Genomic DNA, 55,746 nt, shown 5'->3' with positions numbered 1-55,746 from the left:
TGGGGCCAGTGCCGCAAAAGTTGTGGCAAGTGTTTGAAAATCTGCTGCGCGGGGAGATCTTGGCCGCCACGCCAGCCCAATGGTACGCCGCGCCAGATCGCTGGTAAGAGGGCGTGCTATAAGATTATGGCCTCGCAGAATGCCTGCATGAATGGCCAGTTCGGGCATAATGGCAATGCCCAACCCCAGTTCCACCATTTCTGCCATGGAGTGGAGAGACATGGCGGTAAAGGTGGAGTCGCTTTCTCCTTCAGATCCGCTCCGGCTCGGGCTTTGGCGGCAAATGGCCAGAGTTTGATCGCGCAGGCAGTGCCCATCCTCCATCATGATCATGTTGTGTTCGGATAATTGAGAGGCTGGTACGGCAGGTAGGGCAGAAAATGGGTGGTCTGGTGGCATAATCACCCGGAAGGGGTCTTGCCATAATGGGTGTGTTTCTGTGCCATCGCACAGGCAGGGCATGGCCACCACCAGTGTATCTAACTGGCCGAGGGAGAGTTTTTCCAGCAGGTGTTCGGTCGTGTCTTCCGTAATGGACAACAGAAGGCGCGGAAAGTGCTCGCGCAAGTTAAGCACCAATTGTGGAATCAGAAATGGCCCAATGGTGGGAATAATGCCGACTCGTAGCGGCCCAGTTAGCGGTGTGCGGGCAGCGGCAGCCAATTGCGGCACGGCTTCCAGTGCCGCCAGTGCTTGTCGGGCCTTGAGTGCAATTTCGTGCCCCAAAGGGGTGAATACCACTTTTTTGCCCACGGTGCGGTCTAGCAAAGGGGCATCAAGCTGGCGTTCCAGCGCCATAATACCGGCGGAAAGGGTCGATTGTGTGACTGCACAGGCAGCGGCAGCCCGCCCAAAATGGCGCAGTTCTGAAAGGGTGATCAGATAGCGTAATTGCTGGGCAGAAGGCAGCGGCAGCACGGTATGATTTCCTGATGCAATGTATCTAAGGGGCAAATCTTCGGCATTTCATCGAATAATTCAATGATTTTGATATAAAATATTCATTGGCTTAAATGAAAAAGCCGCGCCATACAGGACAACACAGCCGGTGGCACGTTGGTGCTGCATGGTGTGTGCCAAGCTATAAGGAGCAAGATTATGCTGACAGTTGGCGATAAATTTCCAAGTTTTGATCTGACCGCCGTTCCTGGTGGCCCGGAAGGCCTGAAGGGCGAATTCGTTCAGATTTCTGACAAGAGCGATGCCGGTAAGTGGAAGATCGTATTCTTCTGGCCGATGGACTTCACGTTCGTCTGCCCGACAGAAATCGTGGCTTTCGGTAAGTTGGCTAAAGACTTCGCTGATCGCGATGCCGTTGTGTACGGTGTGTCTATCGATAGCCAGTTCGTGCACCTTAACTGGCGCCTGCATCATGATGACCTGAAGGATCTGCCGATCCCGATGCTGGCTGACATCAAGCGTGAGCTGACAGAAGGCACAGGCGTGCTGGCTAAAGAAGCCGGCGTTGCCCTGCGCGCTACCTTTGTTGTGGACCCGCATGGCGTGATTCGCCACGTATCCGTCAACGATCTGTCCGTTGGTCGTAACCCACAGGAAATCCTGCGTATTCTGGATGGCCTGCAGAGCGACGAACTGTGCCCCTGTAACTGGAAGAAGGGTGACGACTTTATTAAAGTCTGAGCCTGAAAATTTCATCCGGCCTATGGGGCGGATGAGGCGGTGCGGGTGGCATATGCCACCCGTTGCCTTCTTCCATAAAGGGGGAGGCGGTGGCCCTGATGTGGTTACCAACTGCGCCAGATAATGGTGCAGCTTACGCGGCAAAAACCGTGCTGGCGCTATGCGTCTGATTTTTCCGAACAACCTGAATATTGGAAAATGCTATGTCCATTGATGCAATCAAGGATCGTATTCCCGATTATGCCAAGGATCTGCGGCTGAATCTCAGCTCTTTGGTTAATGATGTGACACTCACACCGCAGCAGTTGGCTGGCACATTTGTGGCATCTGCACTCGCCGCGCGGAATGATGAAGTTACATCAGCTATTGTGGCGCAGTTTGCTTCAACACTTTCACCAGAAGCTCTTACGGCAGCCAAATCTGCTAATGCCATTATGGCCATGAACAACATTTACTACCGCTTTGTGCATATGGCAGGTGGTGAATATTCCCAGATGCCTGCGCAGTTGCGCATGAGCGTGATTGCCAAGCCGGGCGTAGAAAAAGCTGATTTTGAGCTGTGGTGTCTGGCTGTTTCTGTAATCAATGGATGTGATCTGTGTGTGACCAGCCATGAAAAAATCGTGCGCGAGGCATTAGGGGTATCTGCCGTGCAAACAGCAGCACGTATTGCCGCAACTGTGCATGCTGTTGCAGTTACCCTACAAGGTTCCAGTGCTTTAGGTGATTGAAGCTGAAAAGCCTTGCTTCCGGCTGCTTGGCAGCCGGACAAAAGCAGGACGCACCACTTTGTGTTCCAAAAAGAAATAAGTTTTTAAGGAAATAAAGTGGCGCGAGTGACGGGGCTCGAACCCGCGACCTCCGGCGTGACAGGCCGGCGCTCTAACCAACTGAGCTACACCCGCAGTTTCAACGCGCTTTCGTGCGTTGGTATGTCGCGCTTTATAGCGATGTTTTCGCGTTTGGCAACAGGGTTTTCATAAAAAAATTCATTTCAGGAAGAATTTCTCGTGCTACGCGCAAAAAAATGGCAATTTCTTTTGAAAGGAATGGCTTATTTGGCCTTTTCAAATGCTCCGGCAATAGAAAGCAACACCTTGTCCGCCACCAAGGGCTCATAGGTTTTTATGCCATAGGCGCTGCGCTTCAGTTCTCCCGTAGCCTGAAAGCCCACAGTATAGGTTTTGTTCATGGGGTTTTGCCCTGCGCCTATAAAACGTGCGTGCAGGGTAAGTGGCTGTGTAATGCCATGTAGCGTAAATTGCCCTTCAATATCAGCCGTGTCTGTTCCGGTTGGTGTGATTTTGGAGGAAACAAATTCAGCCTTGGGGTAGTGGGCCACATCAAGCCATTCAGAGGTTTTGAGTTCGTTAGTCAGCTTGGTGCTGGGGGTTAGGACGCTGTCAGTGGGAATAGAGACACTGAGCCGCGATGCTTCCGGTTGAGCGGGATCAAGCGCAAGCGTGCCCGATGCGTTTGAGAAAAAGCCGGAATAATTGGTAAAGCCCAGATGGAGTACAGAAAACACCACCTGCGTATGGTTGGGATCTACAGCGTAGTTCCCTTGTTCAACAGCGGAAAAGGCTGGAGCAGCTTGAGCCGTGGAGAGAACAAAAGTTAATCCCGCAATCATAAGGACAGGGCGCGAGAAAAAAGTGCTCATAAGCTTGTTCCTTTAAAAACGAGGGCTTTGAGAGGGATAGCTCCTGAGCAAACAGAAAGTTGCCGGTAAGTTTTTACGGCCTTTAACCGAAGCGGAAACCAGATAGCGCTTTACCCAAAACGGTATCGCTATAAGTGCGAATCCCTTCATCCTGCCCGGCAGCGCCTGCTGCCACCATAAGTGGCAGCAAATGTTCTTCCCGCGGGTGGCAAATACGTGCGCCGGGGGCAGCGGCCCAGTGCACAAGCTGGGTATCGCGCTTAACTGGCGGGGCTGTAACTGCTTTTTCCAGCCATGTATCAAATTCTTGTGCAGCCTGATTGGTGGCTGGGGAACCGTTCATGAAGTGGCGCAGGTTATGATAGCTCATACCTGTGCCAATAATCAGCACATTCTGGGCACGTAAAGGCTCCAGCGCGGCCCCTAGAGCAATGTGGGCGGCAGGGTCCATGCTTTTTAGCAGGGAGAGTTCCACAATCGGGATATCAGCTTTTTCAAACGCCAGCATGAAGGGAATAAAGACACCGTGGTCAAACCCGCGTTTGTCATCTGTGGCGCATGGCATGCCGGCTGCGTGCAAAAGATTGCAAACACTTTGGGCCAGTTCAGGGCTGCCGGGCGCTGGGTATTGTAGCTGATAGGTATGTGGCGGAAAGCCAAAGTAATCATAAATCAGGGATGGATTGGGCGCGGCCGTAATGGTGGGAATGTCTTCTTCCCAATGGCCGGAAACCACCACAATGGCATCGGGTTTACGGGGGAGGGTGCTTTGCGTGCTGCGGAGATACGCCGCCATTTTGTCCCACGTATTGGGCCAATCCATAAAAAAGCATGGGCCACCACCATGAGGAAGAAAGAGAACGGGTTGGCGCGAGGGAAGGGAAGACCCCGTAATGGGCATGCTATTTTTCTCCAATATCCGTGCTTCATATTGGAGGCGAAGGGGGCGCTTGATAAGCTGTTATTCTAGGAAAACTGTTTTTGCATAGGGTATGAGGCAAGAAAAAAAGCTGCGGGGCAGAAGCCGCCGCAGCTTTTTGTCAAGCAGAGTGCAAAGGCGGTTTATTTGCCTTTTGCAGCTTCCAGAGCTTTCACAATGAACTCGCCTGCTTCTTCCTTTGTGCCCCAACCGGTCACTTTCACCCATTTGCCTTTTTCAAGGTCTTTGTAGCGGGTGAAAAAGTGCTCAATGGCCTGCACGGTAATTTCCGGCAGATCGTCCACGCTCTGCACCTTGGTAAACTGTGGGTGCACTTTATCGTGCGGCACGCAGATGATTTTTTCGTCCTGACCGGATTCGTCTTCCATCTTCAGAACGCCAATTGGGCGGGCGCGAATCACACAACCGGGCACAACATTGTGCGGCGTCAGCACCAGAGCGTCCGTTGGGTCGCCATCAGCGGCCAGCGTGTTGGGGATAAAGCCGTAAGCCGTAGGGTAAGCCATGGGCGTGAACAGGAAACGGTCCACCACAAGGGCGCCGCTTTCCTTGTCGATTTCGTATTTGACAGAAGAACCCTGCGGAATTTCGATCACGACGTTAATATCAAACGGCACATCTTTGCCGGGGGAAAGTTTTGAAACGTCCATTGAAGACTGCTCCAGAGCTGAAAAATTAAAGGCGGCAAACCCTATCTGGCAGATGCCCGCTTGCCAAGAGTAATGCGTTTTTCATGCCAACTGGCAGTTTTCAGCATAGAAACCCTTGCCAAATCGCTCAGGTTGCGTAATCAGGAACCCGCCTGCGCGCCCGTAGCTCAATTGGTTAGAGCGGGCCGCTCATAACGGCTTGGTTGCGGGTTCAAGTCCTGCCGGGCGCAGGCGATAACAGCTTGCTGCGCCGATGTGGTCGCACCCGCCCTTTAATCTTACCCATCCGCATTACGGGAGTTCATTATCATGGCATCCTATCAATACGTTTATGTCATGAAGGATCTGACAAAGTCCTATCCCGGCGGGCGTGAAGTGTTTAAAGGCATCACGCTATCCTTCATGCCGGGTGCCAAAATTGGTATCTTGGGTGTGAACGGTGCAGGTAAGTCCACACTGCTGAAAATCATGGCCGGCATCGATAAGGAATTCGGTGGTGAGGCATGGGCCGCAGAAGGGGTGCGTGTTGGCTATCTGGAGCAGGAACCGCAGCTAGACCCTAAGCTGACTGTGGGCGAAAACGTGGCTCTGGGCTTTGGTGATCTTAAAAAGGCCGTAGATCGGTTTAACGAGATTTCCGCCCGCTTTGCCGAACCCATGGAAGATGAGGAAATGAATGCCCTGCTGGCTGAACAGGCCGAATTGCAGGAAAAGATTGATGCCGGTGATGGTTGGGAGCTGGACCGCAAGCTAGATATTGCGCTGGATGCCCTGCGCTGCCCACCCGCAGATAGCCCGGTAGATAAGCTTTCTGGTGGTGAGCGTCGTCGCGTAGCGCTGTGCCGTCTGCTGCTGGAAAAGCCCGACCTGCTGCTGTTGGATGAACCAACCAACCATCTGGATGCCGAAAGTGTTGCATGGCTTGAGCGCACGCTGAAGGATTACGATGGCACCGTTATGGTTATTACCCATGACCGTTACTTCCTGGACAACGTGACCAACTGGATTCTGGAAATCGAGCGTGGCCGCGGTATTCCGTTCGAAGGCAACTATTCCTCTTGGCTGGAGCAGAAGCGCAAGCGTCTGGCACAGGAAGAAAAGGAAGAAAGTTCCCGCCAGCGTGCACTGGCTGCGGAACAGGAATGGATTAATGCTAGCCCCAAAGCACGCCAGACCAAAAGCAAGGCCCGTATTACCAAATATGAGGAAATGTTGGCGGCCAGTGCTGAAAAAGTTGGCGGCGTTGCGGACATTGTTATTCCACCTGGCCCACGCCTTGGTGGCACTGTTATTGAGGCCGAAAACCTCACCAAAGGCTTTGGTGAGCGCCTGCTGATTGATAACCTTAACTTCAAGCTGCCGCCGGGTGGTATTGTGGGTGTTATTGGGCCGAACGGTGCTGGTAAATCTACCCTGTTCAAAATGATTATCGGGCAGGAAAAGCCGGATGCGGGTGCGCTGAAAATTGGTGAAACCGTAAAGCTTGGTTACGTAGATCAGTCTCGTGATGATCTTGATGCAGATAAAACCGTATGGGAAGAAATTTCCGGCGGCACGGATGTTATCTATCTGGGTAAGCGGGCTGTGCCTTCACGCGCTTATGTTGGGGCCTTTAACTTTAAAGGTTCTGATCAGCAGAAAAAGGTTGGCGTGCTTTCTGGTGGTGAACGCAACCGCGTGCATCTGGCCAAGATGCTACGGCAGGAAAGCAATGTGATCCTGTTGGATGAACCTACCAACGATTTGGACGTGGATACCCTGCGTGCGCTGGAAGATGCGCTGGCAGAATTCCCCGGTTGCGCAGTGGTGATCTCGCATGATCGCTGGTTCCTGGACCGTCTGGCAACGCATATTCTGGCCTTTGAGGGCGATTCCCACGTGGAATGGTTTGAAGGGAACTTCCAGGCATATGAAGAAGACAAACGCCGCCGTCTGGGGCCAGATGCGACAGAACCTGGCCGTATCCAGTACAAACCTCTGGCCCGCTAAGTAGGGTTAATAGGAGCCCTTAATTTATTGGGCTCCTATCTTGATGAAGGCACCATGTATTACCGGCAGCATGCGGAATTAGAGGAAGGGCTTTTGCCTTTCCTTTGCTGCAAGGCGTGAATTGTGGATTCGCGTTCTGTTAGAACTCCGCGCCTGCTGCTTAAGCCCGTAACATGGCGGGATATGGAAGATATGGTGCGCCTAAAAGCAGATGGCGGTGCCTTTGGCCGCATGTTGGGTGGCGTGCGTAGCCGCCAGCAGGCGGAACTGGAAATGGCGGATGATATCGCTTTCTGGGCCTGCCATCGGGTAGGTATTTTTACCATTCATGAAAAAGGCCGCTTTGTCGGCATGACCGGTATTCATGATCGGCCCGATGGGCGTGGCTTTGCCTTACGCTTTGCGCTTTTTCCGTGGGCCAGCGGTCGAGGTATTGCACGAGAAGCCGCAAGTGCTGCGCTTAACTTTGCGCATGATGCCGGAATTAATAAAGTGATAGCCGTTGCAGCAGAAAGCAACGTGGCGTCCCGCACCATTTTGGGTGGTATTGGTATGCGGGTGGAAGAAACGTTTCAAAGAGATGGCCAAACAATGCTGGTTTATGAAAGTGTTTGGCCCAAGCCATAAAAAAGGCGCTCCCAGAGGGAACGCCTTTTTCTACAAACCGAAAACTCTATTTGTGCGTTAGTTGGCCGCTGTGTGGTGGCTTAACTGGCGTTGCAATGCATCCAGAAGGGCACCTACGTTACCGCCATTACGTGCGATGTAGGAGGAATAGTCATTCCGCTGCGTTAGGCGCAGGCTTGCACCTTCACCAATTACGTCCACCACTTTGGGGCTGCCAGAGGCTTCGCTAACAATCCACTGCATGGCGGCCGCAGGCTGTTGTGGGCGCATCAGCGTGCTGTCCACGGCGTATTCATCTGGGCCAGAGCTGGTTACATTCCCCAGCGTAAAGTTTACGCCACGGTATTCACCCAGCTTGTCCGTAATGGCGTTCACCAGAACCTGATGGAACAGGCCCAGATAACGCTGTTGCTGGTCTGGTGAGGCTGTTTTCCAGTAACGGCCCAGGCAGTAGCGGCCGATTCCATCAATATCGACGTTTTTCTGCACCAGCGGCAGAACTTTCTCTTTCTTTTCGCTCAGCGGAATAGGGCTGTTGACGATAGCGACAAGCTGGTTGCCAAATACCTGAATAAATTGTTTTGCGTTTTCCGCAGCACGAGCGGGAGCGGAAAAAAGGCCACCAGCGCAAAGCAGGGCAAAGGCACCCAGAATAACACGGCGGCTTGAAAGAAATTTCATGTCTGTGTACCCTTTTGGCTGTTTTTCTTAATGGTACCAGTCTGGCACGGTCGCGCGATTATCATTCTTGATGGCTTCAGCCTGCGCCCGACGCTGCTGCTGATAGGCGCTACGAATCGTAGCATAAGGATCCAGCGCGTCACGCTCCAACGCGTCTAGTTCATCCAAATGCTCAGAACGGGCATGCACAACCCCAAACAGGTTATAAGCCCAGTTAAAGCTAACCAACCCGTACCCGCGTGGCACATAGTCCCATGGGGAAAGGCCTTGGTCAATGGCGTAGCCAATACCATCACGGATAGAAGATGGCCCCATTGGCAGGAACAGATATGGCCCCGCAGGAATGCCCCAGTTAGCCAGTGTCATGCCAGCATCGTTATCATGGTGCGGGAATCCGGCCATTTTGGCCACGTCAATCAAACCGCCCAAGCCCACTGTCATGTTCACGCACCAGCGCACAAACATATCACCTGCGCGGCGTGGCTTGCCTGCCCCCACATCGTTAAAGAAAACGGAGGGTTCGTTCATGGTTCTGACAAGGTTGCCCAATGAATTACGTACCGGGCGTGGCACGGCCCACACGTAAGCTTTGGCCATGGGGCGCAGGCCCCATTTATCGAACTTCATGGTTAAGTTGAACATCTTGCGGTTCAACGGTTCGTAGGGGTCGTTCGCCGCCTTGTATTCAGCCAGAGCATCCGGGTCTTTGGGTACGGGTGCCTTAATAGCACTGCATCCTGCCGTACCCAGCAAAGTGGCGGCCAGGCAGAATGTGCCCAAACGAAAACGGCGCTGTGCCGAGGAACCTTCCCGCGTCTGACTTTTTTTTGCCTGCGCGCGAGGGCGGAGCCTTGAGCCGTTCCGTCCTGAAATCATTGCCACCTTTACCTTTGCTCTGTGACGACCGTCTGGCCCATGCTGAATGCAGGCCAATTGCTGTCGCTTTCTCTACCACGAGAAACCAGCGGCGCAATGGCAGGGCTTACTTGCATAACAAACAGGGGCGTAAAATAGACCTGTGTGTGCGATCTTTGACAGGAGAGTGAGAGATTTTTGTGCAATCTGTTGCCAGAAAGTCGCACTTCCTATCTTGCTTCAAAAAGAAAAGAGAATCCTGAAATCAGAGGCCACGATCCCGCTTGATGATATCCCACGCAGCGTTAATGCGTGAAATTTTAACGGATGCGGCTTCAATTTCAACGGCGCTTGCATTGCGGGCCAACAGAATATCCGGGTGATACTGCCGCACCAGTTTCTTCCACAAGGCACGCAGTTCTTCATTTGAAAGATCTGGCGAGGCACCCATAACAGTATAGGCATCATCTTCGGCCATGGCTGGGGTGGAACGCCCGTGGGCTGCACGTTCCCACGCGCCACGGCTTAAACCAAACAGGGCATGTACCCGTTTGAGAAAACGCTCTTCTTCAGGAGCCAAGGGTTCATCCGCTGCCAGATCGGCGCGCGCAATGGTAAACAGAATTCCCATCAGGTCTTCCAACGGGCGTTTATCTGTTGCGTAAACTTGCCCCAGTTCACGCGCGAAGGCTTCGTAATCATCCGTACGTTGGCGTGCCATATCAAACAGGCGTCCAACTTCACGCATGTTTTCATCTGGCACGCGAAAACGAGATTTAAAGGCGTTGATTTCTCGCCGGTTAACGGGCGCATCACACTTAGCCAGTTTGGCGCTAAGGATAACGCAGGAAAGCCCGTAAAGCTGTTCTTTCTTGCCAAGGGCCGCAGCCAGTTTGGCAGCCACAAAGGTAGCAGCCCCGTTAGGATCCGGCCTTGCGCGCGCAGCCCATTTATCGCTCCAGCCACCTGTTGGAGGCTGGAGAATCGCACCTGTATCTGCTGCGTGGCCGAGTGCTGTGCCAACCGCTGCGCCAACCGGCCCGCCTACGGCAAAACCGGCTACGCCACCAAAAATTTTACCCCAGATCGCCATATCAACAGTTTATCACGTTCTGGCAGCCTGCCCAAACATCTCTGATGCTTTAAGCGGACACAGCAGTTCTGCGTTGCTTTCAGGCAGAGGGAATCGCATGAGTGGTAAGCTGCTGTTTCAGCCATTCCAGTGCATAAACCCGTAAGGCAGAGGCTAGTGATTGCTCGGGTGAGCGTGCGGCATCCACTTTGGTAACCATCTGCGGCAGTGTTTGTGCCTGTTGGTTGGCTATATCTTCCAGCACATCCCAAAAGGTTGGTTCTAACGCCACGCTGGTATCATGGCCTGCCAGAATCAGGCTGCGTTTGCGTAAATGGCGGCTCAAGCAGCATCTCCCGTCAGGCGCTGCGTGGCCCAATCTGCTGCTTCCGCCACAACCGCATCTGGGTCTTGCCGCAATGCTTGTGCATAAGGCAGCAAATCCGGATGGCCAGAATTGCCAATGGCTATCAGCACGTTGCGGATGAACCGGTTGCGTCCGATACGTTTGATAGGAGAGCCAGAAAACATGGCACGGAAAGCCGCATCATCCAGTTGGCTGAGTGTGGCCAGTTCTGGTGTTATCAAATCTGGCCTTGGTTGCAGCTTGATGTGGCGAGATATCTGGGCAAAGCGGTTCCACGGGCATACGGCCAGGCAATCATCGCAACCATAAATATGTGTGCCAATGGCTTTGCGGAGTGGCAGTGGAATAGGCCCTGCATGTTCAATGGTCAGGTAGGAAATGCACTTGCGTGCATCCATTTGATAAGGGGCCGGAAAAGCCTGCGTAGGGCATGCGTTCAGGCAACGGGTGCAGCTTCCACAACTGCCCCCAGAATGGGCAGAGGCTGGAAGTTCCAGCGTTGTGTAGATTTCGCCCAGAAAGAGCCAGCTTCCGTGCTGGCGAGACACCAGATTGGTGTGCTTGCCTTGCCAGCCTAGCCCGGCCTGTGTGGCCAGAGGTTTTTCCGCCACAGGGGCTGTATCAACAAACACTTTCACATCTGGGGCTGTATCCAGCACCATGCGGGCTTCGCGCACGATAAACTGGGCCAGATGCTTTAGCATACCCTTAACAACATCGTGATAATCACGGTGGCGCGCATACACGGAAATATTTCCGCATGTGCGATTGTGGAGTGTGCTTAGCGGATTCTCTGCCGGTGTGTAGTTCAGGCCTAACGCAATAACGCTGCGGGCTTCTGGCCATAAGGCCGTGGGTTGGCTGCGCTGTTCCGTGCGGTCTGCCAACCAACCCATTTCACCATGATACCCTTCGGCTAAAAAATCTTTCAGCCGTGCGCGCACTTCTGGCCCCAGATGGGCGGGACAGAAGCCTATGGCATCAAACCCAAGTTCCAGCGCCTTTATGCGTATTTTTTCCGCCAGTCTTGCTGCTGGTGCAACAGGTTGTAGCGCAGGCGCGGAAGGGGCGATCATAGAAAGACTTATTCAGGGAACAGGTGGAATAGCGGGTTGCGGCATTTCATCTTCCGTCCAATCCTCTGCTGCCCATTCTGCACGTAAAGCGGTGGCCAGTGCATCCAGCCGTTTTTCAACAATAGCCTGCCGAATCTGGCGCATCAGGCGCTGATAATAGGCAATATTATGCCATGTTAGCAGCATGGGGCCGAGTATTTCATTGGCGCGGAACAAATGGTGCAGATAAGCGCGGCTATGGCGTGAACATGCCAGACAGTCACAGTGTGGAGAAATAGGGCGTGCATCTGTGGCATGGCGGGCATTACGCAGGTTTAGCGTGCCGCGCTCGGTATAGGCGCGGGCAGTGCGGCCTGCGCGGGTAGGCATCACGCAGTCAAACATATCCACGCCACGTTGCACGCTGCCAAGCAGATCATCGGGGGTTCCTACGCCCATAAGGTAACGTGGTTTGTCCTGCGGCATGATGGGGGTTGTGGTGTCCAGCGTGGCGAACATGAGTTCTTGCCCTTCGCCTACCGCTAGGCCACCAATGGCGTAGCCTTCGAACCCGATATCGGTGAGCGCTTTTACGCTTTCCGCCCGCAGATCCGCTTCTGTACCACCTTGTACAATACCGAACTGACCATACCCTTCACGCTGTACATAGGCTTGGCGGGAGCGTGCAGCCCAGCGCATGGAAAGCCGCATGGAAGCTGCAATGGCTTCTGGCGGTGCGGGCAGGGCGGGGCATTCATCAAAACACATGGTGATGGTGGCATCCAGTGCGTGCTGGATGTCTGTTGAACTTTCCGGCGTGAGCCGATGTTCAGAACCATCGATGTGAGAGCGGAAGGTGACGCCATCCTGATCCAGCCGCCGCAGCGCACCCAAGGACATCACCTGAAATCCCCCGGAATCTGTTAGAATCGGTCCGGACCAATCCATGAATTTATGGAGCCCACCCAGAGCGCGTATGCGTTCTGCCCCTGGCCGCAACATGAGGTGATAGGTGTTGCCCAGAACAATGCCTGCACCTGTAGAGCGCACGGCATCCATAGTCATGGCCTTTACCGTGCCCACTGTGCCAACCGGCATGAAGGTAGGGGTGGCTACAGGGCCGTGGGCTGTGTGCAGCATACCAGCGCGGGCAGCGCCATCTGTGCTTTCACACGTCCAGTTAAAGCGGGTCATTTTACTGTTCCGAGGTGGGGGCGTGGATGGAATGGGCGCAGCGCAGCAGGCAGGCATCGCCGTAGGAATAAAAGCGGTAACCGCTGGCAACAGCATGGGCATAAATCTGCCGCGCGCGTTCGACGCCCGCAAAGGCGGAAACCAACATGAACAGCGTAGAGCGTGGCAGGTGGAAGTTGGTGAGCAGCATATCCACTGCGCGGAATTGATAGCCGGGCCGAATGAAAATGGAGGTTGTGCCATCAAACGGGTGCACAATGCCGTTTTCATCGGTTGCGGTTTCCAGCAGGCGCAGGCTGGTGGTGCCAATGGCAATAATACGCCCGCCAGCCTTACGGGTGGCGTTAATACGTTCTGCTGTTTCCGGGGTGATGATCCCGCGTTCTGAATGCATTTTGTGCTCAGAAATCTCGGCTTCCCGCACTGGCAAAAAGGTGCCAGCTCCTACATGCAAGGTGAGCGTACAGCGCTGAGCACCTGTGGCATCTACAGCTTTCAACAGGGCTGGCGTAAAATGCAGCCCAGCGGTGGGAGCAGCCACAGCACCTTTGTTACGCTCAAAAATGGTGGCGTAATCGCTGGTGTCCTGCGCAGTTGGCCCTTCGGGGCGATGAATATAGGGGGGGAGTGCCAATGCACCGGCTTTTTGCAGGAATACATCAAAAGCATCCCCTTCCGCACTAAAGTGGAGCACTGCCCCCCCGCCGGGCTCTAACGCCAACACGCGTGCTATGTCCTGCACACCGGGGAATGCAATAATGTCACCAACCTTGAGTCTGCGGGCATTACGCACCAACACATGCCAACTGCCATCTGGCTGAATCTGATCCAGCGTAATACCAATTTTGGCTTCTCCGCGCAGGCCATGCAACTGGGCACGAATAACGGCCGTATTGTTTGCAACCAGCAAATCTCTCCGCTTCAAAAGCGAGGGCAGATCACGGATATGCCGGTCAGCAAATATGCTAGGCTGTGTGGCATCCAGAAGGCGCGCGGCTTCTCGCGGGCGGGCGGGTTCCTGCGCGATCAGGCTTTCTGGAAGGTGGAAATCAAAATCTTCGGTGCGGTCACTGCTCATGATGGCACCGTTTACGCAATAGGCTGGGCCAAGACCAGAGGTAAAGGTGCAGTTCTGCAGGTGGCATGTAGCCTGTGGGGGTTGAAGAGAGGAAGCTTAGGGGCCAGATTTCTTTTTCAGTCATGCCGGAGGGTATTCCGGTGAACAGATATTTAAAGGATGACAATTTATGTCTTACGCTCTTTTGGATGCCGCACGTGTTGCCAAGGCCGCTGAAGTTTCTTTGGGTGTGTTGAAAACCAGTGATGAAACCACAGAAGCGCACCAGCGTAAGGTTATTATGATTGAACGGATTGAAGCTCTGGCCAAAGCAGCAGCAGAATCCAAGGCAGGCGTTACGCTGACATCCGAAGAATTCTGGTTGATCAGCCGTAACTGGTAACAGCACGGGAGCTGCTTTTATGGCATTTGTTCTTACAAGCCCTGCCTTTGTAAATGGTGATACGCTGCCACAGGCGCAGGTTTATAACGGTATGGGGCAGCATGGGCAGAATCTTTCCCCCGCGCTGGAATGGAAAGATGCCCCAGCAGGCACCAAAAGCTTTGTGGTAACGGTGTATGACCCAGATGCTCCAACCGGTTCGGGCTGGTGGCACTGGGTGGTGGTGAATATTCCCGCCACTATTACAGAACTGCCAACAGGCGCAGGTTCTGCCGGAGATAAGCTGCCCAAAGGCGCTTTACAGGTGCGTACAGATTTTGGCGTGCCCGGTTATGGTGGCGCTGCTCCGCCACCAGGGCGCGTGCACCGTTATGTTTTTACAGTTTATGCGCTGGACGTTCCTACGCTGGATGTGCAGGCAGATTCCAGCCCGGCATTGGTTGGTTTTATGGTGAACCACCACAAGTTGGCTTCTGCCAGCCTGACGGCTTTATATGGTAGTAGTGGTTCCCGCGATTAAGCGTTTCTTCCCTGAACCTTTTATAAAAGGTTCAGGGAAAGAGCATGGTAATGGCTGGAATTGCCTAGCGCGCATAGGCTTTAAGATCGTTTAAAACATCATCCGGCGTTACAAGCCCTGTGTGTTCATGCTGCGGCATAACCAGAAGGGGTGGCCCATCATTTAAGAACCGGATGGAAAGTTGCGCCCAGCGAGAAGCCACAAAGCGGCGAAATGTCTGAGCTAATACGCAGCGATCCATGTCTGTATGATACGGGTTGCTTGGTGAGCATACTGTATTCAAGTAATCGCTCATAAAGGCGGCAATAGCGGGCACAAGCTCGGCTTCGCCAAAATAGGCCAAAGCCGTATTCATGCTCCACGGTGCGCCGTATTGTTGGTGGCCGTTGTCATCAAACTGGGTCAGATCAAAGCCATATGTTGCATGGGCTTTCATATCTCGCAGCAGGCTGACAAAATTGGCAGGAAAATAGCCTGCGCAATCTCCTATCAAAACGGGCACCCTAAACTGGGCGACAATATCAGGTAGGATCAGATACCGTAATGCGGGTTCCAGCATAGCGGCATCTGATTTTGTTTCACCATACCCAAAGCTGAGTCGCAATGTTGTGGAATGTTTTTCCAACCATTCTGAAAGAGTGGAGAGAAAGGTAAGCTGATCCACAGTTGGGTTTGCAACACCAAGGCAGATCTGGATTTGGCCCGCGGAACGGTCTTCTCGGCAGGCATGGATAAGGGAAAGCACAAGCCCCGGAACCAGATCAAAATGTTGCGCTGTACAGGCAAAGGCTAAGCAGGTAGAAGGCCGTTCTTCTGGTATACTAAAGTGCCATTGCCAGTTTGCTACACCCGTTACATCCGGTATAGCGCGGCTGGCCAAGCGCCCGCATTCCTGCGTGCTTAACCATGAAAACACCCCTTGATCATACAGAGCCGGGGCCATGTTATCCTGCAAGGCCAGTTTGCGGGCAATGGCGTAATGCGTATCTGCTTCTGCCTGTAGGCCAGCCAACCAGCTTGTATGGCCCATGCCCAGTTCTTCCCACCAACTCAGACCATTTAACCGGGCTTCCGCCGTTAAAAGGCGCAAACGGCTTTCTGTATCCAGTTTCTGGAACGCTTGTTCAAACAGGGCGCTATAGATGCGCCGGATGTCCGGGCCATTGTTGGATGAAAGGCGCATAGGCACCAAAAGCGCCTCAAATGGTGTTTCAAAAGCCGGTAGCCCCATATTGCTTAAAGCACTAGGTACCAGCAAAAGAGCACATTCTCCGGCCTGTTGCCGTGCCACTAATGGGGCGAGTAGCGTGCCTATGTCGCGATCAGGATAACGCGTGGCAAGAGACTGCTCCATTAACGTGGCGGCGGTATCGTAGTTTTTGGTGCGTAAGGCCAGAATGGCGGCCATCCATTGCAGTTCGGGGCGTGTATCATGCTGGCGCGCAATGGTTAAAAACCCGTCTGCCAGTTCCCATTGTCCAAAAAGAGCGCACAAACGCGCCAATTGTACGCATGTGGCCGTATCACGCGGAGTAACGCTTAAGCGTAAAATCTGTTCGCGCAGATCATCCAATGTGGCCCACGGTGTTGTGGTGGGGCGTAGAGTGTTTGTTTGTAAAAGATGCAGGGCATCTTCCATTAACCCAGATAGAGCGTGGGAGGGGCAGATAGTAAATGTTACCTTCTCTGGGGTGGTATCGCTCCAGAGTGTTATGGCGTCTTTTGTGCGTTCGGCCTGAAGTTGCTCTGCAGGCCATTTGCGCCCATCCAGTTGCAAATGATGCTCTGCACAGGTGGCGCGCCCAACAAAGCGTGTACCATTATACCATTCCTGTTCCGTAAGATCGCGCAGGACGGAAAGCAGCTCTGGCGGCAAAAGCAGAAAGTGCTCCCATGTAGCGCAAAGCGGTACAACATCGAACACATTCTGGTCTCGGCTAGAAAGATAGCCTTTGCCTGCCCGGATAGACATAAGCGGGCGGCCTGCAAAATTTTCTATAGCTTCTGCTTTGGTAAACGTTCCACCAGGATTTAACGCCGCAGATTGCTCATCTAACGTGGCTGGAGTTGTGCCACGCATAAAGGATTGTGCAAAGGAAACAGGATGCAGCCGCAAGCCCGTATACCCCACCAGTGCGCCATGCCAGGAGAGAAGATAGAACGGCATGGGCTGATCCTATAAAACGATCGGGTAAGTGGGAATAATACAGGAAAATTGCACGGCTTTTATGCTACGGCATCAAGCAGGGCAGGAAGATACTGTTCCAGCTTGATGCGTACGGGCATAAGGTAGGCTTTGCCTTTTTCCTGCGCTAGTTCTTTAAGTACCGTTTGTGCAAACAGGATGTTGGCTTCCAGCGTGGGGGAAAAATCACGCGGGAAAACAATGTGATTTGTTGTTTCCCAGTAAGAGCGTGATTTGGGGCCAATAACGGGGGAAAGACCCCAAAATACGCATTCGCCCTGCATCCATTCCCGGCACAGATCAAACAGCTTCAGGTCAAATACGGGCTGCGTGAAAAAGCCAATAGCTCCGGCTTCTTTTTTACGGGCCACATCTTCCAGCTCTTTCCATGGGGCGCGGCGGTATGGGTCAAACGCTGCATAGACTTTGAGGTGCGGAGCTTCACGCCGGTAGCGGCGGATAATGCTTTCCGTGCTGTTGGGGTATGTGCGGTGGCTGAGATCTGCCGGTGGGTCACCATGCACAATCAGAATTTCTTCCAACCCTGATTGATCTGCTCCGGGCAGAGGCGCATCCGGCGCAATATCTATGGCCCGGATATGCGGAATAACGTTTCCAAACTGTGGGCGCACAAGTGCTGCGGCATCCCAACTGCGAAGGGGAAAGCGCATTAGGTCAGGAATATTTAGCGTATCTGCTGCGGGAAAAGTGGTTTTAACTGTGGCTACATCTGCCGCCAGAGCCTCCGCAGAACGCGGAATTAGCTCAACCGAAAGGCGAGAAAGGCTCATTCTGCACTCCCCTCAAGCTGCAATTTGGCTGCGGTGAGCGTGTTTTTCAGCAAGCAGGCAATTGTCATGGGGCCAACGCCACCCGGCACCGGGGTAATGCGGCCAGCCACTTTAACAGCTTCATCAAACGCTACATCGCCTACAAGGCGGGTTTTGCCATCATCGGTTTTGATACGGGTGATACCAACATCAATCACGGTAGCGCCGGGTTTAATCCAATCCCCACGCACCAGTTCACGGCAGCCAGTGGCCACCACCAGAATATCGGCTTCCCGCGCCAGTGCCGCCGTATCGCGCGTGTGGATATGTGCAATAGAAACCGTGCAACCTTCTGCCAGCAGCAACAGGGCCATGGGTTTACCAACCAAATTGGAAGCCCCGATAACTACGGCGTGCTGGCCTTTCATATCCCCGAGCTGATCACGCAGCAGGAACAGGCAGCCCAGTGGTGTACAGGGAATAAGGGAGGGCAGGCCCACCGCCAGACGGCCAGCGTTGATTTCCCCCAACCCATCCACATCCTTTTCAGGCAGAATGGCATTGGTGACGCGGCGTCCATCCAGCCCGTTTGGCAGGGGAAGCTGTACCAGAATGCCGTGAATTTCGGGGTCTTTGTTCAGGCGGTCTATCAGCGCCAGAAGTTCAGCTTCCGATGTATTTTCGGGCAGCATGTGCATAAAGGAGCGCATGCCGGCATGGTGGGTTTGCACAGCTTTGTTGCGCACATACACTTCGCTGGCAGGATCATTCCCGACAAGAATCACCGCCAGACCGGGTGTTACGCCATGTTTCTCGTGAAACGCCAGAACATCCTCTCGGATATTCTGGCGCATTTTGGCGGAAAAGCCTTTGCCATCAATCAGGGAAGCCTGATGATCGGAGGGAAGGGAGGATGAAGATGCGTTGGTCATGGAGCTGCCAGTTGGTCATGCAGAAGCGTGTGGAGTTTCAAGCCGGGGCATACGCAAAAAAACGCCAAACGACAACGTTTTCAGGTGTACATGTCCGGTATGTGCACGAAATTTCAGGTCATGTTTCACCCTGCCGATAGGGAGAAAGTGCGTTAAGGGCTTCGGCTTCCGCCAATATGGCCGGGCGTTCTGCCTGAAGGAAAGCCCCAACACCGTTGCGGAGTGAGGGATTTTCCAGCCAATGGACAGAATGTGTGAGGGCAGGCAGATAGCCACGCTGGATTTTATGTTCACCCTGCGCCCCGGCCTCTACTCGCTTGAGGTCGTGGGCAATGGCAAAATCTATGGCGCGATAATAGCACAGCTCAAAATGCAAAAACGGCCAGTTGCCAATGCATCCCCAGTTGCGGCCATACAATGTATCGCCCCCCAAAAGGTTTAGGGCTGCGGCAACTGGTGTACCCTCGTGCCGTGCTATCATCAGCACAACACGGTCTTGTAAGCGTTCAGAAAGTAGCGGAAAAAAATCGGGCGTCAGGTAGGCGTTGCCCCACTTTTTATCAATTGTATTCTGGTAAAATGTGTAAAAAGCTTGCCAATCTTCAGGCGTAATGTCTGATCCGCGCAGGGTATGAAAGCTTAGGCCAGCGGCATTGGCATCACGCCGCTCCCGCCGGATAGCTTTGCGTTTGCGAGATGAAAGTGTTTCCAGAAAATCATCAAAGCTGGTGTAGTTTTTATTATGCCAGTGATACTGCAAACCTAATCGGGGCAGCCATCCGCGTTCAGCCAGATTATCGCTTTCCTGCTTGGTGCAAAATGTAACATGGGCAGAGGAAAGGCCGGTATCGTGGCAGATCTGGCGCAAAGCATCTGCCATAACTGCTTTGGTTTCTGCAGGTGCATCTGGCCGCGTTAAAAGGCGTGGGCCGGGTGCTGGGGTAAAGGGCACGGCAATTTGCAGTTTGGGGTAATAGCGCCCCCCAGCGGCTTCAAAGGCGCGTGCCCAACCTTGGTCGAACACATACTCGCCCCATGAATGGCCCTTGATATAGGCAGGGCATGTGGCGGCCAGTTGTCCATCTGGCGCATGCAGGCTGACATGCTGCGGCAGCCAGCCTGTTTCACGGCGTACAGAACCGCTGTCTTCCAATGCAGAAAGAAAGGCATGGCTGACAAATGGGTTGTCCACCCCTGCACAGGCATCCCACTCCATTTCTGGAATGGCATGGATACTGTTGTGCAGAGATACGGACCAGTCAGGCATGTCTGTGTCTTTCCTGCAAATTTAGCCGATTTCGAACAGCCCTTCTACTTCAACCGGCGCATCCAGCGGCAGAGAAGGCACGCCAACGGTGGAGCGTGCATGGCGTCCGGCATCACCAAATACGGCAACGGCCAAGTCAGATGCGCCATTCATCGCTGCTGCGTGCGAGGTGAATTCTGGTGTGCAGGCAATAAAGCCACCCAGCCGTACTACGCGCTTCACGCGGGAAAGGTCACCCACTGCGGCACGCACCTGTGCAATTACATTGATCATGCTGTAACGCGCGGCTTCAACCGCTGTTTCAACAGAAACGGCATCACCCAGCTTGCCGGTAGCAAACAGCTTGCCATCTTTAAGAGGGAGCTGGCCGGAAACTACCAGCAGAGAACCTGTTTGTACGCAGGCCACATAGTTGGCAACAGGTGCGGCAGGGGTGGGAAGTTCGATACCAAGTTCAGCCAGACGGGATTCAGGAGTGCTCATCACGCTGTATTCCTTGTGTTAAAAAGCTGGGCAAGAAGCAGAAAATGGCCTCTTGCCCCGCAGAATGAACCGTATGCCTTTAGCAGACAAGCCGCAGATTACGGCGTTTGCGCCCAGTAGGCGGCGTATCATCTGCTTCTGGCAGATCTAGCGGCAGAAGGGGGTCTGGGTCAGATTGTGCATCCTGATGCGGGCCATCTGGCAGCCGAACACCTAAATATGTGTCTGACAAAGCCCGGAAGGCATAGTCCAGCATAGATGTGGCGTAGGAGGCAACGGGGTCTCCCTCTACGGTGCCAGCCGGGCCAAAACAGGTATAGGCAAAGTTTTCCACAAAGGCTTCCAGCGGGGCACCGTACTGAAGGCCAATGCTCACGGCTTCGCCCAAGCTTTCCATCAGCCCGCGCACCATGCCGCTTTCCCGCGTGGGGGTAAGGGCCAGCTCACCTAGTGTGCCATCTTCATATTCCCCAGTACGTAGGAACAGGCGATGGCCGCCAATAGTGGTTTTTTGTGTAAAGCCACCGTGCCGTGGGGGCAGCGTGCGGCGCACCCCACGCTCCAGCTTGTTGCGGGTAGGCTGGTTTTGCACTTCTGGCCGTGCGGGCATACGGTCCACAAACCCAGTGAGAGCCCGATACATGGCCAGATGTGCATTGGGGCCGGGTTGGGGGAGAACAGTTTCACCTGCCAGCGCGGCAGCCAAAGCTGTTTCAACCGTAAAATCCCGCGCTTCCAACCGCAGTAAAGCGCTTCTGGAAAGTTTGCCATCTGGCCGCAGCATGGAAAAAGCTGGGGCTAGCCCACAAGCTTCTACACCCAAAAGCCCGTCTATCGGGTTGGAGGAAGAAAAGCCGGTTTCAATCGGGGCCAAAGGTGTTTCTGTTTCTACGGCCGCTTCGTTCCAAACCGCGCGCAGGGTTTCTCCCAATCCGGGCAGAACAGTGCGCACTGGCGGCAGTGGGAGGGATTCCGGCCCTCGGCCTGCATGGGCAGTTAAGGTGGCCAATGCAGCTATGGCGCATGCAGCGGCGCGGCCATCTTCACTATCATAATCCAGTCCAACGCCTGCAAGGCAGGCATCCAGATTGGTCAGCAAAATATCACCGGCTAGCGGGGTGGGGGCCAGTATATCTGTTGGCGTGGTGGGGGTTGCTTCTGCTTGTTCCGGTGCAAATAAATCTGGCAGTGGCAGTTCACCATTGCGCTGGTTTGCCAGTGTGCTGGCGGCATGGCGCAATACGGAGCAGATCAGCCGCAGGGCCGCAACAAATGTGCGCGCAGCAAATCCTTCACCGGGGGAAACAAAAGCTGCCAGATTAACAATAAAGCCGGGCGGGCGGTCAAAACGGCAATGCCATACGGCTTCTGTTGGCGCGGCCTGCCGTGTAAGCAGCATCCATACCAAAGATCGGGCCGTGGCATCATCTGGTGCCAGCGCATCAATCCAGCGGGAGGCAAGGCTGGGCAGATCCAGCGCTTCATCTCCTGGTACAAGCTGGGCCAATGCCGTTGCGGCATCTGTATCCCATTCTGCGGGCAGCGTAACGGAGCGAAGGGGAGCGTCCGGATCTGCTGCGGCCTCTAGCGTGCTCATCAGCACGCCATTCCAGTGGCGTCTGGCTGTTGCGTTCATGCGGGCAGTTTATCGTTTCAGCCCATCGCGTCGGAACCCGGAATCGTGCTGCCAAAAGGCGGTTAACACTCTGCATAATGAGGATATGGGGGATAACTTTTTGTGAAGTTGCCGTTTCCTGTCCAAATACCGGCAGCTCGAGCGCAGTTGATCGGAAGCGCGTGCATATTTCATGGACTGGCTGGAGTGTGGAGTCCTATTATCCATAGCATGGCAAACTTTGGAACATGGCTGCATACGCGCCGGAAGGGGCGGCTGGTTGGCAAGGATGCCGATGGCCGCAGTTATTACGAATCAACAGGCCCGGCCCGTCAGGGTGGCGGGGTGGAACGGCCCGAACGCTGGGTGATCTACTTGAAAGGGGAGGATGCCTCGGCCGTGCCGCCAGAGTGGTGGGGGTGGCTGCACCATACGCTGGACGCTCCTATTCCGGTGGAAGAGCGTAAGCCCTGGCAGCTTCCGTATCAGCCGAATATGACAGGCACGGCGCAAGCTTACAGGCCTGCGGGCAGCCTGTATTCCACCGGCCAGCACCCACCTGCGACAGGAGATTACGAGGCATGGACACCTGATGCGTGATCTGCTGCGCATTTCCTGCTAAACCGAACAGGCAATACAGGGAGTGCGATGCGGCTTATGGCTTCAGCAATGGCAGAAAAATCTCGGCGTAGTCTGACAGAACTGCTTACAGGCACAGTTGTGCTGGTGGCTATCGGCGGTATGCTGGTGGCCGCCGTGGTGGGCGAGGGCCGCAAGACAGATACAACCGGCTACCAGCTTAATGCCGATTTCACGCACATAGATGGGCTGGATATTGGCTCTGATGTGCGGTTGGCAGGTGTAACCGTTGGGCAAGTGGTAAGTGAAACAGTAGATCCGCACAGCTTCAAGGCGCATGTCACATTTACTGTGCGGCCTGATATTCACCTTTCAGATGATACAGCGGCTATTATTACCAGTGATAGCCTGCTGGGCGGCAAGTATATTGCCCTCTCCCCCGGCGGGGATGACAAAACCCTTAAACCCGGTGAAACAGTTGGGCAGACACAGGGCTCCATCAGTCTGGAGCAGTTGCTCAGCAAGTTTATTTTCTCGGTTACGGATACGCTCACACGTGCCAACAAAGCAGCACCTACCAATGGTGGTGGCGCGGGTGGGAATGATCTGCCCTGAAACAGACATAAAAATCCGTTAATTTTAGAGTGAAGCCGGGAAACAACAGCATGGAAAAGCCACGCTTCTGGCCGCAGGATGATGGAAACCCCATAACCTGCCATGAAAAGCTGCGTGTTTTGGAAGAAAACTGGCAGGAAGTGCAGGATATTATGCGCGATGCGTTTGAGGATGCCATGCTGATGGGGGTGAGTGAACAATTTATGCGGGCGCGTTTGAAGGATATGGTTGAGAGCCTTGCCTCCCCTAAAAACGGAGGGCAAGCTGCATGAAGCGCGCAACATATAAAGCCGTGGCTTGTGGGGCTATTTTGGCTGGGGCGCCTGTTTTGGCGCAGGCTGCGGGCTCTGCTTTAGCGCCTCCGGCAGTTTATGCGCCAGATACATGGCAAGGTAAAAATACGGCTGTTGTGCGTGTTCTGGACAGGTTGGATGCCCATGTAGAGGTACTTTCGGTTCCGGTAGGCACAACAGCACATTATAAAAGTCTGGACATTACACCTTCACGCTGTTTGCAGCGCCCTCCAACGCTTTCGCCCGATGCCGCAGCGTGGCTGGCCGTGCAGGATAAACACCCTAACGGAGCCGCCTTTCAGGGCTGGATGCTGGCAGCGGAGCCTGCATTAGGTGTGTTTGAAAGTCCGGTTTACGATGTGCGGATGGTGCGGTGCGAGGGCGCGGATACAGAGCCTATGTTGCCCCCACTGCCCAAACCTGTAGCCCCCGTTGCGCCCCCTGCATCTGGCTCGGATACGGTTCCAGCGCCTGCGGGGGATGGGGCATCTTCCGGCCATGCGGGCAGCCCGGATATTCCCGATGCCATACCAGACAAGCAAGAAACCGGCGGCGTTTACTAACGTTAGGTAAGGAACCGTTTCGTTTTTGTGCCGGTTCCGCGCGGCAGGTCTGTAAGATCGGTGGTTGTCGAAGCAGGGGGTGTTCGGCAACGTGTCAAAACAATGGTCTAGCTGCAAGTGCCTGGCACTCTTGTTATTATAGCTGGACATCACAACAAGGATTGAGGTGCAAACGTGCTAGGTTCTCTCGGTGCGCAGGATTTCCGTTTTCATCTACCCCCGTTAAACGAAACTGCCTTTCTGCTCGATTTTGATGGTACTCTGGTGGATATTGCTCCCACGCCAGAATCTGTTGTGGTGCCAAATGGGCTTCTTGATAGCCTGCGCCGCCTGCGTGAAGCATGCGGAGATGCCTTGGCCGTTGTTTCTGGCCGCCCCATTGATCAGATAGATCATTTTCTGGGTGATGTGCCTTTTGCTGTTGCAGGTGAACACGGGGTAGCTATTCGGCATCGGCCCGGTGGCCCGATTGAACGTGCAGCATTGCCTACCCTGCCGCCTGAATGGCTGGCTCAAGCGCGGGATTTGCTGGCAACATTGCCCGGCACGCGGTTAGAGCACAAAGAAGGCGGTTTTGTTCTGCATTATCGTGCCGCACCGGAAGCAGCAGAAACGTTGTGCCAGGCAGCTAGTGAATGGGTTAAGCACTCTAAAGGCACATTCTTGCTTTTGCCGGCAAAAATGGCGTGGGAAATTCGCCCAGCCGGAATTGATAAAGGCTATGCTGTCTCTCTGTTAATGGAAAGTCCTCCCTTTACGGGCAAAAAGCCTGTGTTTGTAGGGGATGATGTAACGGATGAAGATGCTATAGCTGCTGTACGCAGAATGGGGGGCGTTGGGTTGCGTATTCCATCTGATTTTCCAACCCCTTCTATTTTTCGGGCTTGGCTGACCTCTCTTACAGGCGGGAGCCGGTAAGGGATGGGGCGTCTTGTTATTGTTTCCAATCGCGTTCCGGCTGTGCGTGAGCGTGCCCAACCTGCTGGTGGCTTGGCTGTTGCTCTGCGTGATGCTGTACAAGGGCAGGAGTGCCTGTGGTTTGGATGGTCTGGGCAACAAATTTCAGATGATGAAGGGGAGGATCGGCGCGTAAGCATAGACACGGTAGATAACGTGACTTACGCCACTGTAGATCTGACCAAATCAGAATATAATGGGTTTTACGAAGGGTATTCCAACGGAATTCTGTGGCCGCTTTGCCATTACCGCGCAGGGCTGATGAGTTATAGTCGGCAGGATCGGCACACATATCATGCCGTGAACACCATGTTCGCGCAGAAGCTTGCCCCCCTCTTAAAATCTGATGATTTGATATGGGTGCATGATTACCATCTGTTCCCACTTGGGCTTGCGCTGCGGGAACAGGGGATAAAGTGCCGTATCGGGTTTTTCCTGCACATTCCATTTCCACCATGGAGCCTCATGCGGGCCTTGCCTGGTGCTGAAAAGCTGATGCGATCTTTACGCGCCTATGATGTGATGGGTGTGCAGACGGAAGATGACGCACGCAATGTTAATGAAGGTTTTTCTGTTGTTGGGGTGCCAGCGCAGGCCCGTGTGTTCCCGATTGGAATAGATCCAGCAAGCTTTCAGCAGCAGGCTTCCTCCGGTTTAGATAACCCGGAAGTGCAGAAGCTTGAAAAAAGCCTGCGGGGCTTGCCGCTGATTATCGGTGTGGACCGTATGGATTATTCCAAGGGGCTACCGGAGCGTTTTCGGGCGTATGAAGTGTTCTTGCGCAAATATCCGGAATACCGCGGTAAGGTTATTTATCTTCAGATCACCCCGGTTTCTCGCGGTAGTGTGCCAGAATACAAGGTGCTGCGCCAAGAGCTGGATGGTGTGGTTGGCCATATTAACGGCACGTATGGAGATTTTGACTGGGTTCCTATCCGTTACCTTACTCACCCTGTCCCGCGTGAACTGCTGGCCCCATTTTTCCGCCTTTCTCACGCAGCGTTGGTAACACCTCTGCGGGATGGTATGAATCTGGTTGCCAAGGAATATGTGGCAGCTCAGGATGCGAAAGATCCCGGCGTGCTTATTCTCTCCCGTTTTGCTGGTGCTGCGCCAGAAATGGAAGATGCGCTTTTGGTGAACCCGCATGATGCAGATGAAGTGGCAGATGCCTTGCATAAATCACTCAGCATGTCTCTTTCTGAAAGACAACTGCGGTGGAAGCGGCTGAAGCCAGATGTCTGGCGCGTTACGGCTGGCAGTTGGGCGCGTTCCTTTATTACGGCTTTGGCAGAGGTGCGGTCTGAATGAGGGGGAGCCACGCATCTCGGCCGCTGGCGCTATTTTTGGCAGGTGCGGCGTTATTGGCGCTGGGGGTGGTGTGGTACACCCAACATGTTTTGCAAATTATGCCGTGCGAACTGTGCCTGTGGGAACGCTGGCCATGGCGTTTGCTATTAGGCACAGCCATTGTGGCCGCTGTGTTGCCCGATAAGGTAGCACGACACCTTTTGTGGTTGACGGTGCCTTTTATGGTGGCGGATATCGGCCTTTCTATTTGCCATGTAGGGGTGGAGTGGCAATGGTGGCCAAGCCCGCTGCCTGCGTGCCACGCGCCTCATATATATGGGCGCACTATGGCGGAGCGGCTGGCTTCTATGCCACTGCTGCCTTCCAAACCCTGTGATGCAGCCACGTATCTGGTGCCGGGTGTTCCTGTTTCCATGGCGGCAATGGGCGGCCTGTACGCAGCTATTGTGTTATGGGTGTTTGTGGTTTGGCGTAAAAAGCTGGAACGTGTGACGCGCCGTATTTTCCATTAAATATTATATTTTAAGTGTTAGGTTTTTATTGTTGAAGGCGTGATAACTTCGTTGCCGTATTGTAGCGGTTGAAGCACCGCGTATAAATCTTATACTGTGTGCCTGAATGCAATGTCAGGATATCTCTATGTCTTTAAGTGGCAATATTAAAACAATCGATTGGAGCGTATTTGACGCAACATGGTACGCAGCAAAATATGGAGATATTCTGAAATTTCTAGGCCTTGAAGGTGCAGAAGTATTAGAGGAATTTTATAGGGAAAAAGGGCCAGCATTACGTCATTCACCCAACCCGTATTTTGATGAGGATTGGTATCTGCGGCGTTATCCTGCGGTTGCTGAAGCTGTGGGGAAAGGTGAATGGAGATCCGGGTTTGATCATTATTGCCAAACAGGATTTTCTTCCCACAATCCTCATTGGCTTTTTGATCGTGAATTTTATTTCAAGCAGCACCCAACTCTTCAGCCTGCAACGTTGGAAGAAGCAGGGTTTCGGAATCTCTATGATCATTACCTGAATGTGGGTGACGAACAGTTTTTAACGGGATCATGGTTTTTTAACGCAACAGCATATCTTAAAAGTGGCCATGCACGTATTGAAGGTTTGGGTGCATTTGCACAATGTGTGCGTAACCTGAGGCCTGAGCAGGGGTATGGTCAGCGTCTGTCTTGGTATTTTGATCCTGAATGGTATCTGGAAACCTATCCGCATGTCCGGAAGGAACTGGCTTCAGGGCGCTGGCTCTCTGCCTTGCACCATTATCTGTCTAATTCCACCCCAACAGATTACAACCCGAATGCCTATTTCTCTGAAGAGTTTTACGGCAGCGTGAATCATGATGTAAGCGGTGCGGTTGAAAGCGGAAACTTCCGTAATTTTTATGAACATTTTCTGCGCTATGGTGTGCATGAACTCCGCAAACCAAGCGCTAATATTGATCTTGAATCCTACTACCGTAATGCCGTTGTGCAAAAGGAAGTTACGCGTGGTGATTTTCCAGATGCGTTCGCACATTATATTGCCCACGGCGGCAGGCTAGAAGATGATATGGAAGGGCTGAAGGAAAGTGAGGCCCTTTCCAAAAAACTCTATCATGAAATGTGCCGCATTCGGTTGCCTGTTCTTTTGAATCAGACTCTGGATTTTACATACGATGCACCAGATTTAAGCGTTATTATTGTAGCACATAATCTGTTTGCCATGACCATGAGCGCGTTGGCCTCGCTACGTGCTAATTATAATGGCCAAATGCAGGTTATTGTAGTGGATTCTGGCTCTACAGATGGTGTGCGTCATATTGAACGTTATGTGCGCGGTCTGGATGTTGTGCGTTTTCCCGGTAATGTTGGCTTTTTGCTGGGTTGCAATGCGGCATTGGAAAAAGTGCGTGGTCCATTCACACTTTATCTGAACAACGATACAGAGCTGATGCCAGAAGCTATTGGCAATGCCTTGGCTCGGTTACGGCATGAAATAAAAATAGGGGCGGTTGGTGGCAAACTTGTACGCACCAATGGCTTGTTGCAGGAAGCAGGTAGTATTGTCTGGCGCGATGGATCGGTGTGCGGCTATCTGCGTGATCAGCGCCCTGATGTTCCAGAAGCTAATTTTGTAAGATCTGTAGATTATTGCGCCGGTGCATTCTTGATGATACGCACGCCCCTGCTGCGCCAGTTGGGCGGCTTTGATATAGATTATGCCCCTGCGTATTTTGAAGAAACAGATCTGTGCTTGCGTATTCATGAAGCCGGGTTTGATGTGGTGTATGATCCTTCGGTGGTTGTAATACATTACGAGTATGGCACATCCAGTTTCATGAGTGGCGCATCCATGATAGCGCGTAATCAGGATGTGTTCCGCCGTAAGCATACGGCATATTTGCGCCAGAAAAGCCTGAACAACCCCAGAATGCTGACAACAGCACGTTTCAGCAAGCAGGGTCAGAAGCGCGTTTTATTTATTGAAGACAGATTGCCCTATCGGTTTTTGGGATCAGGCTTTACGCGTTCAAACGATATTGTGCGCAGCATGATTGCTGCTGGATGCCAAGTAACGGTGTACCCGGTATTTAGACCAACAGAATCTCAGGAAGATATCTGCATGGCTTTTCCGGATCGGGCAGAGGTGATTTGGGATCGAGAATTACCAGAACTAGAAGATTTTATTAAATCCCGCGCTGGGTATTATGATGCCATCTGGATTGCACGCACGCATAATGCAGATCGTCTGGCCCCTGTGCTTATGGATTGTGCTGATGCCCTAACGGGTGCAATGGTGATTACGGATACCGAGGCTGTATCCGCGCCGCGTGAATATCGTAAAATGGAATTGCGCGGGCAAACACCAGAAAAAACAGTGGATGAGCTTTTGAAGCATGAATTCAGGCATTTGTTCATGTCTGAAAAAATTATTGCAGTGAACAGTAAGGATTCCAAAATACTTAATGCTCACGGTTTTTCTAATGTTCATGTTCTAGGTCATTTGCAAAACGCTTTAACGTGGTCTCCCGGATGGGAAGATCGCCGGGATATTCTTTTTCTGGGGGCCATGCATGATCAGGATTCACCAAATGTAGATTCCTTGGCGTGGTTTAGCAAAGAAGTGTTGCCATTACTGGATGGCCGTTTGCCAGAAGACGTTAAATTTACAGTCTGTGGCTATGTAAACCCGCGTGTTGATCTTACATCACTTATAAACAACCCGCGTATTGTGGTAACGGGGCGGGTAGAGGATGTAACACCTGTTTATAATAGCCACCGGGTATTTGTGGCGCCAACCCGGTATGCGGCGGGTATTCCCTACAAACTGCATGAAGCCGCAGCACATGGTATTCCTGTTGTTGCAACGGATATTTTGTGTGAACAGGTTGGATGGGTGCCTGGTGAAGATATGCTGTGCGCCAGTGTATCGGACGCGCAGGGTTTTGCGGATGCTATTGTCCGGCTGTATGAAGACAAGCAGTTGTGGAACAACGTGCATGCGCATGAACTCAAGCGTATTTCTACAGAAAACACGCAAGAGAATTATGTAAAAAAGATAAAGGATATTTTAGAAATTTCCTAAAATAATCCCAGCACGTCAGGTGAGGTAAGTGGGATCTTCCATTTTCAAAATCTGACGTGCCAGACTGTGCAGCCGTGCGCTGGCTCGTACCCCTAGTGTGCTGATTTCCTGATAGGAAAACCAACGGGCCTCCAAGGCATCATCACCAGCTTGTACGGGGTTATGGGTGTGTTCTTGTTCCTCACACCTTACGGCAAGAATGATGTAGTGAAACTCTAGCTTTCCATGAGCATCATAATGCAAGCTATCAAATGCATCTATTACAGAAGTTGCTTTTGCTGGTAAGGATGTTTCTTCCAAAAGCTCGCGTTCTGCGGCATAAAAGATAGTTTCTCCCGGTTCAATCCGCCCGCCGGGAAAACCCCATAGTCCGGCATCTGGTGCTTTAGCGCGGCGGACAAGCAGAAAATTATTCTGCCTTCGCACAATAGCAAGAACACCGGAACGTGGAAGGCAGGAATGGCATGATGTTTTCATGATCAGGAAGTGTAGAAGGTCATGAATGCTGGTCAACCCTTATCTGCGTAAAAGGGGTTTGGCTATTTTTTCTCTTTGCCCAAATGCAGAAAATGCGTGTTAAATACAGCCATAACCGTGCGGAATGTTGTGCATGGAAAATATAAATTAGCTATCAAGGAGCACATCTTATGTCGGCAGATACAATTGCCATTCCGGGTATAGCCAAACCAGCCTCCCGCATTGCGCTTGGTACGTGGGCCATTGGTGGTTCCATGTGGGGTGGCGCAGATGATGCAAACGCCAGCAAGACGATAGATGAAGCTCTGGAGCTTGGTATCAATATGATTGATACAGCACCAGTCTATGGATTTGGGCATTCTGAAGAAGTTATTGGCAAGGCTTTGGAAGGTCGGCGTGGCCGTGTTATTCTGGCTACCAAGGTGGGGCTGAACTGGCATGATGGAAAGGTTTTCCGGGATAGTCGGTCTGCACGGCTTGAAGAGGAAGTTGAAAAATCTTTAAGCCGCCTGCGCACAGATTATATTGATCTGTATCAGGTTCATTGGCCAGATACATGCACTCCGTTTGAAGAAACAGCCCGTGCTCTGGAAAATCTGGTGAAAAGTGGCAAGGTTAGAGCCTTGGGGCTGAGCAATTTCTCACCCGCCCAGATGGATGAATTCCGGAAGTTTGCACCTGTTTCTGCTGTGCAGCCGCCATACAACCTATTTGAGCGCGAAATAGAGCGTGATGTGCTGCCATATGCAGAAAAAAACAATCTGGTGGTGCTGGCTTATGGCCCTCTGTGCCGTGGTTTGCTTTCGGGCCGCATGACGGCAGACCGGAAGTTTGAAGGGGATGATCTGCGTAAAACAGATCCCAAGTTCCAGCAGCCACGTTTTGGCCAGTATTTGCAGGCGGTGGAAGACCTTAAAGCCATTGCCAATAAGCATGGCAAAAGCATGCTGGCACTGGCTATTCGCTGGGTGTTGGATCGCGGCCCAACTATTGCACTGTGGGGTGCACGTAAGCCAGAGCAGATTGCAGGTGTGGATGATGCTTTTGGCTGGAAGCTGGATGCAGAAGACATGCAGGCTATTGATGCAATTCTTGCCAAGGATATTAAAGACCCGGTAGGCCCGGAATTTATGGCTCCGCCTTTGCGGGCTTAATCTGGCGGAACAGGGCTGGCTTATCCAGCCCTGTTCTACCCGCAAGGCTGGCGGTGGCCCATACGCATTGACTCAGATGTGGCTTTTTTCGCACTCTGTTAAGTTATGAAAGAGCCGCACCCTCCTTATCAGGCCGAGCCTGAGCAGGCGACAGTCTGTATGTTTCCGCTTCAGCAGGTATTGGGGCGGGCAGAGGCTGCGGAATATTTGGGTATTCCTGCCCGAAGGCTCAGATTTTTGGAAATGCTCGGGGGTGGGCCCAAATCTGTTTCTCAGCGCGCAGGGGCCATTCAGTTTCGTAAGGAAGATCTGGATAACTACAGCGCCCAGCAGTTTAGCCGTGCCGGGTTAGGGGCAGATGCGTTTTCTCGCTATCGGAGCATGCGTGCACTGGCTGATTATAAAGGGCTTGATCCGTTTATGGATATGGCCAGCCGGGATGAGCTTTCTCAGGCGTGTACCTATATCGGCGGGCGTGTTGGCATCGGGCTGGGGCTGGTGGTGATTGTGCTTTCTCATACTCCGCTTTCCCGCATTCTGTTTCATGTGGTGCGTTAGGGCTGTTTTGTAACGGCCTGTGTGTTTTCATATCTTGCGCAAGGGGTTGCGGCAGCCCATGTTTGAGCAATGGCTTCCAAAACCTCCTCCTCTGCGGCACGTGGCAAAAAGCGCCCTTCATTAAGCGAGCGTGCGGCCAGTCTTCCCCCCGTTCTGTTCGAGCCGGAAAAGCAGGCTCCTCGTCCACGCCTCAAGCGTATGGAAGTGGTGTCAGAATACGAACCGGCAGGGGATCAGCCGCAGGCTATTCGTGAACTTGTGGCCGGGGTAGAAGCTGGAGAGCGCGATCAGGTTCTGCTAGGGGTTACGGGTTCGGGTAAAACCTTTTCCATGGCCAAGATTATTGAGGCCACGCAAAAACCCACACTTATTCTTGCGCCCAACAAAACATTAGCCGCCCAGCTTTATGGAGAAATGAAGCAGTTTTTCCCCAATAATGCTGTGGAATATTTTGTAAGTTATTACGATTACTATCAGCCAGAAGCCTATGTGCCGCGTTCTGATACGTATATTGAAAAAGACAGCCAGATAAACGAACAGATTGACCGTATGCGCCATGCGGCTACGCAGGCGCTGCTGGAGCGGAACGATGTAATTATCGTGGCCTCTGTTTCCTGCATTTACGGTATTGGGTCTGTAGAAACCTATTCCCGCATGGTGGTGAAGCTGGAGCTGGGCGGAGAGATAGACCGGGATAAGCTTATAAAAAGCCTTGTTGAATTACAGTACCGTCGGAACGATGCCGCATTTGCACGCGGTACATTCCGGGTGCGTGGTGAAACAATAGACATTTTTCCCGTGCAGAATGAAGACAGGGCCTGGCGTGTTTCTCTGTTTGGCGATGAAGTTGACGGGTTAATAGAATTTGACCCGCTAACAGGTGAAAAAACGGCTGATCTGCAGGAAATTACAATTTACGCAAACAGCCACTACGTTACACCACGTCCGACGTTGAATCAGGCCATTAAGGGCATCAAGCAGGAACTGCGCGAACAGCTTGATGTGTTTACAAAGGCCGGCAAGTTGCTGGAAGCAGAACGGCTGGACCAACGCACCACTTTTGATCTGGAAATGCTGGAAACAACAGGGGTGTGTAAGGGGATCGAAAATTACTCCCGCTATCTTTCTGGTCGCAAACCGGGTGATCCGCCGCCAACCCTGTTTGAATATCTGCCTGAAGATGCGCTGCTGATTGTAGATGAAAGCCACGTAACAGTGCCGCAGATTGGCGGCATGGAACGCGGAGACCATGCGCGCAAATCCGTGCTGGCAGAGTTTGGTTTCCGGCTTCCTTCCTGCCTGGATAACCGGCCTTTGAATTTTGCGGAATGGGACAAGTTTCGCCCACAAAGCCTTTTTGTAAGTGCCACACCCGGCCCATGGGAAATGGAACGCACAGGTGGCGTGTTTGCTGAACAGGTTATTCGCCCAACCGGGTTGGTGGACCCCATTACAATTATTCGGCCTGTAGAACATCAGGTGGATGATCTGTTGGCAGAATGTCGTACCACCATTGCCAAAGGTGGCCGTGTGTTGGTGACAACGCTTACTAAACGCATGGCGGAAGACTTAACCGATTACATGAATGAAGCTGGTATTCGGGTAAGGTATCTGCATTCCGATGTAGATACACTGGAACGGATAGAAATTATCCGAGACCTGCGCATGGGGGCATTTGATGTCCTCATCGGTATTAACTTGCTGCGAGAAGGTTTGGATATTCCAGAGTGTGCGCTGGTAGCTATTCTGGATGCAGATAAGGAAGGGTTCTTGCGTTCCCGCACATCTCTTATCCAGACTATTGGCCGTGCGGCCCGAAATGTAGAGGGCCGGGTTTTGCTGTATGCAGATAAAATGACGGATTCTCTGACATACGCAGTAGAGGAAACAGCCCGCAGGCGCGAAAAACAGATGGCGTGGAATACAGAGCACGGCATTACGCCACAAAGTGTGCGCAAGCATATTAGTGATATTGTGTCTTCTGTGTTCGAACAGGATTACGTTACCATTGCGCCGGATGAAGATACGGGCGTGGCAGAGTTTGTGGGGCAGGATCTAGGGGCCGCTATTGCCGGGTTGGAAAAGCGTATGCGTTCTGCCGCGGCAGAGCTGGAGTTTGAAACTGCGGCACGGTTACGAGATGAAATTCAGCGGTTGGAAGCCTTGCAGCTTGGGCTGGAACCGCCTCCGGTAGCGGCCTCAACAGCAGGAAAAGCTCAGACAAGTGGCCGCAAACCTAAAAAAGATAAGGTGCCACGGCCACTGGGGCCGGGCGGGGGTGGATATGATCCGGCAGCTAGGCGGAAAAAGCGGAAATAACACCCATATTGCGGCAGGCCTTGTTTCTGCCGCTTAACCCTTCTACCGTCCGCATAGCAAACCCTTATTTGTGCGGACATTACGGCATGACAACGTCAGATCCTTTTATCCAGCCGGATTATACAGCACTGGAACAGGCTTCTGTTGCACCTGATCCTTTCCCGCATGTGGTGGTGCCGCATTTTATCCGTTCAGAAGATCTGGGGCGTTTGTTTGCGCATCGGCCGCATATTGTGTCTGGGGGGTCTTTTCCACCAGATTCCTTGCAGCTTTCTCCCCTTATGGAACATTTGGTGGAAGAACTGGAAGGCCCACGGTTAAAGGCAATTGTGGCGGAAAAATTTCACCTCAATCTCGATCATGCACCTTCCATGCTGACCATTCGTGGGCGCACGCGAGAAAAAGATGGCCGTATCCATACGGATTCATTGGCCAAGCGTGTAACCATTTTGCTGTATCTTAATCCATCAGGGGTGGGGGAGGCATGGGAACGGCAGGAAGGCTGTTTGCGCCTTTTGCGTGGCCCGCATGATATAGAGGATTACGCCAAGGAAGTACCGCCCGTAGATGGCACTTTGCTGATTTTCCCTAACGGCCCAACAACATGGCATGGGCATAAGCAGTTTGTGGGGCAGCGCTATACTATCCAATTAAATTACATGACAGAAGATGCACGCGCCCGGTCTGAACTGCGGCGGCATAAACTTTCTGCATTGGTTAAAAAGTTGCCTTTGCCTCAGTTGGGGCAGTAACTTTTCTTTTTTGATCTGTTTCTGCATGAACAGGAAGCCTGAATGATTTTTCGCAAGCCGTCTGCTGCCCGCACACGTTTTTCACTGCTGGCTATAACGCTGGCCCTGTTAGGGGGAACTGCTCTTTCTCCCACATCGGCTCATGCTCAGGATGCCGCACCGGGTATGCCGTCCGCTCTTGTGCCTCCTAGCCTGAGCAGTGCACAGGTTGTGCGTGCAACGCTTCCTAATGGCCTTAAGGTTGTTATTGTGCCTAACCGGCTGGCCCCGGTTGTGACAACAGAAATTAATTATCTTGTTGGCTCGGCAGAAGTGCCAGATGGGTTTCCGGGTACGGCGCATGCGTTGGAACATATGATGTTCCGTGGCAGCAAAGGGCTGGATAAAGACCAGCTTGCAGCTATAGGCACGCGTTTGGGCGGCAGTTACAACGCAGATACAACTGAAGATGTCACGCAGTATTTCTATACAGCACAGGCACAGGATTTACCTGTTCTGCTTAAAATTGAAGCCCTGCGCATGAATGGCTTAACCCTGTCTGAAGCGGATTGGGAAAAAGAACGTGGCGCGATTGAGCAGGAAGTTGCGCGTGATCTTTCAAGCCCTGCCTATCGGTATCTGGAACAGTTGCAGGGTATTTTGTTTGCGGGCACGCCTTACGAACACGATGCATTGGGCACGCGGCCTTCCTTTGATAAAACCACGGCGGCGGATCTGAAAGATTTTTACCAAAAATGGTATGGCCCCAATAATGCCGTACTGGTGATTGTGGGGGATATTAACCCTGTTTCTACCTTGCAGCTGGTACAGGATACATTTGCCGATATCCCGCGCAAGGATCTGCCGCAGCGCCACAAGATAGCTCCGGCAGCGCCGCCAGCTAAAACACTCACGCTTTCTACAGATTATCCTGTTGGGTTTGCCACGCTTGCATTCCCCATGGCGGGCAGTTCTTCAGCAGATTTTGCAACGGCTGATATTCTCTCAGATGTGCTCTCCAGCCAGCGTGGTGCCCTGTATGATCTGGTACCGCAGGGCAAGGCGTTGTACGCAGGGTTTGAATACGCTCCTAAAAAAGAAGCTGGTTTTGGTTTGGCGCTTGCGGCTTTTCCTAAAGGCACAGATGCTTCTGGCCCCATGAACGCTATGAAAGCTGTGTTGGAAAAAATCCGTAAGGAAGGCGTGCCAGCAGAACTGGTTGAAGCCGCAAAGCAGAAAGAAATTGCCCAGCTTCAGTTTTCTGCCAATTCTGTAAGTGGTCTGGCATCTATCTGGTCTAACGCATTGGCATTTCAGAACCTAGATAGCCCGGGTGATCTGGTGGCTGCTTATCAGGCTGTTACGCCAAAGGCAGTAAATGATCTGGCTGCAAAGCTGCTTGATCCAGCACATGCTGTGTCTGCCATTCTTACCCCGGAAGCATCAGGCAAGGCAGTTTCTGGTAAAGGGTTTGGAGGGGCAGAATCTTTTGCAAGCACCCCGGATAAGCCAGTAAAATTGCCGCAATGGGCCGAAAAAGCTCTGGCCCAACTGGAAGAACCTAAACCGACACCACTCCCTGCGGTTAGCACATTATCTAACGGTATCAAGCTGATTGTCTGGCCTTCTCATGTCAGCCACACCATTCAGCTTTCTGGTCAAATCCGCCAGACGCCCGAGTTGCAGGAGCCCAAAGGCAAGGAGGGCGTGCATAGTTTAACGGAAGCTCTGTTCTCCTATGGCACAACGCAGCATGATCGTCTGGCTTTCCAGAAAGCGCTCGATGATGTGCCAGCATGGGAAGATGCCGGGGGCAATTTCTCCTTACAAGTTCTTACGCCTGATTTTGAAAAGGGCGTGGATCTGCTTGCTGAAAATGAACTGCATCCAGCATTCCCTGAAAAAGATTTTACGGTTGTGCGCACGCAGTTGGCACAAGCTCAGGCTGGGGAACTGGTATCTCCCGGGCATTTGTTTGATAAAGCTATCAAGGCTGCCATTCTGCCGGAAACAGACCCGACACAGCGTGATGCTACGCCTGAATCTATTATGAACATAACCCGTGATGATGTGCTGCATTATTACCAAAATGCGTGGCGCCCGGATCTGACAACTATTGTTGTAACAGGTGATATCACGCCCGAAAAAGCACAGGCGGTATTAGAAAAAGCTTTTGGTGGTTGGAAAGCCGAAGGCCCGGCACCTGATGTGAATTTGCCTACCGTGCCACTTAGCAAAACATCACGCGCAACGGTGCCTGATAAGAGCAGCGTGCAGAATGATGTTGTGTTGGCGGAAACACTGGGGCTAACGGCACAAAATCCTGATCATTTCCTGCTGCAGTTGGGCAATGAAGTGCTGGGGGGCGGTCTGTTCTCCTCGCGTCTGTATAGAGATATGCGGGTGAAAACAGGTTATGTTTATTCTGTAAGCAGTTCCTTTGATTGGGGACGTACGCGCGGGGCCTATACTGTTAATTATGGTGCAGACCCGGATAAGGTTGGTAAAGCGCGGAATGTTGTCATGAAAGACCTGAAAGCCATGCAGTCTGCACCACCTACAGCAGAAGAGCTTTCTTTGGCCAAGGCTTCACTTCTGCGGAGCTTGCCGCTTGCCAGAGCGAGTTTGGCCCGAATTGCTGCGCAGTATCTTTATTTGGAAGATCTGGGTTTGCCGCTTGATAATGCGGATCGGGGCGCAAAAGTTTATTACAAGGCAACGGGTGCAGAAGTACAGGCCGCATTCCGTAAGTGGATCAGGCCAGATGACCTTGCGGTTATTGTAAAGGGGCCTACGCCTACTTGGTAATGGATTACATGTATTCGTAAATGTTTTAAGAAAGGTTCTTTCTGTGCATTTTACGGATACATTGTAAATCGTGTTTGTTTTTCTCGGGTCTAGAAGTTAACAATATTACGAGGGAATTTGGTGTCAGTATTTTCTGGACAGAAAAATAGTTATGCTTGTATTAGGTCTGTCAGAAAATCATTTACGTGCTGAAGTTCTTGATATGCAAAAGATCACGAGGGGGTATTGCGGTGTCTGGTGAAAAAAAGCCTGTTGGTAAGGTTCGTTCTTCTCGTGTAAAAGTGGCACGTAAAAAGGTTGCGGCTCCCGCAGTGTTAGAGACACATGAACCAGTAGCGGAGCCACAGGTTACAGAACAAGTTGAAATAGCTCCTGTAGCAGAGCCAACACCGGCTCCAGCGGCAGAACAAATTGCATTGGCACTTCAGTCTCAGGCGGGTATTGTGGAACAAGAAGCTGAAAAAGAACGTCGGGCGGCTATCTTCTTTGATAGTCAGTGGTACCTTAATGCTTACCCAGATATTCGTGAGGCGGGCGTAGATCCGCTTGAACATTTTCTGGATTATGGTGCTAAGGAAGGTAGAAACCCTAACGCGCTGTTTGATAGCCTTTCCTATCTACGTGTAAATCCTGATGTTGCAGGGTTTGGGCCGGGGCCTTTCATCCATTATATTTGTTATGGTTTTCAGGAAGGGCGGCCTTTGCGCTAGGAGGCTCTTAAAGTTTAAAAAGGGGCGTATGGGTGTTAAAACCATACGCCCCTTTTTTATTTATGCTGTTTTAATAAAAGCGTCAGACTTCTTCTACAACTTCTATGTGAGATGGGAACTCTACGTCTTTCGTCTCATCCAGAATGTAATAGTGAATGTTTTCTGAAACCCAATCTTCCCGGAAACCACAATCTTTATAAATATTACGGCATGGCGTATTATCCGGAAGGTTATGGATAGAAGCTGTTATACGGACATTTCCATGTTTTTCCCGAACATGGCTGACAACATCAGCAACAATGCTTGTTTCAACTTCCATGCCTAAAACGCGGCAGCTCATAACAAACTGCACAATTTCATTATTGCGCAGGTAAAGCACACTTACCAATCCGTAATTGGTGAATTTGTCCTGAACAGTTGCAACAATTATCTCTCCGCCTTCACTTAGAAAGTGAGAGAGTTCCTGAAATGTCCAGCGTGTGCCAGAAGTGTTGAACTGATTGGTTTTGTTTGTAAGCTCTAGCGCGCGGGCCAGTTCCGGTTGCTCTGTATCTGTGATGTAGGTGAGGGAAACCGTACATTCCAAGGATGCCAGAAATTCTTCACGGTTCAGGCTGGCGCGTGTTTCCTCACGGGCAATCTGTCCTCGGATCATGGTTTCTCGCTTGGCGGATTCCTGCGTGAGACGAGCAACCTGTGTTTCGGGTGCCCATAAAAGGATGCGGCGTGTGAGATACGGGTTGCCGCCAATTGTGCGAATTTCAGGAAAAGCCGTGTTAACAGAAGCGCGTTCTACAGGATTATCATCTACAAACACAACGCTTTTAGGCTTGATATTGAACTCCTGACAGATAGCGGCAATGTTTTCTGGTTTGGGAACCCAGTTGATTTTGACAGAGGCAAAATCTTCCAGTTTGATAAACTGCGGATTGATAATGTCATCCCATCGTTCGCGCACATAGGCTTCATCATTCTTGGAGCAGATAGCCACCAGAATGCCACGTGCGCGTAAGGTATGAACAGCTTCCCACAAACCCACAGGCCAGCCATCTGTGCGTGGCCAAGGCTGCACTTCTGGCCGATAATGTTCTGCTATCTGGCCGCGCCACAAGGTATTGTCCAAGTCAAAAATAACGGCCTTGACTTGATCTACCTGATGCACAGTGCGGTAGGCTGCAACAATCTGGCGAAAGATGGTTTTAACAAATTCTTCCCGATGAATGGGATAAATGGTTTCCAGTGCAGGAATAGGCTCATTGCGCTCAATCGCACCGAAATCATCCCAATCCTGAAAAGACAGGCCGCCATGGGTATGGAAGTAAATAATATCATCCAGTACATAACGTTTGCCTAAAGAGGACACAACAGAATCAACATCCAGCACATAAGCATTTTTATAACTGGAAATTTTCTGGGCCAGATACATGTTCAGGCGTCTTACCATGTAGGTGAGATCTGTTTCTGTACCTTGTGAGAGTATGCTGGAAGCTGTGCTCATTTGCGGAACTATGAAATTAGAGACAAATGTCAGTAATCCATGTTCGCGGTTGTAAAGTAGTGCGGCATCCAGCATGACATCCAGCGTGTTGAATGCATCGTGCAGGATACTTTCTGCAAAAGCCGGATCATTCAGTTGAAAGTCTTCTACCACACGGTCACTTAAAACGGTGCGTAGTGGGATTTGCACGTATTGTAGATCATACTGATCTGCTGGTGCGGGCGGAGATTTTGGTAAAATGCTGACAAAATTGTAAGGAATGTAATCAAAATTTATATCTGGATAATATCCCTTAAAGGCTTCTAGATATAAGGAAGTTAAACAGGAACCAACAAGAAGAACGCGATTAATTTTGCGCTCTGTTTTTTGGAGATCTGTAGGGAATAGAAAATCCGGAGATGCAAGAGGAGAATTATTTTTTGTTGTTGTAGGCATAAAGAACTCCGCCAATATAGCTTTTATTTTGTTTGGGTTGGCAGTGGAGGGATGACTTGTTTAACAAGAGAGGTGCAAGAGAATGGAGCCTCATTGAGAGATTATAAAAATTCAATTCATATTACATGATTAACATTATTATAATCTTCCGACGAGTTGAAAGAAAGTATTTTCAAGCAATTAATCGAAGGAAGGAGATTAGGAAAAGCGTAGATAAGTATGATAAATTTATGTAGAGGAATAGTTAACTGTTGTGTTTTTCAGCATAAAAATTTATATTTGGTATAAGTACCTGTAAATAGTGATAGCATTCAAACGGAAAATGCAATGGTAAGTTTGACCGCCTGGAATAAAAAAGATATAAAATCAATAATTGATTCGGGAAAATTCGATAGTGAATTTTATCTTGAAGAAAATCCTGATGTAAAAAAATCTGGTCTTGATCCAATTATACATTATGTTCTTTACGGTGTACATGAAAACCGTAATCCTAATGATAATTTCAATACAGAAATTTATTATAATCTTTATAAAAATGTTATTGGGAAAAATGAAAACCCATTCGCGCATTATATTAGAAATAATGATCATCTGTTTTTCTTTGAAAAAGGTCTTTTGCAGGAATATTCGTATGTTTCAATTACGAATGCTCTAAATAGATTAAAGAAATACCCGTTTTTTAACGAAGATGATTACGTGCGTATGAACAGCGATGTTTCATCCGCAAGTATGCCAACAGCACGCCACGCATTACTTTACGGTATTGGTGAAGGGCGAGAAATTTTTTCCAAACGCTCAATTGTTCGCTTTTTGGGCAACGAGTGTAAGCACGACGTTAATTATAAAATCACTGATAAGGTTTACGGCAAGAATTTCCCTAAAACGATCGGGGTATTCTACCATTCCGAAGGTAATTCTTTTATTCAGGAATTGGCAGAGTGCCTCAGTGAATATCTGTGTAATGCTGGCCTGAATGCCAAGGTTCTTACTGAAAAAACACCAGAAGAAGATACGCCTGAACTTTGCATTTTCTGTGCTCCGCACGAATTCTTCTTCTTGGATGGAAACGAAATCTGGAAACGTGATGAGATTATTAGAAAATCTATCATGTTTAATACAGAGCAACCCCAGACACTCTGGTTCACGCGTGGGATTCTGTACATTCTCATGTCAGCCGGGGTGATGGATCTGTGTTATCAGAATCTTAAATCCTTTTCCGATGTTGGGCTGCCAGTATTCCACTTTGATCCGCCGGTAAAAATAGAAGCTTGCAAGCTTACTGATGCAGATAAAAAGCATCCGTTGGTGCGCATTTTGCCGGAAGGGGCTAAAACAGGTTCTACCCCATTCCGGCCAATTGCCGAACGCGCTATTGATGTCAGCTTTTTTGGGAATGCCTCTCGCAAGCGCGAAAAATTCTTTTCGCGGTCAGCGGCCTTCTTCTCTAACTATCAGTCCTTCTTTTATTATCGTAAGGCAGAAGGGCCTATTCCGTCCTCCGGGGTTTACGATATCCTTTCACGCCTCCCGCGCTATGTTGCAGAAAATTCCAAGGTGGCGTTGAATATTCATCGCGATGATAATTGCTTTTTTGAATGGCACCGGATTGTTAAACAAGGCATGGCTTCTGGCACCATTGTTGTAACAGAAGAATGCTTCCCTCATCCGCTGTATAAGGAAGGTGAGCATTTCTTGGCTGAAACGCCGCGGCATATGCCCAATCTGGTAGAATGGTTAACCCAGACTGAAGATGGGCAAAAAGAAGCTGCCAGAATTCAGCAGAATATTTTTGATCTTCTGCAAGATGAGAAAATATTCAACTCCAAGAATATCGATCTCAAAAACTATATTTCTGCTGTGTGGAGCACTGTGAAATGAGCGTTATCAAGCCATGGGACCCCAGCCCGGAAGTTGTTTTTTCCTATAAGAAAAAATCCCGGAAGCCTAAAAACCTGATTACGGTCTGCGTTACCAACTTCAATTATGCTTCTGTTATTGAAGAATGTCTGGATAGCATTGCAGATCAAACGCATGCTGATCTGGAAATTGTGGTTGTTGATGACTGCTCCCAGCGGGATGATTCCGTTGATGTGATCGCGGAATGGATGGAGGAAAACAAGCAGCGTTTTTACAGCCTGCAGTGTTTGACCAACCCGCGTAATCAGGGGCCATCATTTTCGCGCAATATGGCGTTTGAATATGCGCAGTCTGAGTATGTGTTTATTATCGATGCTGATAATACCATTTACCCAACGGCGCTGGAAAAAATTTACACGGCTCTTTTGCAGGGCAAATTCCCGGCAGTTTATACCCAGATTGAAGAGTTTGGAGACCGCAAAGGTATTGGCCATGCCGATATCTGGGATGCCGCACGCATGCGCAAGAATAACTATGTGGATGTGATGGCGCTTATTCGTAAAAGTGCATGGGAAAAGGTTGGCGGCTTCTCTCATATTGAAGAAGGCTGGGAAGATTATGATTTCTGGCTGAAATTTATTGATGCAGGGCTAGAACCCGGATACCTGCCAGAAATTCTGTGTCGTTATCGTGTGCATAATTCTTCGCGCACAGCAACAGAAGCATTGGCTGCACATTATGATCTGGAATTGGTGATGGAGTTCCGTCATCCAGAACTGGTGAAATAATCAGATTTTCCAAATACTGTGGTATAAAAAAGAGCGGAGGAAACTCCGCTCTTTTTTATTTTCAATTCGCAACGGTTAAAACACACTATTAAATGCCACCTGTGGTGAAACCGAAAACCCGGTATTGTGGCCTGCAAAATAGGTTGAAACCCCCGCAATAACCCCAAAACGAGGGGACCAGTTGTATTCAACAGCAGGGGCTATCAGCCAGTCTCCTGAAGAGCTGTTAATGCGGTCTATCCGTTCTATTTTGCCGCTTGTTGGGGTACGGCCTTTAATGTGAGACCCATCTGCCCAATCTCGCGCCAGATCCATGGCCAAAACCCATTTCTGGTTTATGCCAAATTCCAGAGAAAACCCGCTTTCTCCGTACATGCCGGGTTGCGCTGTGCCGCGGAAGCCAACTTCTGTGCCGTAACTGCTTACGTTATGCAGATGGGCGGTTGTAAGCGCACGGCGGAAGGTTCCCCACATACGCAGGCGCAGTTCATGCTGGCCTGGCAGTGTGTAAGTGGATTGCTCCGTAAAGGCTAAGCGGAATGTATAAACGCCAGATCCAACACCATCTTCTGCTCGGCCCAGCCTCTGATAATTACCTGTGGGAAAACCAACCCCAGCAAATACACTCAGAGCCGGAATATAGCGTGCAGGATCTGCATCCAGATAACGCCACATTAAATCAACTGGCAGATCTCCGAATTTGAGCCCGCTACTTGTACCAGATTTCTTCTTCCACAAATAACTGATCGTGGGAGTAACCTGAATACTGATGGAATCCGTAATGGAGTATTTGTAGAGCGTAAAATTGGAAACAGATTGCTGGCGTGGATGCAGCGGATGGCTGTTGCCGTTTGCATCCAGATATCCCACAGGCAGATTATAGCTGACGTAAGGTTCCCACGCGAACACACCTGCCTTGGAAAGCGCGCCAGAAGGCGAAACGAGAGATCCTGTATACCATTGCGGGCGGGCCTCCCCCGGAGCTTGAGATCCCGCCGCCGCACTATTGCCTGTATCTGCAGCATGTGCTGCGGAAAGGCCGACAGAAAGCAGCAATGTGCCTACCAAAGAGCGACAAACAACAGGGCAACACTTAACGCCTGCTCGTACCTGGAGGGAGGAAAATACACTGGCTGCCTGAATCATGATCTGTCTGACCCTTCATGGGGAACCAAAAAATCTTCCGTCAACACAACGGAAGGAACGGTTTGTGGCACGGCGTTATGTTGCGGAACGGAGCGAATGCGGCGCCAGCCCCATGCCAGGGCCAAAGCCAGCAGGGGAATGGCGCATATTGTTGCCGTTCCGGTTGGGTAATCAAACGCCATCAGCCCAACGATGCCAATAAAGAAGGCGAGAGCCAGCCACGAGGTAAATGGCGCGCCCGGCATCGGAAAAGAGGTAGGGGCAATTTCTCCACGGCGAATTTTTTTGCGCAGTTGAATCTGGCACAGCACAATAAAACACCACGTGCTGAGAATACCCAGAGAGGCCAGACTGAGCATGATTTCAAAAATCTGGCTGGGGATGAAGTAATTCAGCACCACGCCCACAAGATAAATGGCCACAGTAGAAAGAATGGCTGCAGAAGGTACAGCCTGTTTGTTCATGCGGGCCAAATAACGCGGGGCTGCGCCATCTAGCGCCAGTGCACGTAGCACGCGCCCGGTAGAATAGAGGCCAGAGTTTAAGCTGGAGAGCGCTGCGGTCAGCACCACAACGTTCATCACACTGTCTATGCCCGGTACGCCCAACTTGGAAAGGAAGGTGACAAAAGGGCTAACTCCTGCCTGATACGTGTTCCACGGCAGCAGCAGCACAAGCAGCGTAATGGTGCCCACGTAAAAAATGGCAATACGCCAGATAACGTTGTTAATGGCCTGCGGTAAAACGGATTTAACATCCTCGCATTCCCCCGCAGCCGTGCCAATCAGCTCAATACTGGCATAGGCAAATACAACACCTTGCACCAATACCAGTGCAGGTAAAAAGCCGTGCGGGAACAAGCCGCCGTTTTCGGTAATCAGATGCAGCCCGGTTGCGTGCCCATCTACGGGGTAGCGCAAGGCCAGAATAACCAGCGCGATGACCAGGAATCCGCCTAAGGCCATCACTTTAACCAAGGAAAGCCAGAATTCCAGCTCACCAAACCATTTTACGCCGGTTAGGTTCATGCCGGTTATCAGCACAAGGGCCAGCAGGGCAAAAAGCCATTGTGGTACACTGGAAAAAACAGGCCAAAAACGCATGTAAAGCGCCACGGCTGTAATATCCACAATGCCTGTTACAGCCCAGTTAAAAAAGGCCATGGTGCCTGCAATATAAGAGGCTTTGGGGCCTAAAAACTCCTGTGTGTAGGAAACAAAGCTGCCACTGGTGGGGCGGTACATTACAAGCTCACCTAATGCACGCAGCATCAGAAAAGCAAAAACACCACACACCAGATAAACCAAGGCAAGAGATGGGCCAACGGCTTGAAGGCGAGATCCAGCCCCCAAAAACAGCCCTGTGCCAATAGCCCCACCCAGAGAGATCATTTGGATCTGACGCTTACCCAAACCACGGTGGTATCCATCTTCAGTGCGTGCGCCTGCATTGGCAAGTGTATGCCCATCTGAGGTGGGGGAAGCCGTCATCTCGTTAACCTTGATTACAAAATTATGTCAAAACCGATTGGTATCGGGTGCATTGGATTTTGCAGGTTGTAAAGATGGAACCGTTAAATAATCGCAATTAAATATGAATAGTGTATAAGAATGAAGCTGAAACGTATAAGGAATATACAGAATTTATATAAATATCAGGAAAGAATAAACGCAAATATTTTGTTTTGATATTGAAATAATATAGGCATAAGTGCTGTTGTTTGGGATAAAAATGTTATTTATTTATTATCTACGAAAGTAAAGAAAGTTGCGTTGTGGCTTCTTGATCTTGCGGGCTTAAAAGAGTGGAAAGTGTAATACCTAAAAGTCTTACTGGGGCACGTACAGGCAGCAATGGCGCAAGTAACCGGCACGCCATCTCGGCTAGAATTTCTTGATCTTGCACCGGATCGGCCAAAGAGAGGCTGCGCGTGCATTGGTTGAAGTCTGTATAGCGCAGTTTCAGGGTGATCGTACGGCCTGTCAGGTTACGTTTTTGGCAGCCCGCCCACACTTTTGCGGCCAGTTCATGCAGAGCCGCGTGTAATTCGGCTGAGGTGCGCAAATCCTGCGCGAACGTTATTTCCTTGCCGAGTGATTTGCGCGGCCTGTTTGGTTCTACTGGCCGATCATCTTTGCCACGGGCGATGCCATAATAAAAAGCAGCCGCCTTACCAAAATGCTGGCGTAAAATATCTAATGAAAAACGACGTAAATCTGCACCTGTATGAATGCCGAGTGTATGCATTCGCTGGGCCGTAGCTGGCCCCACGCCATGAAAAGCGTTTACGGGCAGATTGGCTACAAATGCTTCCCCACGGTTGGGCGGAATAACAAATTGACCATTGGGTTTGCGGTAATCTGAGGCCAGCTTGGCCAGAAACTTATTGTAAGACACACCTGCCGAGGCCGTAAGCCCTGTTTCATACAAAATGGCCGCGCGTATTTCTTCTGCAATTGCTGTGGCAGAGGGGCGGAGAAGCAGCGGATTTGTTACATCCAAATAGGCTTCATCTAACGAAAGAGGCTGAATAAGGGGGGTATAACGCGCAAAAATGGCGTGAATTTGGGCAGAAACTGCACGATAAACATCAAAACGTGGCGGCACAAAAATCAGGTGCGGGCATTTGCGCTGTGCCTGCACCGAAGGCATGGCCGAACGCACGCCAAATTTTCGGGCTTCATAACTGGCGGCGGCAACCACACCGCGTTCCTGGCATCGGCCTACCGCTACAGGTTGGCCTTTAAGCGCTGGATTGTCTCGTTGCTCAACAGATGCATAAAAAGCATCCATATCAATATGGATAATGCGGCGTACAACGGCTGTCATCACCTGTGTATGGTAGCAGAAGGCAGCGCAAAAGGGAACAAAAAGAAAACAAATCTAGCTTAAAATTCTGCGTGTCGGGTTTGCAAACCAGAAAATCAGGATCTTTTTAACCAAAGCAGAAGGTCTCAATTTTAAAATGAAAGGGGAAAGCGCTTCCTGATATTGGAGCCACGCCTCCCCGTAGAAAAATTATGATGTTGTTTAAGATACCGGAAACCCTTGTGAATACTGGTATTTTGAGGTGGCACGATCCTGCCAATGCGCCACAATTTGCTTGGGCTGCATATCCAGATCATGCCAGCGTGCAAGGGAAAGTGCCGCTGTGGCTGGGTAGGCCCCATAAGCAGATGGACGTTCCGATGCCTTGGTAGGGACAACACGGCTAGAACTATGAGAGAGCCAGTATCCTGCCCCAGCAAGACAGGCTCCTAGCGTTGTAATGGCAGAAGCAAGGCGTGTACGCAGGCCAGCAAATGGCACAAGCGGTTTAAGCAGGTCTTCCATATCTGCATTGCGTTCATTCTGTGCGGCTTCTGTTGCCAACAAAAGGCGATACTCTGTGCTGGTAACAGAAAGAGCGCAGCCTACCCGAATATCCAGTGCAGGCATTTCCAGTGCGGCCATATCTGTCAGGGCATCATGAAAGGTTTGTGCAACCGCCAAAAATTCCCGCCTAAAGCAGGGAAGAAACAGGCCGCCCGATGGCCCGGCTGTGGGCGTGTGCGGGTTTGTTTGTATTCCTGCAAGGCGGCGAATGGTCCAAAGTGTCAGCCGTTCGCTGCAGGCAAGATCCGTCAGATAAACAGGTGAACGTGTCATGGCGCATTCCTAAAGGCAGATGCCTTCATCCTTTGTGTGGCATGTGTGCGATAACTCTCTTTAGATGAGAATAATTCTCATTATCAAGATAAAAATGCATCAACTTTTCTCACGCTTCTGTGGTGGCTCTGTTTTTTCTGCTTTTCTTGAGGCTGGGCATGAGGCAGTACACAAGGCATGTCTGTGCTTGCCTCACTCTCTCTCCCATTCCTGCGCCGGTTAGATCCGGAACAGGCCCATGAACTGGCCTTGGATGCCCTAACACTGGGTGTATCCGTGCCCATAAAACGGCCCAAGGATGATCCTGCCCTAGCTACACGTGTGCTGGGTATGCGGTTTTCCAACCCCATTGGCATTGCTGCCGGGTTTGATAAGAACGCCCGTGTTCTGCGCCCTCTGGCACAGTTGGGATTCGGGTTTGTAGAAGCAGGAACTGTTACGCCACGCCCGCAGGCGGGTAACCCCAAGCCTCGGCTTTTCCGCCTTACGGAAGATCGGGCGGTTATTAACCGTATGGGCTTTAATAATCAGGGTATTGATATGTTTGCCGTGCGTCTGGCGCGTCTGTCCCGCCCGTTGCCATCTGGCCGTGGCGGTGGGGCCGGGGTGCCTGTAGGTGCCAATATCGGTATTAACAAAACCGGTGCAGACCCGGAGCGCGATTACCCAGAACTGGTGGCGCGCGTTAAGCCCTACGTTAATTACATTGTGCTAAATGTCTCTTCTCCTAATACGCCGGGCCTGCGTGGCTTGCAGGATGCTGCCCGCCTGCGTGGGATTCTGGATGCCATTTCGGCCCGTCATGCAGAACGGCCACCGCTGTTGATTAAGCTGGCGCCGGATCTGGAAGATGATGCCATTGGCCCCATTGTAGAAGCCGCCGTAGCCGGTGGTGCGCAGGGGCTGATTGTCACTAACACCACACTGGCGCGCCCCGATTCTCTGCAAAGTTCGTATCGCACAGAAGCTGGGGGGCTTTCTGGCCGTCCGCTTAAACCGCGTGCTACGGAAATGCTGCGTTTGGTTGCGCAGGCTGCGGCAGGCCGTCTGGCACTGATAGCTTGTGGCGGTATTGAAAGCGGAGAAGACATTCTTACCCGAATCCGCCTTGGGGCTGATCTGGTGCAGGTTTACACAGCGTTTGCTTATGAAGGCCCCGCACTAGTAGAGCGGCTGAAGCGTGAGATGCAGCATATCATGCGTGCGCAGGGCATTGAAACGTTGGATGATATTCGGGGCAAAGATTTATGATAGCGCAGCAAACTGTAGAAGATATGCAGCAGATTACAGGCCTTGCCGCGCTGGCAGACCAGTACGATGGCTACATTATAGATCTATGGGGCACAGTGCATGATGGTGTGCAACCATATCCCGGTGCCGTAGAGTGTTTGCAGGCCCTGCGTGCATCAGGCAAAAAAATTGTCATGCTTTCCAATGCGCCGCGTCCGGCAGATGTCGTATGTGCGCAGCTTGAAGCCTTTGGTATTTCGCATGAACTGCATGACGGAGTGATGACAAGTGGTGAAGAAACGCGCCGTTTGTTAAAAGCCCGGACAGACCCGTGGTTTGCCAATTTGGGGCAGAAAGTGCTGCATATTGGCGGCACACATGATCTGGGTCTGTACAACGGGCTGGACGTGCAACGCGTAGCACAGCCTGCGGATGCCGATTTTATTATGAACACCGGGCCAGATGCCGAGCGCGGCGTGGGATCACTGGATCCATATCTGCCAGAACTGCGTGCTTGTCTGGAACGTGGCCTGCCAATGGTGTGCGCCAACCCGGATATGGTGGTGGTAAAAGGTGGCAAGCGGCAGATTTGTGCTGGGGCTCTGGCAGCATTTTACGCGGAACAAGGTGGCAAGGTTAGCTGGATAGGTAAACCATACCCCCGTGTGTACGAGCCTGTTTTTGAGATGCTGAATGTGCCACGCCCGCGTATTCTGGCCATTGGTGATGCACTGGCTACCGATATGCGTGGTGCTTCTGCTGTGGGCGTTGCCGGGCTGTGGATTTTGGGGGGCATCCATCAGGAAATGATCGGGGATGACATCCAGTTGGCAAAAGAAGAAGCCAAGGCCGTAGGTTTGGCCCCGGTTGCGGCTATTAAAAGATTGGTGTGGTGAGTGCGCCACCAACCTCACCCGCAGTAGGGTGTGGCGCTGCTATTGTAAATAATGCAGGCCATATTTTGCTGCTGCGTCGCCTCAAGCAGCCAGAAGCAGGTTGCTGGGGGTTGCCGGGTGGCAAGGTAGATCCGTTTGAAACCGTACCGGCTGCCGTTATCCGCGAAGTGCTGGAAGAAATCGGCTTAAACGTGCAGTTAGGTGCGTTGCTTTGCGTGGTGGATCAAATTGATCCAGCAGCAGGCACGCATTGGGTTGCCCCCGTTTACAGGGTGCAGCAGTACACGGGGCAGCCCCATATCTGCGAGCCACATAAACATAATGGGCTGGAATGGTTTGCTCTGGATGCGTTGCCGCAGCCCCTTACGATTGCAACGCAGCAAGCAGTGGCCGTCTTGAAGCATCAGGACGCGTAAAGCCGTGCTGGAAACACGTAGCCTGATTTAGAAATCAGGCAGTGTCTGGGCCAGCAAGCCTCCTTGGCGGAGGGGAGCCACACGGCGGGCAAGGCCCGTGGCATCTTCTGTTTCCACCATAATCCCGCATATTGTGGCTTCGCCTTCTGCGGGTTGTAGGCGTTCACCCGGCATTTTGCGTACAAAACGGGTAACCGCGGGTTCCTTGGTCATGCCAATAACGCTGTCGTAATCTCCGCACATCCCAGCATCTGTCTGAAACGCCGTGCCAGCGGCCAGAATCCTATGGTCTGCTGTGGGGGTATGTGTGTGCGTACCCACAACCAAAGATACACGGCCATCCAGCATATGACCCATTGCCCATTTTTCGCTCGTGGCTTCTGCATGCACATCCACAATGGCCGCTTGTATGGTGGCGCCAAGGCGATGCTTGTTGAGCAGTTCATTCATGCACCGGAAGGGATCATCCAGCGGGTCCATGAACAGGCGGCCCATCACGTTAACCACAAGAGCTTTGCGGCCATCTGCCAGTTCTACCACCACACTGCCTTGGCCGGGTGTACCGGGGGGATAGTTGAGCGGGCGCACAATGCGAGGTTCGGAGGTAATATGCCCGATCAGATCACGCCGATCCCACGCATGGTTGCCAAGGGTAAGCACATCTACGCCGCCTTGCAGCAAGGATGTGGCAATGGCGGGGGAAAGGCCAAAGCCGTGGCTGGCGTTTTCGGCATTGACCACAACCAGATCCAGCGCCAATTTTTCACGCAAGGCAGGCAGGCGGCTTAAAACGGCTTCGCGGCCAGTGCGGCCAACAATATCACCCAGAAAAAGGAGTCTCACGCCAGAGGTTTCCTGTGTTTGTTGTTAGTCAAAATGGAGAATCTCCTTTTCAGTCACAATACAGGAAAGCGGCCTGTCATACGGGCCAGCAGGAAGGCTGTCTAATTCTTGGCAAGATGGCGCATACCCAATGCTGCGTGCATCGGGCAGGGCGGCCAAAGTGCGATCATAATATCCGCCACCATATCCTAGCCGGTTGCCTGTGCGGTCAAACCCCAGCAAGGGCACCAATATAATGGTGGGTTGCAGAACCGGGCCATCAGGAAACTCAGTGCCAAAACGGCCTTGCATCATGGGGGCATGGGGCGTCCAGCGCCGAAAAATAAGGGGCTGCCCGCGTGGTGGTGTTTCAGGCAGCACAATGGTTGCGCCTGTATCCACCAATATGTGGCACAGCGGGCATAGATTTACTTCATGCGGTAGGGGCCACACGCCGGCAACAACAGCGGGCAACAGGGGGCGCAGAAGTGTATGCAGGTGGGTAAGGATACCGCTATCCAGCGCTTCATCACGCGCTTTTAGCATGGCCATGCAGTGTTGGCGCAGTTCTTTTTTGCGCGCGGCCACAGCAGGCGGATCACCTTGTGGGGGGAAAATGTGCGGAGCCACCATGAACCGTGGGTCTTTCAACCTCCAGGACCTGCGAGTGCAGGTGGGCGCCGGGTAATGTGACCAGGGCCACAACAGAGCCAGCTCCCTAGGAAGTGCTTATCGGCCCAGGGGATGACTTGCCTCACGCGTTGGGCAGCCCCGCCTCATCTATGTAGGCGTGCTCAAGCTCTGCTGCAAGAGATTCCGCACGTTCGGCCAAATCTGCTAAGCGACCGGCTGTAAGGGCCTGCTCCGCCCGCAGGCGTTCGGCATCTTTTGCAGCCTGTATGGTGGCATCTGGCACGCGGCTGCCAGAAAGATCCTGTATTTCATCCGCCATTAAAAGGGCGGCCAGAACCAGTACCCGGGCATCTCCGCTAAAACCCATGTCACGCACGCGCTGCACGCGGCGTTCTACTTGCTGGGCCATGGCCTGAACGTGGCGTTCCTGCCCGTTATCGCACCCTACCGTATAGCTGTGGCCGTTAATCCGAACCGAAACAAGTGCCATGCTGTATCAGTTTCCCTGTTCGTGTTCTGCCGGGTGGTAAAAGGTAAGGGAAGATGGCTTTTCTGCCCGTTCCAGCGCATCTCGCACGCGGGAGAGAAGGGCATCTACATTGGCCACCAGTTCCTGTTTTTCTGTGCCCGTGCGGGTTTGCTGTTGCAGCCCTTTTTCAACAGCAAAGGAAATGCGTTGCAAGGCACGATCCAGCCGGGCTATGGGGTCTTGCCCAGCCGGTGGCTGTGTGGCCGGGTGCTGTTTACCAGCGTGTTCGTCAGTCTGGGGCAAAGACGGCTCCACGGCTTGATCCTGCATTCTTGTTTTTGTCAACTGTGCTCAGGAATCACCCGCAAACGCGATGGCGTCAAGCATGCTAACCAAAAACGCTTCATTTTTCTTACCAAAACTGCCGCCAGACAAGTTATTTACGATTGATGGATACGAATCTGGCATGGCTGCCTATCGTGCTGCGCGTACGGTAGAGGGCATGATAGAGGGCGCAAGAGCACGTTTTGGTTTTCTTTCTGCCCCAGGTGCGGCTGGGTTTATGGGGGCAGCGTGGTGGTTGGCGCTTATTGCAGCGCTGGAGGATTCGACAGGCCTTGCATTTTGGCATGCGCTGGATTGCGGTGGCAGCGCAGCTTATGCGTTGGGTGCTGTGCGCATGGGCCAAAAACATGCTGTGTTGCAAGCATCTGCTGCCCAGTTTAATGCGATAAAAGCAGTTTATACGCAGGAATTTGGCATGCTATTGAGCGCCCGCCCGCCATCATTTCACCTTATACCATCATTATGTCACACGTCTTCTCTTGTCGGGTATTTCACCGACGGTTATTGCCAATCCTCAGATCCGGAAAATAAACTGCCGGACACAAGGCAAAAAAAGGATTGTTACCCATGACACTTACCCCCAAGGTTAAGGCTATTCTCGACCAGTACGAGAGCGATAATCCCGGCACCAAGATGAATCTGGCGCGGCTGCTCAACGCAGGTAAGCTGGGTGGCACAGGCAAGCTGGTGATTTTGCCGGTTGATCAGGGGTTTGAGCATGGCCCGGCCCGTTCTTTTGCAGCTAACCCGGCAGCGTATGATCCGCATTATCACTTTGAACTGGCGATTGAAGCAGGCCTAAGCGGCTATGCAGCGCCGCTGGGCATGCTGGAATGTGGCGCCGCAACATATGCTGGCGAAATTCCGCTGATTCTGAAGTGCAACAGCTCCAACAGCCTTGCAACGGAAAAAGATCAGGCTGTAACGGGCACCGTGTCTGATGCCCTGCGTCTGGGTTGCTCTGCTATTGGTTTCACCATCTATCCGGGCTCCGAATACTGCTTCGAGCAGATGGAAGAACTGCGCGAACTGGCCGCAGAAGCTAAGGCTGCTGGCTTGGCCGTTATTGTATGGAGCTACCCACGTGGCCCCGTGCTGGACAAAAAAGCTGAAACCGCAGTGGATGTTTGCGCCTACGCCGCACATATGGCTGCGCTGACAGGTGCGCACATTATCAAGGTAAAGCCGCCGACTGAAGTTGTTGCACTGGATGCCAACAAACCAGTGTATGAGCAGAACAAGATTGACGTTGCTACCCTGGCTGCCCGCGTGCAGCACGTGGTGCAGTCCTGCTTTGCGGGCCGCCGTATCGTAATCTTCTCTGGTGGTGCGCATACCAGCACGGATGAACTGTTGCAGACCATTCAGGGTATTCAGGATGGTGGCGGCTTCGGTTCCATTATCGGTCGTAACGTGTTCCAGCGTCCGAAGGCGGAAGCTCTGGCTCTGCTGGACAAAATCACCACCATTTTCAAAGGCTGAAACAGCCATAGTATCTGCGCAGCGGGCATGAGATAAGGAACACTATGTCTGATCTTTATCTTGTCACGCCTGCTGTGTCTGATGCACAGGCTTTTTTACCTGTTCTTGAAGCAGGTTTAGCTACCCACCAGCCCGCAGCCTTATTGCTGCGGCTGGTGGATATGCCTGTGGCGGCAGCCCGGCAGGCTGTATTACTTCTTAAGCCGGTCATTCAGGCGCGTGATATTGCCCTGATGCTAGAAAATGCCCCGACCCTTGCGCAGGAAACCGGGTGCGATGGCGTGCACCTTTCTCCTTCCTATACGGCGGCTTCTGTAAAGGATGTGCGACGCATTATCGGGCCGGATCTCCAGCTTGGTGTTGCTGTTGGAGAAAGCCGAGATGCCGCCATGTGCGCGGGTGAAGATGGCGCAGATTATATCTGCTTTGGCGCAGAAGATGGCGCCTCGCTTGAAACTGTTTCAGCACTTACACACTGGTGGTCTTTAATGATGGAACTGCCTGTGGTGGCGCAGGCACAAATACCGGCTGATCTGGCAGTGTTGAGCGCCAGCGGAGCGGATTTTGTTATGCCCTCCGAACAGTGGTGGCAGCAGCCGGACACGTGGCAAGGCTGATTTTTGTCGGGTTTGATACGGGTTTTTGCCATGTTTGAGGGCAATGCTAAGTATCAGAACGCGCTTTCTGATCGAACAGATCATGCTGATCTGCGAATGAAGGACGCGGCATGATTATCGAGAACTGGATATTTTCCATGCTGAATAAAAAAACATTCCTGATGCTGGCTATGGCTGCTGGTGTTGTTGCTGCTCCAGCTGTGCATGCACAGGGTTTTGGTGGTGGACTGGGCTCTATTGGTAAAAGTGCCCTGTCTGGTGCAGAAAGCGGCGTGGAAAGCCAAGGCGCAAGCATGGCATCCAGCATGCTGCCAAGCCTTTCTTCTGCCAGCACAGGCAATCTGGCCGGTATTCTTGGGTATTGTGTGCAGAACAATGTGCTTCAACAGGGTTCTTCCACGGCGCAGTCCGTTCTGGGTAGCCTGACACAGAAGCCGGGCGTAACATCTTCCAGCGCGTATGAAGCTGGCCAGCGGGGACTGCTGCAAACCGGCAATAACCAGATGTTCTCTTTGGCCAACCTGAAGGGTGAGCTGAAAACCAAGCTGTGCAGCATGGTGCTGGATAAGGCGCAGTCTGCCCTCTGATTTTGCTGCGGTATGAGCAGGCTTTTTCGCCTGCTTTACCCATTAAAAAAGCCCCTGTCAGTGCAAAACTGGCAGGGGCTTTTTGCATGTTCCCAAACTGTTTTTAGGGCAGTTGTAAAACAGGTGGTGTTGTAAGGTTTTCCTTGCGGGATGTGTAGGAGGCTGTGGCCGGTTGCGTGCGGGCTGCAATCGTGCTGGCCTGTGCCTGTGCCTGTGCCTGTGCCTGTGCCTGTGCCTGTGCCTGTGCCTGTGCCTGTGTC

General features: G+C 51.9%; 55 protein-coding genes, 2 tRNA genes, 1 other RNA gene and 1 pseudogene (1 of these 59 only partly in view). 30 read left to right on the top strand and 29 right to left on the bottom strand.

Annotated elements, in window-relative coordinates; genetic code table 11:
• Window positions 1-918: the 5' portion of a hydrogen peroxide-inducible genes activator gene (locus FKW31_RS02175; RefSeq protein WP_089178421.1), read on the bottom strand. It extends 42 nt beyond the left edge of the window; 918 of the gene's 960 nt are visible here — the first part of the coding sequence; its start codon is at window positions 916-918; the stop codon falls past the left edge of the window.
• A gap of 180 nt (window positions 919-1,098) precedes the next feature.
• On the opposite strand from FKW31_RS02175, the gene FKW31_RS02170 reads away from it, so the two are divergent.
• Window positions 1,099-1,641, top strand: coding sequence for a peroxiredoxin (locus FKW31_RS02170; protein WP_063353355.1), 543 nt, complete (start codon window positions 1,099-1,101; stop codon window positions 1,639-1,641).
• A 203-nt stretch (window positions 1,642-1,844) separates the two neighbouring features.
• Complete coding sequence (locus FKW31_RS02165) at window positions 1,845-2,372, top strand: carboxymuconolactone decarboxylase family protein (protein ID WP_150177425.1); 528 nt, start codon at window positions 1,845-1,847, stop codon at window positions 2,370-2,372.
• Window positions 2,373-2,469: 97 nt separating this feature from the next.
• Here the strand turns inward: FKW31_RS02165 and FKW31_RS02160 are convergent.
• The 4 genes from FKW31_RS02160 to ppa all read right to left on the bottom strand — a co-directional run bounded on the left by FKW31_RS02160 (window position 2,470) and on the right by ppa (window position 4,894).
• A tRNA-Asp gene (locus FKW31_RS02160) sits at window positions 2,470-2,546 on the bottom strand.
• 149 nt (window positions 2,547-2,695) lie between these two features.
• Window positions 2,696-3,304 carry a YceI family protein gene (locus tag FKW31_RS02155; protein WP_150177423.1) on the bottom strand — a complete coding sequence of 203 codons (609 nt, stop codon included), beginning with the start codon at window positions 3,302-3,304 and terminating at the stop codon, window positions 2,696-2,698.
• 82 nt (window positions 3,305-3,386) lie between these two features.
• Complete coding sequence (locus FKW31_RS02150; RefSeq protein ID WP_063353357.1) at window positions 3,387-4,205, bottom strand: class III extradiol ring-cleavage dioxygenase; 819 nt, start codon at window positions 4,203-4,205, stop codon at window positions 3,387-3,389.
• A gap of 161 nt (window positions 4,206-4,366) precedes the next feature.
• Window positions 4,367-4,894 (bottom strand): inorganic diphosphatase, encoded by a 528-nt coding sequence (gene ppa, locus FKW31_RS02145; protein WP_006116780.1) that lies wholly within the window; start codon window positions 4,892-4,894, stop codon window positions 4,367-4,369.
• A gap of 156 nt (window positions 4,895-5,050) precedes the next feature.
• On the opposite strand from ppa, the gene FKW31_RS02140 reads away from it, so the two are divergent.
• The 3 genes from FKW31_RS02140 (at window position 5,051) to FKW31_RS02130 (ending at window position 7,510) form a co-directional block, all read left to right on the top strand.
• Window positions 5,051-5,124 (top strand) — tRNA-Ile (locus tag FKW31_RS02140).
• A gap of 79 nt (window positions 5,125-5,203) precedes the next feature.
• Window positions 5,204-6,883 (top strand): energy-dependent translational throttle protein EttA, encoded by a 1,680-nt coding sequence (gene ettA, locus FKW31_RS02135; protein WP_089178424.1) that lies wholly within the window; start codon window positions 5,204-5,206, stop codon window positions 6,881-6,883.
• 123 nt (window positions 6,884-7,006) lie between these two features.
• Window positions 7,007-7,510 carry a GNAT family N-acetyltransferase gene (locus FKW31_RS02130; RefSeq protein WP_063353359.1) on the top strand — a complete coding sequence of 168 codons (504 nt, stop codon included), beginning with the start codon at window positions 7,007-7,009 and terminating at the stop codon, window positions 7,508-7,510.
• A 57-nt stretch (window positions 7,511-7,567) separates the two neighbouring features.
• Here the strand turns inward: FKW31_RS02130 and FKW31_RS02125 are convergent, their stop codons facing one another.
• The 7 genes from FKW31_RS02125 to queA all read right to left on the bottom strand — a co-directional run bounded on the left by FKW31_RS02125 (window position 7,568) and on the right by queA (window position 13,812).
• Entirely contained in the window at window positions 7,568-8,191 is a 624-nt protein-coding gene (locus tag FKW31_RS02125; protein ID WP_006116783.1) for a phospholipid-binding protein MlaC, read from the bottom strand.
• Window positions 8,192-8,218: 27 nt separating this feature from the next.
• Window positions 8,219-9,067 carry a VacJ family lipoprotein gene (locus tag FKW31_RS02120; protein ID WP_026019323.1) on the bottom strand — a complete coding sequence of 283 codons (849 nt, stop codon included), beginning with the start codon at window positions 9,065-9,067 and terminating at the stop codon, window positions 8,219-8,221.
• 244 nt (window positions 9,068-9,311) lie between these two features.
• The gene (locus tag FKW31_RS02115) at window positions 9,312-10,139 is read right to left on the bottom strand and encodes a TerB family tellurite resistance protein (protein ID WP_063353360.1); all 828 of its coding nucleotides are present in this window, start codon (window positions 10,137-10,139) and stop codon (window positions 9,312-9,314) included.
• 79 nt (window positions 10,140-10,218) lie between these two features.
• Window positions 10,219-10,464, bottom strand: coding sequence for a ribbon-helix-helix domain-containing protein (locus tag FKW31_RS02110; RefSeq protein ID WP_063353361.1), 246 nt, complete (start codon window positions 10,462-10,464; stop codon window positions 10,219-10,221).
• On the bottom strand, window positions 10,461-11,561 hold the full coding sequence (gene queG, locus FKW31_RS02105; protein WP_150177421.1) for a tRNA epoxyqueuosine(34) reductase QueG: 1,101 nt from the start codon (window positions 11,559-11,561) through the stop codon (window positions 10,461-10,463). The genes FKW31_RS02110 and queG overlap by 4 nt, the downstream gene beginning before the upstream one ends.
• Before the next feature lie 12 nt (window positions 11,562-11,573).
• Entirely contained in the window at window positions 11,574-12,734 is a 1,161-nt protein-coding gene (gene tgt / locus FKW31_RS02100) for a tRNA guanosine(34) transglycosylase Tgt (protein WP_063353363.1), read from the bottom strand.
• 1 nt (window position 12,735) lies between these two features.
• A complete protein-coding gene (gene queA / locus FKW31_RS02095; protein ID WP_150177419.1) occupies window positions 12,736-13,812 on the bottom strand; it encodes a tRNA preQ1(34) S-adenosylmethionine ribosyltransferase-isomerase QueA in 1,077 nt (358 codons plus the stop codon).
• 169 nt (window positions 13,813-13,981) lie between these two features.
• On the opposite strand from queA, the gene FKW31_RS02090 reads away from it, so the two are divergent.
• Entirely contained in the window at window positions 13,982-14,194 is a 213-nt protein-coding gene (locus FKW31_RS02090; protein ID WP_003624836.1) for a hypothetical protein, read from the top strand.
• A 19-nt stretch (window positions 14,195-14,213) separates the two neighbouring features.
• Window positions 14,214-14,714, top strand: coding sequence for a kinase inhibitor (locus FKW31_RS02085; protein ID WP_150177417.1), 501 nt, complete (start codon window positions 14,214-14,216; stop codon window positions 14,712-14,714).
• Between the two features lie 64 nt (window positions 14,715-14,778).
• Here FKW31_RS02085 and FKW31_RS02080 read toward each other — a convergent pair whose 3' ends face one another.
• From FKW31_RS02080 to FKW31_RS02055, 6 genes are all read right to left on the bottom strand, one after another.
• Window positions 14,779-16,881 carry a hypothetical protein gene (locus tag FKW31_RS02080; RefSeq protein ID WP_150177415.1) on the bottom strand — a complete coding sequence of 701 codons (2,103 nt, stop codon included), beginning with the start codon at window positions 16,879-16,881 and terminating at the stop codon, window positions 14,779-14,781.
• 59 nt (window positions 16,882-16,940) lie between these two features.
• The gene (locus tag FKW31_RS02075) at window positions 16,941-17,690 is read right to left on the bottom strand and encodes a methylenetetrahydrofolate reductase (protein WP_006116792.1); all 750 of its coding nucleotides are present in this window, start codon (window positions 17,688-17,690) and stop codon (window positions 16,941-16,943) included.
• Window positions 17,687-18,601, bottom strand: coding sequence for a bifunctional methylenetetrahydrofolate dehydrogenase/methenyltetrahydrofolate cyclohydrolase (locus FKW31_RS02070; protein ID WP_150177413.1), 915 nt, complete (start codon window positions 18,599-18,601; stop codon window positions 17,687-17,689). Before FKW31_RS02070 ends, FKW31_RS02075 begins: the two co-directional genes overlap by 4 nt.
• A gap of 118 nt (window positions 18,602-18,719) precedes the next feature.
• Entirely contained in the window at window positions 18,720-19,868 is a 1,149-nt protein-coding gene (locus FKW31_RS02065) for a GNAT family N-acetyltransferase (protein ID WP_150177412.1), read from the bottom strand.
• Between the two features lie 21 nt (window positions 19,869-19,889).
• Window positions 19,890-20,354, bottom strand: a complete 465-nt coding sequence (locus tag FKW31_RS02060; RefSeq protein WP_003624824.1) for a RidA family protein — start codon at window positions 20,352-20,354, stop codon at window positions 19,890-19,892.
• A 76-nt stretch (window positions 20,355-20,430) separates the two neighbouring features.
• Window positions 20,431-21,987, bottom strand: a complete 1,557-nt coding sequence (locus tag FKW31_RS02055) for a vitamin B12-dependent ribonucleotide reductase (RefSeq protein WP_150177410.1) — start codon at window positions 21,985-21,987, stop codon at window positions 20,431-20,433.
• 210 nt (window positions 21,988-22,197) lie between these two features.
• Here FKW31_RS02055 and FKW31_RS02050 point away from each other — a divergent pair, with 210 nt between their 5' ends.
• From FKW31_RS02050 to FKW31_RS02015, 8 genes are all read left to right on the top strand, one after another.
• Window positions 22,198-22,566, top strand: a complete 369-nt coding sequence (locus FKW31_RS02050) for an NADH:ubiquinone oxidoreductase subunit NDUFA12 (protein WP_035352793.1) — start codon at window positions 22,198-22,200, stop codon at window positions 22,564-22,566.
• A gap of 48 nt (window positions 22,567-22,614) precedes the next feature.
• On the top strand, window positions 22,615-23,160 hold the full coding sequence (gene mlaD, locus FKW31_RS02045; protein ID WP_006116797.1) for an outer membrane lipid asymmetry maintenance protein MlaD: 546 nt from the start codon (window positions 22,615-22,617) through the stop codon (window positions 23,158-23,160).
• 50 nt (window positions 23,161-23,210) lie between these two features.
• Entirely contained in the window at window positions 23,211-23,432 is a 222-nt protein-coding gene (locus tag FKW31_RS02040; RefSeq protein ID WP_035352796.1) for a hypothetical protein, read from the top strand.
• Window positions 23,429-24,016 (top strand): DUF2155 domain-containing protein, encoded by a 588-nt coding sequence (locus FKW31_RS02035; RefSeq protein ID WP_150177408.1) that lies wholly within the window; start codon window positions 23,429-23,431, stop codon window positions 24,014-24,016. Before FKW31_RS02040 ends, FKW31_RS02035 begins: the two co-directional genes overlap by 4 nt.
• A 174-nt stretch (window positions 24,017-24,190) precedes the next feature.
• Window positions 24,191-24,934, top strand: coding sequence for a trehalose-phosphatase (otsB, locus tag FKW31_RS02030; RefSeq protein WP_150177406.1), 744 nt, complete (start codon window positions 24,191-24,193; stop codon window positions 24,932-24,934).
• A 3-nt stretch (window positions 24,935-24,937) separates the two neighbouring features.
• Window positions 24,938-26,284 (top strand): trehalose-6-phosphate synthase, encoded by a 1,347-nt coding sequence (locus FKW31_RS02025; protein WP_150177404.1) that lies wholly within the window; start codon window positions 24,938-24,940, stop codon window positions 26,282-26,284.
• Entirely contained in the window at window positions 26,281-26,796 is a 516-nt protein-coding gene (locus FKW31_RS02020; protein ID WP_006116802.1) for a disulfide bond formation protein B, read from the top strand. The genes FKW31_RS02025 and FKW31_RS02020 overlap by 4 nt, the downstream gene beginning before the upstream one ends.
• A 106-nt stretch (window positions 26,797-26,902) precedes the next feature.
• Window positions 26,903-29,860 carry a glycosyltransferase gene (locus FKW31_RS02015; RefSeq protein ID WP_150177402.1) on the top strand — a complete coding sequence of 986 codons (2,958 nt, stop codon included), beginning with the start codon at window positions 26,903-26,905 and terminating at the stop codon, window positions 29,858-29,860.
• A gap of 15 nt (window positions 29,861-29,875) precedes the next feature.
• Here the strand turns inward: FKW31_RS02015 and FKW31_RS02010 are convergent, their stop codons facing one another.
• Window positions 29,876-30,373, bottom strand: coding sequence for an NUDIX hydrolase (locus FKW31_RS02010; RefSeq protein WP_193562025.1), 498 nt, complete (start codon window positions 30,371-30,373; stop codon window positions 29,876-29,878).
• Between the two features lie 134 nt (window positions 30,374-30,507).
• Here FKW31_RS02010 and FKW31_RS02005 point away from each other — a divergent pair, with 134 nt between their 5' ends.
• From FKW31_RS02005 to FKW31_RS01980, 6 genes are all read left to right on the top strand, one after another.
• The gene (locus FKW31_RS02005; RefSeq protein WP_150177400.1) at window positions 30,508-31,491 is read left to right on the top strand and encodes an aldo/keto reductase; all 984 of its coding nucleotides are present in this window, start codon (window positions 30,508-30,510) and stop codon (window positions 31,489-31,491) included.
• A gap of 105 nt (window positions 31,492-31,596) precedes the next feature.
• Window positions 31,597-32,049: a hypothetical protein gene (locus tag FKW31_RS02000; RefSeq protein WP_089178438.1), complete on the top strand. Its 453-nt coding sequence runs from the start codon at window positions 31,597-31,599 to the stop codon at window positions 32,047-32,049.
• Between the two features lie 69 nt (window positions 32,050-32,118).
• On the top strand, window positions 32,119-34,368 hold the full coding sequence (uvrB, locus tag FKW31_RS01995; protein ID WP_006116807.1) for an excinuclease ABC subunit UvrB: 2,250 nt from the start codon (window positions 32,119-32,121) through the stop codon (window positions 34,366-34,368).
• Between the two features lie 86 nt (window positions 34,369-34,454).
• The gene (locus tag FKW31_RS01990) at window positions 34,455-35,120 is read left to right on the top strand and encodes a 2OG-Fe(II) oxygenase (RefSeq protein WP_089178439.1); all 666 of its coding nucleotides are present in this window, start codon (window positions 34,455-34,457) and stop codon (window positions 35,118-35,120) included.
• Between the two features lie 42 nt (window positions 35,121-35,162).
• The gene (locus tag FKW31_RS01985) at window positions 35,163-37,907 is read left to right on the top strand and encodes a pitrilysin family protein (RefSeq protein WP_150177398.1); all 2,745 of its coding nucleotides are present in this window, start codon (window positions 35,163-35,165) and stop codon (window positions 37,905-37,907) included.
• Between the two features lie 230 nt (window positions 37,908-38,137).
• A complete protein-coding gene (locus FKW31_RS01980; RefSeq protein WP_035352808.1) occupies window positions 38,138-38,617 on the top strand; it encodes a hypothetical protein in 480 nt (159 codons plus the stop codon).
• 82 nt (window positions 38,618-38,699) lie between these two features.
• Here the strand turns inward: FKW31_RS01980 and FKW31_RS01975 are convergent, their stop codons facing one another.
• Window positions 38,700-40,550 (bottom strand): HAD family hydrolase, encoded by a 1,851-nt coding sequence (locus tag FKW31_RS01975; protein ID WP_150177396.1) that lies wholly within the window; start codon window positions 40,548-40,550, stop codon window positions 38,700-38,702.
• A 327-nt stretch (window positions 40,551-40,877) separates the two neighbouring features.
• Here FKW31_RS01975 and FKW31_RS01970 point away from each other — a divergent pair, with 327 nt between their 5' ends.
• Together FKW31_RS01970 and FKW31_RS01965 are read left to right on the top strand one after the other, a co-directional pair.
• Window positions 40,878-42,428 (top strand): hypothetical protein, encoded by a 1,551-nt coding sequence (locus FKW31_RS01970; protein ID WP_063353382.1) that lies wholly within the window; start codon window positions 40,878-40,880, stop codon window positions 42,426-42,428.
• Entirely contained in the window at window positions 42,425-43,195 is a 771-nt protein-coding gene (locus FKW31_RS01965; RefSeq protein WP_063353383.1) for a glycosyltransferase family A protein, read from the top strand. Before FKW31_RS01970 ends, FKW31_RS01965 begins: the two co-directional genes overlap by 4 nt.
• A gap of 75 nt (window positions 43,196-43,270) precedes the next feature.
• Here the strand turns inward: FKW31_RS01965 and FKW31_RS01960 are convergent, their stop codons facing one another.
• From FKW31_RS01960 to FKW31_RS01945, 4 genes are all read right to left on the bottom strand, one after another.
• Window positions 43,271-44,341, bottom strand: coding sequence for a hypothetical protein (locus FKW31_RS01960; RefSeq protein ID WP_089178442.1), 1,071 nt, complete (start codon window positions 44,339-44,341; stop codon window positions 43,271-43,273).
• Entirely contained in the window at window positions 44,338-45,831 is a 1,494-nt protein-coding gene (locus FKW31_RS01955; RefSeq protein ID WP_150177394.1) for an amino acid permease, read from the bottom strand. The genes FKW31_RS01960 and FKW31_RS01955 overlap by 4 nt, the downstream gene beginning before the upstream one ends.
• 259 nt (window positions 45,832-46,090) lie before the next feature.
• Window positions 46,091-47,170 (bottom strand): DNA polymerase IV, encoded by a 1,080-nt coding sequence (gene dinB / locus FKW31_RS01950; RefSeq protein WP_150177392.1) that lies wholly within the window; start codon window positions 47,168-47,170, stop codon window positions 46,091-46,093.
• Window positions 47,171-47,371: 201 nt separating this feature from the next.
• On the bottom strand, window positions 47,372-47,989 hold the full coding sequence (locus FKW31_RS01945) for a hypothetical protein (protein ID WP_006116815.1): 618 nt from the start codon (window positions 47,987-47,989) through the stop codon (window positions 47,372-47,374).
• Window positions 47,990-48,166: 177 nt separating this feature from the next.
• On the opposite strand from FKW31_RS01945, the gene FKW31_RS01940 reads away from it, so the two are divergent.
• Genes FKW31_RS01940 through FKW31_RS01930 form a run of 3 tightly spaced genes read left to right on the top strand, consistent with a single transcriptional unit; the run spans window position 48,167 to window position 50,531 of the window.
• Entirely contained in the window at window positions 48,167-49,240 is a 1,074-nt protein-coding gene (locus tag FKW31_RS01940) for a quinone-dependent dihydroorotate dehydrogenase (protein ID WP_150177390.1), read from the top strand.
• Complete coding sequence (locus FKW31_RS01935; RefSeq protein ID WP_006116817.1) at window positions 49,237-50,115, top strand: TIGR01459 family HAD-type hydrolase; 879 nt, start codon at window positions 49,237-49,239, stop codon at window positions 50,113-50,115. The genes FKW31_RS01940 and FKW31_RS01935 overlap by 4 nt, the downstream gene beginning before the upstream one ends.
• A complete protein-coding gene (locus FKW31_RS01930) occupies window positions 50,109-50,531 on the top strand; it encodes an NUDIX domain-containing protein (RefSeq protein WP_193562024.1) in 423 nt (140 codons plus the stop codon). The genes FKW31_RS01935 and FKW31_RS01930 overlap by 7 nt, the downstream gene beginning before the upstream one ends.
• Before the next feature lie 27 nt (window positions 50,532-50,558).
• Here the strand turns inward: FKW31_RS01930 and FKW31_RS01925 are convergent, their stop codons facing one another.
• The 5 genes and pseudogenes from FKW31_RS01925 to FKW31_RS01905 all read right to left on the bottom strand — a co-directional run bounded on the left by FKW31_RS01925 (window position 50,559) and on the right by FKW31_RS01905 (window position 52,785).
• Window positions 50,559-51,374, bottom strand: coding sequence for a TIGR00282 family metallophosphoesterase (locus tag FKW31_RS01925; RefSeq protein WP_006116819.1), 816 nt, complete (start codon window positions 51,372-51,374; stop codon window positions 50,559-50,561).
• A gap of 24 nt (window positions 51,375-51,398) precedes the next feature.
• Complete coding sequence (locus tag FKW31_RS01920; RefSeq protein WP_150177386.1) at window positions 51,399-51,986, bottom strand: 5-formyltetrahydrofolate cyclo-ligase; 588 nt, start codon at window positions 51,984-51,986, stop codon at window positions 51,399-51,401.
• Window positions 51,973-52,128: non-coding RNA, 6S RNA (gene ssrS / locus FKW31_RS01915), on the bottom strand. Before ssrS ends, FKW31_RS01920 begins: the two co-directional genes overlap by 14 nt.
• A gap of 15 nt (window positions 52,129-52,143) precedes the next feature.
• Window positions 52,144-52,476 (bottom strand): annotated as a pseudogene (locus FKW31_RS01910) (cell division protein ZapA); the annotation flags it as partial.
• 6 nt (window positions 52,477-52,482) lie between these two features.
• Window positions 52,483-52,785: a hypothetical protein gene (locus FKW31_RS01905; protein ID WP_035352829.1), complete on the bottom strand. Its 303-nt coding sequence runs from the start codon at window positions 52,783-52,785 to the stop codon at window positions 52,483-52,485.
• A gap of 55 nt (window positions 52,786-52,840) precedes the next feature.
• On the opposite strand from FKW31_RS01905, the gene FKW31_RS01900 reads away from it, so the two are divergent.
• The 4 genes from FKW31_RS01900 to FKW31_RS01885 all read left to right on the top strand — a co-directional run bounded on the left by FKW31_RS01900 (window position 52,841) and on the right by FKW31_RS01885 (window position 55,486).
• The gene (locus FKW31_RS01900; protein WP_150177384.1) at window positions 52,841-53,371 is read left to right on the top strand and encodes a hypothetical protein; all 531 of its coding nucleotides are present in this window, start codon (window positions 52,841-52,843) and stop codon (window positions 53,369-53,371) included.
• Complete coding sequence (locus FKW31_RS01895) at window positions 53,368-54,282, top strand: class I fructose-bisphosphate aldolase (protein ID WP_035352834.1); 915 nt, start codon at window positions 53,368-53,370, stop codon at window positions 54,280-54,282. The genes FKW31_RS01900 and FKW31_RS01895 overlap by 4 nt, the downstream gene beginning before the upstream one ends.
• A gap of 44 nt (window positions 54,283-54,326) precedes the next feature.
• Window positions 54,327-54,899: a thiamine phosphate synthase gene (locus tag FKW31_RS01890; protein ID WP_150177382.1), complete on the top strand. Its 573-nt coding sequence runs from the start codon at window positions 54,327-54,329 to the stop codon at window positions 54,897-54,899.
• Between the two features lie 161 nt (window positions 54,900-55,060).
• Window positions 55,061-55,486 carry a DUF2501 domain-containing protein gene (locus FKW31_RS01885; RefSeq protein ID WP_170315332.1) on the top strand — a complete coding sequence of 142 codons (426 nt, stop codon included), beginning with the start codon at window positions 55,061-55,063 and terminating at the stop codon, window positions 55,484-55,486.
• The last annotated feature ends 260 nt before the right edge of the window (window positions 55,487-55,746 follow it).

The sequence above is a fragment of the Acetobacter sp. DmW_136 genome, assembly GCF_008690365.1.
Classification (GTDB): Bacteria; Pseudomonadota; Alphaproteobacteria; order Acetobacterales; family Acetobacteraceae; genus Acetobacter; species Acetobacter oryzifermentans.
The sequence above is the reverse complement of the archived record's forward strand: the minus strand, read 5'-3'. Positions and strand labels throughout refer to the sequence as shown.

What these genes read in the sequence shown, in the direction of transcription:
- FKW31_RS02050 (WP_035352793.1), top strand. Translation starts at nt 22,198, where the DNA reads ATGGCAAACTTTGGAACATGGCTGCATACGCGCCGGAAGGGGCGGCTG.
- FKW31_RS02020 (WP_006116802.1), top strand. Translation starts at nt 26,281, where the DNA reads ATGAGGGGGAGCCACGCATCTCGGCCGCTGGCGCTATTTTTGGCAGGT.
- FKW31_RS01895 (WP_035352834.1), top strand. Translation starts at nt 53,368, where the DNA reads ATGACACTTACCCCCAAGGTTAAGGCTATTCTCGACCAGTACGAGAGC.
- FKW31_RS01975 (WP_150177396.1), bottom strand. Translation starts at nt 40,550, where the DNA reads ATGCCTACAACAACAAAAAATAATTCTCCTCTTGCATCTCCGGATTTT.
- FKW31_RS01885 (WP_170315332.1), top strand. Translation starts at nt 55,061, where the DNA reads ATGCTGGCTATGGCTGCTGGTGTTGTTGCTGCTCCAGCTGTGCATGCA.
- FKW31_RS02055 (WP_150177410.1), bottom strand. Translation starts at nt 21,987, where the DNA reads ATGAACGCAACAGCCAGACGCCACTGGAATGGCGTGCTGATGAGCACG.
- FKW31_RS02065 (WP_150177412.1), bottom strand. Translation starts at nt 19,868, where the DNA reads ATGCCTGACTGGTCCGTATCTCTGCACAACAGTATCCATGCCATTCCA.
- FKW31_RS01920 (WP_150177386.1), bottom strand. Translation starts at nt 51,986, where the DNA reads ATGGTGGCTCCGCACATTTTCCCCCCACAAGGTGATCCGCCTGCTGTG.
- FKW31_RS01960 (WP_089178442.1), bottom strand. Translation starts at nt 44,341, where the DNA reads ATGATTCAGGCAGCCAGTGTATTTTCCTCCCTCCAGGTACGAGCAGGC.
- uvrB (WP_006116807.1), top strand. Translation starts at nt 32,119, where the DNA reads ATGGCTTCCAAAACCTCCTCCTCTGCGGCACGTGGCAAAAAGCGCCCT.
- FKW31_RS02075 (WP_006116792.1), bottom strand. Translation starts at nt 17,690, where the DNA reads ATGAGCCTTTCTCGCCTTTCGGTTGAGCTAATTCCGCGTTCTGCGGAG.
- FKW31_RS01905 (WP_035352829.1), bottom strand. Translation starts at nt 52,785, where the DNA reads ATGCAGGATCAAGCCGTGGAGCCGTCTTTGCCCCAGACTGACGAACAC.
- FKW31_RS01970 (WP_063353382.1), top strand. Translation starts at nt 40,878, where the DNA reads ATGGTAAGTTTGACCGCCTGGAATAAAAAAGATATAAAATCAATAATT.
- FKW31_RS02125 (WP_006116783.1), bottom strand. Translation starts at nt 8,191, where the DNA reads ATGAAATTTCTTTCAAGCCGCCGTGTTATTCTGGGTGCCTTTGCCCTG.
- FKW31_RS02070 (WP_150177413.1), bottom strand. Translation starts at nt 18,601, where the DNA reads ATGACCAACGCATCTTCATCCTCCCTTCCCTCCGATCATCAGGCTTCC.
- FKW31_RS02120 (WP_026019323.1), bottom strand. Translation starts at nt 9,067, where the DNA reads ATGATTTCAGGACGGAACGGCTCAAGGCTCCGCCCTCGCGCGCAGGCA.
- tgt (WP_063353363.1), bottom strand. Translation starts at nt 12,734, where the DNA reads ATGACCCGCTTTAACTGGACGTGTGAAAGCACAGATGGCGCTGCCCGC.
- FKW31_RS02115 (WP_063353360.1), bottom strand. Translation starts at nt 10,139, where the DNA reads ATGGCGATCTGGGGTAAAATTTTTGGTGGCGTAGCCGGTTTTGCCGTA.
- queG (WP_150177421.1), bottom strand. Translation starts at nt 11,561, where the DNA reads ATGATCGCCCCTTCCGCGCCTGCGCTACAACCTGTTGCACCAGCAGCA.
- FKW31_RS01955 (WP_150177394.1), bottom strand. Translation starts at nt 45,831, where the DNA reads ATGACGGCTTCCCCCACCTCAGATGGGCATACACTTGCCAATGCAGGC.
- FKW31_RS02040 (WP_035352796.1), top strand. Translation starts at nt 23,211, where the DNA reads ATGGAAAAGCCACGCTTCTGGCCGCAGGATGATGGAAACCCCATAACC.
- FKW31_RS01945 (WP_006116815.1), bottom strand. Translation starts at nt 47,989, where the DNA reads ATGACACGTTCACCTGTTTATCTGACGGATCTTGCCTGCAGCGAACGG.
- FKW31_RS01990 (WP_089178439.1), top strand. Translation starts at nt 34,455, where the DNA reads ATGACAACGTCAGATCCTTTTATCCAGCCGGATTATACAGCACTGGAA.
- FKW31_RS01935 (WP_006116817.1), top strand. Translation starts at nt 49,237, where the DNA reads ATGATAGCGCAGCAAACTGTAGAAGATATGCAGCAGATTACAGGCCTT.
- FKW31_RS02005 (WP_150177400.1), top strand. Translation starts at nt 30,508, where the DNA reads ATGTCGGCAGATACAATTGCCATTCCGGGTATAGCCAAACCAGCCTCC.
- FKW31_RS02025 (WP_150177404.1), top strand. Translation starts at nt 24,938, where the DNA reads ATGGGGCGTCTTGTTATTGTTTCCAATCGCGTTCCGGCTGTGCGTGAG.
- FKW31_RS02170 (WP_063353355.1), top strand. Translation starts at nt 1,099, where the DNA reads ATGCTGACAGTTGGCGATAAATTTCCAAGTTTTGATCTGACCGCCGTT.
- FKW31_RS02165 (WP_150177425.1), top strand. Translation starts at nt 1,845, where the DNA reads ATGTCCATTGATGCAATCAAGGATCGTATTCCCGATTATGCCAAGGAT.
- FKW31_RS02085 (WP_150177417.1), top strand. Translation starts at nt 14,214, where the DNA reads ATGGCATTTGTTCTTACAAGCCCTGCCTTTGTAAATGGTGATACGCTG.
- mlaD (WP_006116797.1), top strand. Translation starts at nt 22,615, where the DNA reads ATGCGGCTTATGGCTTCAGCAATGGCAGAAAAATCTCGGCGTAGTCTG.
- FKW31_RS02150 (WP_063353357.1), bottom strand. Translation starts at nt 4,205, where the DNA reads ATGCCCATTACGGGGTCTTCCCTTCCCTCGCGCCAACCCGTTCTCTTT.
- FKW31_RS01985 (WP_150177398.1), top strand. Translation starts at nt 35,163, where the DNA reads ATGATTTTTCGCAAGCCGTCTGCTGCCCGCACACGTTTTTCACTGCTG.
- FKW31_RS02015 (WP_150177402.1), top strand. Translation starts at nt 26,903, where the DNA reads ATGCAATGTCAGGATATCTCTATGTCTTTAAGTGGCAATATTAAAACA.
- FKW31_RS01890 (WP_150177382.1), top strand. Translation starts at nt 54,327, where the DNA reads ATGTCTGATCTTTATCTTGTCACGCCTGCTGTGTCTGATGCACAGGCT.
- queA (WP_150177419.1), bottom strand. Translation starts at nt 13,812, where the DNA reads ATGAGCAGTGACCGCACCGAAGATTTTGATTTCCACCTTCCAGAAAGC.
- FKW31_RS02090 (WP_003624836.1), top strand. Translation starts at nt 13,982, where the DNA reads ATGTCTTACGCTCTTTTGGATGCCGCACGTGTTGCCAAGGCCGCTGAA.
- FKW31_RS01900 (WP_150177384.1), top strand. Translation starts at nt 52,841, where the DNA reads ATGCTAACCAAAAACGCTTCATTTTTCTTACCAAAACTGCCGCCAGAC.
- FKW31_RS02035 (WP_150177408.1), top strand. Translation starts at nt 23,429, where the DNA reads ATGAAGCGCGCAACATATAAAGCCGTGGCTTGTGGGGCTATTTTGGCT.
- FKW31_RS02080 (WP_150177415.1), bottom strand. Translation starts at nt 16,881, where the DNA reads ATGCCGTTCTATCTTCTCTCCTGGCATGGCGCACTGGTGGGGTATACG.
- FKW31_RS02155 (WP_150177423.1), bottom strand. Translation starts at nt 3,304, where the DNA reads ATGAGCACTTTTTTCTCGCGCCCTGTCCTTATGATTGCGGGATTAACT.
- FKW31_RS01965 (WP_063353383.1), top strand. Translation starts at nt 42,425, where the DNA reads ATGAGCGTTATCAAGCCATGGGACCCCAGCCCGGAAGTTGTTTTTTCC.
- ettA (WP_089178424.1), top strand. Translation starts at nt 5,204, where the DNA reads ATGGCATCCTATCAATACGTTTATGTCATGAAGGATCTGACAAAGTCC.
- dinB (WP_150177392.1), bottom strand. Translation starts at nt 47,170, where the DNA reads ATGACAGCCGTTGTACGCCGCATTATCCATATTGATATGGATGCTTTT.
- ppa (WP_006116780.1), bottom strand. Translation starts at nt 4,894, where the DNA reads ATGGACGTTTCAAAACTTTCCCCCGGCAAAGATGTGCCGTTTGATATT.
- FKW31_RS01940 (WP_150177390.1), top strand. Translation starts at nt 48,167, where the DNA reads ATGTCTGTGCTTGCCTCACTCTCTCTCCCATTCCTGCGCCGGTTAGAT.
- FKW31_RS02000 (WP_089178438.1), top strand. Translation starts at nt 31,597, where the DNA reads ATGAAAGAGCCGCACCCTCCTTATCAGGCCGAGCCTGAGCAGGCGACA.